43 protein-coding genes and 2 pseudogenes are annotated in these 43270 nt (G+C 70.8%); 29 read left to right on the top strand and 16 right to left on the bottom strand.

What is annotated here, in order from left to right; translation table 11 throughout:
- The 3 genes and pseudogenes from AB0J64_RS45495 to AB0J64_RS45485 all read left to right on the top strand — a co-directional run.
- Nucleotides 1-171, top strand: a pseudogene (locus AB0J64_RS45495) (sulfate adenylyltransferase); the annotation flags it as partial.
- A gap of 1 nt (nt 172) precedes the next feature.
- On the top strand, nt 173-682 hold the full coding sequence (locus AB0J64_RS45490) for a helix-turn-helix domain-containing protein (protein WP_364042113.1): 510 nt from the start codon (nt 173-175) through the stop codon (nt 680-682).
- A 74-nt stretch (nt 683-756) separates the two neighbouring features.
- On the top strand, nt 757-1344 hold the full coding sequence (locus AB0J64_RS45485; protein WP_364042111.1) for an HD domain-containing protein: 588 nt from the start codon (nt 757-759) through the stop codon (nt 1342-1344).
- Here AB0J64_RS45485 and AB0J64_RS45480 read toward each other — a convergent pair whose 3' ends face one another.
- Nucleotides 1345-2052: an FCD domain-containing protein gene (locus AB0J64_RS45480; protein ID WP_364042109.1), complete on the bottom strand. Its 708-nt coding sequence runs from the start codon at nt 2050-2052 to the stop codon at nt 1345-1347.
- 132 nt (nt 2053-2184) lie between these two features.
- Between AB0J64_RS45480 and AB0J64_RS45475 the strand changes: the two genes are divergently transcribed.
- Genes AB0J64_RS45475 through AB0J64_RS45455 form a run of 5 tightly spaced genes read left to right on the top strand, consistent with a single transcriptional unit; the run spans nt 2185 to nt 8581 of the window.
- The gene (locus AB0J64_RS45475; RefSeq protein ID WP_364042107.1) at nt 2185-3789 is read left to right on the top strand and encodes an ABC transporter substrate-binding protein; all 1605 of its coding nucleotides are present in this window, start codon (nt 2185-2187) and stop codon (nt 3787-3789) included.
- Nucleotides 3786-4745, top strand: a complete 960-nt coding sequence (locus tag AB0J64_RS45470; RefSeq protein ID WP_364042105.1) for an ABC transporter permease — start codon at nt 3786-3788, stop codon at nt 4743-4745. Before AB0J64_RS45475 ends, AB0J64_RS45470 begins: the two co-directional genes overlap by 4 nt.
- Nucleotides 4742-6697: a dipeptide/oligopeptide/nickel ABC transporter permease/ATP-binding protein gene (locus tag AB0J64_RS45465; protein WP_364042103.1), complete on the top strand. Its 1956-nt coding sequence runs from the start codon at nt 4742-4744 to the stop codon at nt 6695-6697. Before AB0J64_RS45470 ends, AB0J64_RS45465 begins: the two co-directional genes overlap by 4 nt.
- A complete protein-coding gene (locus AB0J64_RS45460; protein WP_364042101.1) occupies nt 6690-7679 on the top strand; it encodes an ABC transporter ATP-binding protein in 990 nt (329 codons plus the stop codon). Before AB0J64_RS45465 ends, AB0J64_RS45460 begins: the two co-directional genes overlap by 8 nt.
- A complete protein-coding gene (locus AB0J64_RS45455) occupies nt 7676-8581 on the top strand; it encodes a dihydrodipicolinate synthase family protein (RefSeq protein WP_364042099.1) in 906 nt (301 codons plus the stop codon). The genes AB0J64_RS45460 and AB0J64_RS45455 overlap by 4 nt, the downstream gene beginning before the upstream one ends.
- Nucleotide 8582: 1 nt before the next feature.
- Here the strand turns inward: AB0J64_RS45455 and AB0J64_RS45450 are convergent, their stop codons facing one another.
- A complete protein-coding gene (locus AB0J64_RS45450; RefSeq protein ID WP_357602975.1) occupies nt 8583-8840 on the bottom strand; it encodes a DUF1876 domain-containing protein in 258 nt (85 codons plus the stop codon).
- A 128-nt stretch (nt 8841-8968) separates the two neighbouring features.
- Here AB0J64_RS45450 and AB0J64_RS45445 point away from each other — a divergent pair, with 128 nt between their 5' ends.
- From AB0J64_RS45445 to AB0J64_RS45420, 6 genes are all read left to right on the top strand, one after another.
- Nucleotides 8969-9841: a DUF4429 domain-containing protein gene (locus AB0J64_RS45445; protein ID WP_364042096.1), complete on the top strand. Its 873-nt coding sequence runs from the start codon at nt 8969-8971 to the stop codon at nt 9839-9841.
- Nucleotides 9842-9962: 121 nt separating this feature from the next.
- Complete coding sequence (locus tag AB0J64_RS45440) at nt 9963-10391, top strand: nucleoside deaminase (RefSeq protein WP_364042094.1); 429 nt, start codon at nt 9963-9965, stop codon at nt 10389-10391.
- A 58-nt stretch (nt 10392-10449) separates the two neighbouring features.
- Nucleotides 10450-11166: an ABC transporter ATP-binding protein gene (locus AB0J64_RS45435; protein ID WP_364042092.1), complete on the top strand. Its 717-nt coding sequence runs from the start codon at nt 10450-10452 to the stop codon at nt 11164-11166.
- Nucleotides 11163-11885: an ABC transporter permease gene (locus tag AB0J64_RS45430; RefSeq protein WP_364042090.1), complete on the top strand. Its 723-nt coding sequence runs from the start codon at nt 11163-11165 to the stop codon at nt 11883-11885. The genes AB0J64_RS45435 and AB0J64_RS45430 overlap by 4 nt, the downstream gene beginning before the upstream one ends.
- Nucleotides 11882-13072 carry a sensor histidine kinase gene (locus AB0J64_RS45425; protein ID WP_364042088.1) on the top strand — a complete coding sequence of 397 codons (1191 nt, stop codon included), beginning with the start codon at nt 11882-11884 and terminating at the stop codon, nt 13070-13072. Before AB0J64_RS45430 ends, AB0J64_RS45425 begins: the two co-directional genes overlap by 4 nt.
- A gap of 3 nt (nt 13073-13075) precedes the next feature.
- Entirely contained in the window at nt 13076-13705 is a 630-nt protein-coding gene (locus AB0J64_RS45420; RefSeq protein ID WP_364042086.1) for a response regulator transcription factor, read from the top strand.
- Nucleotides 13706-13757: 52 nt separating this feature from the next.
- Here the strand turns inward: AB0J64_RS45420 and AB0J64_RS45415 are convergent, their stop codons facing one another.
- From AB0J64_RS45415 to AB0J64_RS45400, 4 genes are all read right to left on the bottom strand, one after another.
- Nucleotides 13758-14702, bottom strand: coding sequence for a sugar kinase (locus AB0J64_RS45415; RefSeq protein WP_364042084.1), 945 nt, complete (start codon nt 14700-14702; stop codon nt 13758-13760).
- A 15-nt stretch (nt 14703-14717) separates the two neighbouring features.
- Nucleotides 14718-15818: a winged helix DNA-binding domain-containing protein gene (locus tag AB0J64_RS45410; RefSeq protein WP_364042082.1), complete on the bottom strand. Its 1101-nt coding sequence runs from the start codon at nt 15816-15818 to the stop codon at nt 14718-14720.
- Nucleotides 15819-15923: 105 nt separating this feature from the next.
- On the bottom strand, nt 15924-16583 hold the full coding sequence (locus AB0J64_RS45405; protein WP_364042080.1) for a response regulator transcription factor: 660 nt from the start codon (nt 16581-16583) through the stop codon (nt 15924-15926).
- Entirely contained in the window at nt 16580-17638 is a 1059-nt protein-coding gene (locus AB0J64_RS45400) for a histidine kinase (RefSeq protein ID WP_364042078.1), read from the bottom strand. Before AB0J64_RS45400 ends, AB0J64_RS45405 begins: the two co-directional genes overlap by 4 nt.
- 113 nt (nt 17639-17751) lie before the next feature.
- Between AB0J64_RS45400 and AB0J64_RS45395 the strand changes: the two genes are divergently transcribed.
- The 6 genes from AB0J64_RS45395 (at nt 17752) to AB0J64_RS45370 (ending at nt 26029) form a co-directional block, all read left to right on the top strand.
- A complete protein-coding gene (locus AB0J64_RS45395) occupies nt 17752-19113 on the top strand; it encodes an alpha/beta hydrolase (protein WP_364042076.1) in 1362 nt (453 codons plus the stop codon).
- A complete protein-coding gene (locus AB0J64_RS45390) occupies nt 19104-19817 on the top strand; it encodes a DUF4179 domain-containing protein (protein ID WP_364042074.1) in 714 nt (237 codons plus the stop codon). Before AB0J64_RS45395 ends, AB0J64_RS45390 begins: the two co-directional genes overlap by 10 nt.
- A gap of 198 nt (nt 19818-20015) precedes the next feature.
- Nucleotides 20016-21506 (top strand): M20/M25/M40 family metallo-hydrolase, encoded by a 1491-nt coding sequence (locus AB0J64_RS45385; RefSeq protein ID WP_364042072.1) that lies wholly within the window; start codon nt 20016-20018, stop codon nt 21504-21506.
- Between the two features lie 177 nt (nt 21507-21683).
- Nucleotides 21684-22724: a substrate-binding domain-containing protein gene (locus AB0J64_RS45380; RefSeq protein WP_364042070.1), complete on the top strand. Its 1041-nt coding sequence runs from the start codon at nt 21684-21686 to the stop codon at nt 22722-22724.
- 195 nt (nt 22725-22919) lie between these two features.
- Nucleotides 22920-23921, top strand: a complete 1002-nt coding sequence (locus AB0J64_RS45375) for a hydroxyacid dehydrogenase (protein WP_364042068.1) — start codon at nt 22920-22922, stop codon at nt 23919-23921.
- Nucleotides 23922-24109: 188 nt separating this feature from the next.
- Entirely contained in the window at nt 24110-26029 is a 1920-nt protein-coding gene (locus AB0J64_RS45370) for a protein kinase (protein WP_364042066.1), read from the top strand.
- Here AB0J64_RS45370 and AB0J64_RS45365 read toward each other — a convergent pair.
- On the bottom strand, nt 26026-26433 hold the full coding sequence (locus AB0J64_RS45365; protein ID WP_364042064.1) for a DUF6326 family protein: 408 nt from the start codon (nt 26431-26433) through the stop codon (nt 26026-26028). The genes AB0J64_RS45370 and AB0J64_RS45365 overlap by 4 nt on opposite strands.
- Before the next feature lie 209 nt (nt 26434-26642).
- Here AB0J64_RS45365 and AB0J64_RS45360 point away from each other — a divergent pair, with 209 nt between their 5' ends.
- Both AB0J64_RS45360 and AB0J64_RS45355 read left to right on the top strand, forming a co-directional pair.
- Nucleotides 26643-28001, top strand: coding sequence for a histidine kinase (locus tag AB0J64_RS45360; protein ID WP_364042062.1), 1359 nt, complete (start codon nt 26643-26645; stop codon nt 27999-28001).
- A complete protein-coding gene (locus tag AB0J64_RS45355) occupies nt 27998-28639 on the top strand; it encodes a response regulator transcription factor (protein WP_364042060.1) in 642 nt (213 codons plus the stop codon). The genes AB0J64_RS45360 and AB0J64_RS45355 overlap by 4 nt, the downstream gene beginning before the upstream one ends.
- Nucleotides 28640-28684: 45 nt before the next feature.
- Here the strand turns inward: AB0J64_RS45355 and AB0J64_RS45350 are convergent, their stop codons facing one another.
- The gene (locus tag AB0J64_RS45350; protein WP_364042115.1) at nt 28685-32200 is read right to left on the bottom strand and encodes a serine/threonine-protein kinase; all 3516 of its coding nucleotides are present in this window, start codon (nt 32198-32200) and stop codon (nt 28685-28687) included.
- Nucleotides 32201-32324: 124 nt separating this feature from the next.
- On the bottom strand, nt 32325-32834 hold the full coding sequence (locus AB0J64_RS45345) for a shikimate kinase (protein ID WP_364042058.1): 510 nt from the start codon (nt 32832-32834) through the stop codon (nt 32325-32327).
- Nucleotides 32835-32872: 38 nt separating this feature from the next.
- Between AB0J64_RS45345 and AB0J64_RS45340 the strand changes: the two genes are divergently transcribed.
- Both AB0J64_RS45340 and AB0J64_RS45335 read left to right on the top strand, forming a co-directional pair.
- Complete coding sequence (locus AB0J64_RS45340) at nt 32873-33154, top strand: hypothetical protein (RefSeq protein WP_344991180.1); 282 nt, start codon at nt 32873-32875, stop codon at nt 33152-33154.
- A 13-nt stretch (nt 33155-33167) separates the two neighbouring features.
- Nucleotides 33168-33551: a ChaB family protein gene (locus tag AB0J64_RS45335; RefSeq protein ID WP_364042056.1), complete on the top strand. Its 384-nt coding sequence runs from the start codon at nt 33168-33170 to the stop codon at nt 33549-33551.
- A 69-nt stretch (nt 33552-33620) separates the two neighbouring features.
- Here the strand turns inward: AB0J64_RS45335 and AB0J64_RS45330 are convergent, their stop codons facing one another.
- The 3 genes from AB0J64_RS45330 to AB0J64_RS45320 form a co-directional block, all read right to left on the bottom strand.
- On the bottom strand, nt 33621-35450 hold the full coding sequence (locus AB0J64_RS45330) for a transketolase (protein ID WP_364042054.1): 1830 nt from the start codon (nt 35448-35450) through the stop codon (nt 33621-33623).
- 129 nt (nt 35451-35579) lie between these two features.
- Complete coding sequence (locus AB0J64_RS45325; protein ID WP_364042052.1) at nt 35580-36587, bottom strand: SDR family oxidoreductase; 1008 nt, start codon at nt 36585-36587, stop codon at nt 35580-35582.
- A 7-nt stretch (nt 36588-36594) separates the two neighbouring features.
- On the bottom strand, nt 36595-36861 hold the full coding sequence (locus AB0J64_RS45320) for a hypothetical protein (RefSeq protein WP_364042050.1): 267 nt from the start codon (nt 36859-36861) through the stop codon (nt 36595-36597).
- 96 nt (nt 36862-36957) lie between these two features.
- Here AB0J64_RS45320 and AB0J64_RS45315 point away from each other — a divergent pair, with 96 nt between their 5' ends.
- From AB0J64_RS45315 to AB0J64_RS45305, 3 genes are read left to right on the top strand one after another with little or no spacing between them, the layout of a single operon-like run.
- The gene (locus tag AB0J64_RS45315) at nt 36958-37908 is read left to right on the top strand and encodes a DNA topoisomerase IB (protein WP_364042048.1); all 951 of its coding nucleotides are present in this window, start codon (nt 36958-36960) and stop codon (nt 37906-37908) included.
- Nucleotides 37909-37953: 45 nt separating this feature from the next.
- Entirely contained in the window at nt 37954-38202 is a 249-nt protein-coding gene (locus AB0J64_RS45310; protein WP_364042046.1) for a BON domain-containing protein, read from the top strand.
- Nucleotides 38186-38926: a metallophosphoesterase gene (locus AB0J64_RS45305; RefSeq protein WP_364042044.1), complete on the top strand. Its 741-nt coding sequence runs from the start codon at nt 38186-38188 to the stop codon at nt 38924-38926. The genes AB0J64_RS45310 and AB0J64_RS45305 overlap by 17 nt, the downstream gene beginning before the upstream one ends.
- Here the strand turns inward: AB0J64_RS45305 and AB0J64_RS45300 are convergent.
- Nucleotides 38923-40704: a SpoIIE family protein phosphatase gene (locus tag AB0J64_RS45300; RefSeq protein WP_364042042.1), complete on the bottom strand. Its 1782-nt coding sequence runs from the start codon at nt 40702-40704 to the stop codon at nt 38923-38925. The two genes, AB0J64_RS45305 and AB0J64_RS45300, sit on opposite strands and share 4 nt — an antisense overlap.
- 30 nt (nt 40705-40734) lie before the next feature.
- The gene (locus AB0J64_RS45295) at nt 40735-40884 is read right to left on the bottom strand and encodes a GPGG-motif small membrane protein (RefSeq protein ID WP_165959640.1); all 150 of its coding nucleotides are present in this window, start codon (nt 40882-40884) and stop codon (nt 40735-40737) included.
- Nucleotides 40885-40954: 70 nt separating this feature from the next.
- Between AB0J64_RS45295 and AB0J64_RS45290 the strand changes: the two genes are divergently transcribed.
- Nucleotides 40955-41908: a TIGR03557 family F420-dependent LLM class oxidoreductase gene (locus tag AB0J64_RS45290; RefSeq protein WP_364042040.1), complete on the top strand. Its 954-nt coding sequence runs from the start codon at nt 40955-40957 to the stop codon at nt 41906-41908.
- 61 nt (nt 41909-41969) lie between these two features.
- Here the strand turns inward: AB0J64_RS45290 and AB0J64_RS45285 are convergent, their stop codons facing one another.
- Nucleotides 41970-42455, bottom strand: a complete 486-nt coding sequence (locus AB0J64_RS45285; protein WP_364042038.1) for a DUF1360 domain-containing protein — start codon at nt 42453-42455, stop codon at nt 41970-41972.
- A 70-nt stretch (nt 42456-42525) separates the two neighbouring features.
- Here AB0J64_RS45285 and AB0J64_RS45280 point away from each other — a divergent pair, with 70 nt between their 5' ends.
- Nucleotides 42526-43122 carry a nucleotidyltransferase gene (locus AB0J64_RS45280; RefSeq protein ID WP_344991146.1) on the top strand — a complete coding sequence of 199 codons (597 nt, stop codon included), beginning with the start codon at nt 42526-42528 and terminating at the stop codon, nt 43120-43122.
- 56 nt (nt 43123-43178) lie between these two features.
- On the opposite strand, the pseudogene AB0J64_RS45275 reads toward AB0J64_RS45280, so the two are convergent.
- A pseudogene (locus AB0J64_RS45275) lies at nt 43179-43270 on the bottom strand (ATP-binding cassette domain-containing protein); the annotation flags it as partial.

Here is a 43270-nt window from a genome sequence, read left to right as displayed (position 1 = left end):
GAGACGGCGACGGCGCTGGGTCTCAACGAGATCGGGCGGGTGTCGTTGCGGGTCACGCAGCCGCTGTTCGTGGACGATTACGGGCGTAACAGGCTTACCGGCGGTTTCATTCTCGTGGATGAGGCCACGAACGGCACCGTCGGCGCCGGCATGATCGTCGGGCAGCAGTGACGTGGGCGGCCGGCCACGCGACCCGGCGATCGACAAGGCAGTGATCGCCGCGGTCGTCGAGATGCTCACTCACGACGGCGTCGTGTCCGTCCCCATCGAGGCCGTGGCCGAACGGGCCGGCGTGGCCAAGACCGCCATCTATCGCCGCTGGAGGACGGGGGACGCGCTGCTCGCGGACGCCGTCGCCACCTTCGGCCCCCGGCCCACGTCGCCCGGCGGTTCGCTCCGCCAGGAGCTACTGGATCTGCTCACGTCGCTGCGGCTCCTGGGGAGGTTGCTGCCCGTGCTCTCGCTGCTGGAGCGGTCTGGTCCAGCCACGGCCGCGCGGGTCGCGGCGCTCGTCGAGGACGCGCGTGGCATGCTGCGCGAAACGCTGTCGCGGGCGCTCGCGCGAGGGGAACTGCACCGTTACCCATGCGAGGAGACGCTGCTGCGGCTGGTGCTGGCCGGTGTCGGCGAGCCAGAGGCGGCGCTCGATCTCCTCGTGGACGGCCTGTGCGGCCGGCCGTGAACGTCCGAGTACCCTCTGCCGCGGCCGTTCCGGTCTTATCCTCGCCCTAGGACGTGGCGGCCAAGAGGAGCGGGATGAAGATCTTCACGAACTGGACGTCGTGGAGCCAGGCGGCGGGGCCACTGGGCGAGGCGCTGCCGCCGGAGACCGTGCAGGCCCTGCGCGCGGCGGTCACGTTCGCCCAGGAGCAGCACGGCGTGCAGCAGCGGCCCACCGGGCGCCCGTACGTCGAGCATCTGCTGGAGGCGCTGGAGGTGGCCGTGGCCGGCGCCGGGGTGAGCGACAGGGACGTGCTGGTGGCGATCGTGCTGCACGACGTGCTGGAGGACACGCCGTGCACCGAGGCGGAGATCGCACGGCGGTTCGGCCCGCGCGTGGCGGAGCTCGTGAGGTGGGTGACCAGGCCCCGGGGCGTCGCGAAGGCCGACTACCTGAGCTCCCTCGTCAAGGCGCCGTCCCAGGCCGTGCTCGTGAAGCTGGCCGACCGGGTGAGCAACGTGCAGGAGCTGCAGCGGATGCCGTGGCGGTTCCAGCGGCGTTACTACCTGGAGACCGTGGCGTACATCATGCCGCTGGCCGGCGTCCACCCCTGGTTCGCCACCTGGTACGGGGAGTGGCGCCGGCGCTGGCATCGCCGCGTGGAGCGCCTGGCCGCGTACTGATCAGCCGATCCGCGCCACGCGGTTGCGTACGCCCTCGAAATGGGTGTGCACGGCGGCCACGGCGGCGGCCCGGTCGCCGCCCAGGACGGCCGTGTAGATGTCGCGATGGCGCCTGACCACGTCGCCCGGCGGCTCGTCCGGCGCGCCCAGCTCGTCGCGGAGCTGGTAGTACACGTCCCAGAACGCGCCCAGCAGCTGACTCACCAGGGGGTTGCCGAGCGGCCGGTAGAGAAGGTCGTGGAAGAGGCGGTCGGTCTCGGGGGAGACGGGCCCGGCCTGCGCCTCGGACTCCATCCTGGCGATGACGTCGGCGACCGGCGTCAGGTCGGCCTCCGGCCCCAGCTCGATGAGGCGCTCCACGAGGCCGGACTCCAGGATCTCGCGGATCTCGACGAGGTGCGCCAGGTGGTTCTTGCCGTTCTGCAGCGTGATGCGGCTGTGGAAGGCCAGCTCGTCCACCAGCCCCGCCAGCGACATCCGGCCCACGAACATGCCGAACCCGTGGCGGATCTCCACGATGCCGACCGCCTGCAGGGCCTTGAGCGCCTCCCTGATCGAGTTGCGGCTGACCCGCAGCTCCTCCATGAGCTCCGACTCGGTCGGCAGCGGATCGCCGGCCACCAGCCCGCGCTGGACGATCAGGTCCTTGACGCCCTCCTGGGCCTCGACGGCACGACTCTGCCGCGCCGGACGCGGGACCGTGGCCATGAAAGATCCTTTCGTCGCAGGTAACAATCCCGAAATCTTCTGTTGACCTCAAGCGGTGGCTACGTTTAGCGTCCACCTTACGCAAAAGATAGGACATGGGACGTCCTATGTTCTAGGTTCCAGGAGGATTCCGTGAGCTCTGAGTTCAGCCGCCGCGACTTCCTGCGTTACAGCGGAGCGACAGGTGCGGCGGCGTTCATCGCGGCCACCCTCTCCGCCTGTTCCGGAGGCCCGGCCTCGACCGGCTCGGTCGGCGCCGGATCCAACAAGGACCTGATCACCGCCGTCATCGGGTACGGCAACGACCAGAGCTGGGATCCGACGCAGACCGCGTCGGCGTTCGCGATGGCCGGGATCAACCACATCTACGAGGGGCTCCTCGACACCGACCCGATCACGCGCGAGCCGTACCCGGCGCTCGCGACCGCCGTGCCCACCGACCTGAACGCGACCTCATGGAAGTTCACGCTCAGGGACGGCGCCAAGTGGCACGACGGCCAGCCCGTCACCGCCGACGACGTGGTCTTCACCTTCGAGCGGATCCTGGGCTCCGAGAACGTCCTGACCGGCAACTTCTTCAAGTCCTGGCTCCAGGAGGTGAAGAAGGTCGATGACCGGAACGTCGAGCTGGTCTTCAAGTTCCCGTTCCCCGACGCCGCGCCCAGGCTGACCATCGCGAAGATCATGCCGAAGCACGTCTTCAGCCAGCCGGGGGCCTGGGACAAGGCCAAGAGCGGCATGACGATGGGCTCGGGGCCGTACAAGCAGACGGCGCACAACCCCAAGTCCAACACCTCCTTCGAGGCGTTCGACGGCTACAACGGCCCGCGCCCGGCCACGGTCAAGAAGATGAACTGGCTGACGATCGTGGACGCCGCCGCCCGCGTGGCCAAGATCTCCGGCGGCTCGGCCGAGGCGCAGATCGCCGACAACATCCCGTACGCCAACGTCGACCAGCTCAAGCAGCAGGGTCTGACGGTCGAGGGCGGCAAGGGCATGAACCACATGTTCCTGATGTTCAACACGGGCGCCAAGCCCTTCGACGACGTACGCGTCCGCCGGGCGCTGCACTACGCGATCGACAAGCAGAAGATGATCGACGTGGCGCTCAAGGGCCACGGCACGGCCTCCAGCTCGTTCCTCAACGAGGGCCATCCCGACCACAAGCGGGCCTCGTGGGTGTACGACTACGACCCGGAGAAGGCCAAGGCGCTGCTGGCCGAGGCCGGCGTGAAGGACCTCACGATCAACCTCATGGCCGTGAACGTGAGCTGGATCGCGGACTGCCTGCCGACCATCGCCTCCTCCTGGGAGGCCATCGGGGTCAAGACCACGCTGGAGCCGCAGGACACGGCCGCGCTGTTCGCCAAGATGGACCAGTTTCAGGACTATCAGGTGGTCGCCGCCGCCTCGAACCCCAACCAGTTCGGCATGGACGCCGACCTCATCCTGCACTACAACTACGTGCCCGGCGGCCTGTGGATGAAGTACAGCCACTGGGACGGCAGCGCGGACGCCAAGAAGCTGTTCGCGATGATGGACGAGGCCAGCAAGGAAGCCGACAAGGCCAAGCGGGCCGACCTTATCCACAAATATCTGGACTTTGTGGCTGAGCAGGCGATCCTCTACCCCGTCGTCCACAACGAGCTGATGACCGCCTGGGACCCGAAGAAGCTGTCCGGCATCCGCGCCCAGCCGTACCCCGGCATCAACCTGCTGCAGGCCAAGAGGACATGACGCTCGTCGCCAGGATGCTGCTGCGGCGGCTCCTCATACTGATCCCGCTGCTGCTCGGCGTGGTCGCGTTCGTCTTCATCGTGATGCGCTTCTCCAACAGCAAGCCGGAGTACGCGTACTTCCAGGGCGCGAACCCGACCCCCGAGCAGATCCACCAGTTCCAGGTCGAGAACGGCCTGCTGGACCCGCTGCCGCTGCGTTACGTCCGTTTCGTGGTGGACCTGGCCCAGGGCGACATGGGCACCAGCGTGCTCACCAAGAAGCCGGTGCTGGAGTCGATCACGACCGCGCTGCCGCTGACGCTGCAGCTCACGTTCCTGGGCCTGGCCGTCGCCGTGGTGCTGTCGCTGGTGTTCGGCGTCACCGCGGCGCTGTACCGCGACCGCTGGCCGGACCAGGTGATCCGCGTGGTGTCGCTGATCGGGGTGGCCGCGCCGTCGTTCTGGCTGGCGCTGCTGATGATCCAGTACCTCGCCGTCGGCGAGGGCCTCTTCCCGACCGGCGGCTACATCAACCCGGCCGACTCCACGGCCGGCTGGCTGCAGTCGATGACGCTGCCCGCCCTGTCGCTGTCGCTGCCGATCGCCGCCCAGCTCACCCGCATCATCCGCACGTCGATGGTGGAGGAGCTGGACCGCGACTACGTACGCACCGCGATCGGCAGCGGCCTGCCGCCCATCGTGGTCGTCGGCAGGAACGTGCTGCGCAACGCCCTGATCACCCCGCTCACCGTGCTCGGCCTGCGCGTCGGCTACCTGATCGGCGGCACCGTGGTCATCGAGACCATCTACGGCCTGCCCGGCATGGGCCAGCTCATGATCAACGCCGTGCGCGACGGCGACCCCGCCGTCGTCCAGGGCGTGGTGCTGACCATCGCGGTCGGGTTCATGGTCGTCAACCTGGTCGTGGACATCCTCTACCTGCTGGTCAACCCCCGCCTCAGGAGCGCCGCATGAGACGTGGACTGACGGAACGGCTCTCCCACCCGGGCGTGGCTCTCCGCCGGCTGAAGCCCCTGTCGTGGGTCGCGGTCGGCATCGTCGCCGTGGTCGTGCTGGCCGCGCTGCTGGCGCCGTGGATCGCTCCGCACTCGCCGTACTTCCAGGAGGCGACATCCACTGTCGCCGAGTCCGCGACGAGGGGCGGCCCGTCGGCCGCCCACTGGATGGGACTCGACAGCGCCAACCGCGACATCCTGTCCAGGCTCCTGTACGGGGCCCGCTGGTCGCTGATCATCGGCCTGGGCGCGACCGGGCTCGCCCTGGTGGCCGGGGCGGTCGTCGGCGCGGTCGCGGCCACCTCGCGCCGGGCCGTGGACGAGACCATCATGCGGCTGCTCGACGTCGTCATGGCCTTCCCCGGCATCGCGCTGGCGGCCGTGCTGGTGGCGGTGTTCGGCGGCAGCATCCCGGTGCTGGTCATGGCCATGGCCTTCCTCTACATGCCGTCCGTGGCCCGGGTCGTGCGGGCCAACGTGATCGCCCAGTACGGCGAGGACTACGTGGCGGCCGAGCGGATCATCGGGGCGCGCACGCCGTACATCGTCGTCAGGCACGTCGCGATCAACTGCGCGGCGCCGGTGCTGGTGTTCTGCACGGTGATGGTGGCCGACGCGATCGTGTTCGAGGCGTCGCTGTCGTTCATCGGCGCCGGCGTACGCCCGCCGAACCCCTCCTGGGGCAGCGTCATCGCCGACGGCAAGAACCTGGTGCTGCTCGGCGGCTGGTGGGCCACGGTCTTCCCGGGCCTGCTGATCCTGCTCACCGTGCTCGCTCTCAACATCCTCTCCGAGGGCATCTCCGACGCCTGGGCCGCGCCCGCCGCCCGCAAGGCCGTCACCAAGAAGGACGACGCCTTCGAACAGGCCAGCCCCGGATCCGGCGAGATCGTCGAGCTGCCGGGACTGGCCGAGGCCGCCCGCAGGCTGGCCGAGCGGGCCCGCCCGCTCCCTCAGGGGCCGCCGATCCTCTCGGTGGAGCGGCTGCGGATCGGGTTCGCGGACGGCGTCGACATCGTGGACGGCATCGGCTTCGAGGTGCGTCCGGGCGAGGTGCTCGGCCTGGTGGGCGAGTCCGGCTGCGGCAAGTCGCTGACGGCGCTGACCATCATGGGCCTGCAGCCCCGCGAGGCCCGCGTCAGCGGCCACGTCCGCTTCGACCAGCGGGAGCTGCTCTCGGAGTCGCGCCGCGCCCGCCGCCGCCTGCTCGGCCACGAGATGGCGATGATCTACCAGGACGCGCTCTCCTCCCTGAACCCGGCCATGACCATCAAGGCCCAGCTCAAGCAGCTCACCCGCCGCGGCGGCCGGCGCACCCCCGCCGAGCTGCTCGAACTCGTCGGCCTCGACGCCCGCCGCACGCTGTCCTCCTATCCGCACGAGCTGTCCGGCGGGCAGCGGCAACGGGTGCTGATCGCGATGGCGCTGTCACGCGACCCGAAGCTGATCGTCGCCGACGAGCCCACCACCGCGCTCGACGTGACCGTCCAGGCACAGGTCATCGAGCTGCTGCTGAAGCTCCGCGACGAGCTCGGGTTCGCCCTGATCCTCGTCTCGCACGACCTCGCGCTGGTCGCCGACGTCACCGACCGCGTGGTCGTCATGTACGGCGGCCAGATCGTCGAGACCGGCGCCACGGCGGCCCTCGTCGGGGCGCCGGCCCACCACTACGCCCGCGGCCTGCTGGGCTCGGTGCTGTCGCTGGAGTCGGGCGCCGAGCGGCTCACCCAGATCCGCGGCGTGGTCCCCGCCCCGGCGGACTTCCCGCCCGGCTGCCGCTTCGCCGACCGGTGCCCGATGGCCACGGACGTGTGCCGTACCGAGACCCCGGTGCTGGAGGGCAGCGCGACACACGCGGCGGCCTGCCACCATCCCGCGGTGTCCCTCGTGAGGAGTGAGCAGCGTGCTTGAGCTCAAGGACGTGCACGTCGTGCACAAGGCCCGCTCCGGCGGGCTGCTCTCCCGCGACCGCGTGTACGCGCTGACCGGGGCGGACCTCACGGTGAGCCCCGGCGAGACGGTGGGCGTGGTCGGCGAGTCGGGGTGCGGCAAGTCCACGCTGGCCAAGGTGCTGGTCGGCCTGCAGCGGCCGACCCAGGGCACGGTGACCTTCCGCGGCAAGGACCTGTGGTCGCTGAAGGAGCCCGAACGGCGCGCCCTGATCGGGTCCAGCATCGGAATGATCTTCCAGGACCCGTCCACGGCGCTCAACCGCCGCCTGCCCGTCAGGCAGATCCTGCGCGACCCGCTCAACGTCCACCGCCGCGGCACCCCGGCCGAGCGCGACGCCCGCGTACGCGAGCTGATCGACCTGGTGGGCCTGCCCTCGAGCGTCGCCGACGCGCTGCCGAGCCAGCTGTCCGGCGGGCAGCGCCAGCGCGTGGCCGTGGCCAGGGCGCTCGCGCTCGAACCCGAGCTGGTCGTGGCCGACGAGCCCACCAGCGCGCTGGACGTGTCGGTCCGCGCCCAGATCCTCAACCTGCTGCTCGACCTCAAGGAACGGCTCGGGCTCGCGCTGGTGTTCGTCTCGCACGACATCCAGACCGTACGCAGGATGAGCGACCGCGTGATCACCATGTACCTCGGCAGGATCGTCGAGCAGGCGCCCGCGCAGGTCATGCCGCTGGGCGCCCGCCACCCGTACACGCGGGCGCTGTTCTCCGCGACGCCGGGGCTCATCTCGCCGATCAACCCGATCCCGCTCGTGGGCGTCGTGCCCTCGGCCACCAGGCCACCGAGCGGGTGCCCGTTCCGGACCCGGTGCTGGCGGGCAGACGACCAGTGTGCGGCCGAGTGGCCCGCGGCACAGGCCGAAGACGACCACCTCTTCCACTGCCACCACCCGGTGGCGGCGGGAGCGACCGATGTAGAGCTGATCCAGGAGCGCGCATGAGCCTGACGGGCGTCATCCCCCCCGTTTGCACCCCCATGACCCCCGACTACGAGGTGGACGCCGCCTCGCTCGTCCGGCTGGTCGACCACCTGCTGGACGGCGGTGTCGACGGGCTGTTCGTGCTGGGCTCGTCGTCGGAGGTGGCGTACCTGACGGACGCGCAGCGGCGGGTGGTGCTGGACACCGTGGTCGGCCACGTGGGCGGGCAGGTGCCGGTGCTGGCCGGGGTGATCGACATGACGACGCCGCGCGTGCTGGAGCACGTGCGGGTCGCGGTCGAGGCCGGGGCGTCGGGAGTGGTGGCGACCGCGCCGTTCTACACGCGTACGCATCCGGACGAGATCCGCACCCATTTCCGCACCGTCGCCGCGCGCGGCGGGCTGCCGGTCTACGCCTATGACCTGCCGGTCTCCGTGCACACCAAGCTGAGCGCGGACCTGCTGCTCGAGCTGGCGGCCGAGGGGGCGCTGGCCGGGCTGAAGGACTCCAGCGGCGACGACGGCGGGTTGCGCGAGGTCATCATGGGCCGCGAGGCGCCGTTCAGCGTGCTCACCGGGTCAGAGGTGACCGTGGACTCGGCCCTGTGGATGGGCGCCGACGGCGTGGTGCCCGGGCTGGGCAACGTGGACCCGCAGGGGTACGTGGAGCTGTACCGCTGCGCCGTCCGCGGCGACTGGGAGGCCGCCAGGGTGCAGCAGGAGCGCCTGATCAGGCTGTTCGAGATAGTCCGCGTCGGTGGCTCGCGCATGGGCGGCAGCTCTTCCGGCCTCGGCGCTTTCAAGGCCGCACTCCACCTACGCGGCGTCATCGACTGCCCGATCACCGCGCTCCCGCAGATTCCGTTGAACGACGACGAGGTCGGCCGGATCGGCAAGCTCCTGGCTGCCGCGGGGCTGCTCTGAGCTATGCCGTGCCGGCCAGCTGGGCCACGTCCTCGGCACCGTCCTCGATCAACTTCGAGGCCAGGTTGGACAGCGCCCGCCCGGCGGCCAGTTCGTCCCCGATGCCGGGGACCGGCCGGTCGCTGGGATTGCGCCGGGCGTGGGCCACGCTCTCGTGCCGTTTGCCGTCAGCCGTGAACAGCACCGCCGTGGCCGTGGTCACCGCGTCGTTGTCGTCTTCACTGATCCAGATCTGTACATTCCACTGCTTGTAATCCATGGAGGACCACCTCCCTACCTTCGAGGATCTCTCGTACGAGCCCAAAGGTAAAGGTCAGAGGCCTGGAGCGGTCCTTCTGAGCAGGATCTGCGGCGCGTGACCCGGGGCCGATCGGAGAGACTGGGACCATGACCGAGATCACCGTCGCCGACGGCTCCTGGACGTTCAACGGGGAGTTACTGCGCATCGTCCCGGGCAGCGACAAGGACGTGCACGAGCTGCGCAGGACGCTGGGCGAGGTGGTGATCCCGCTCGAGGCGATCGCGAGCGTGGCTTTCGAGCCGGCGCGCAAGGGCGGCCACCTGCGACTGCGGCTGCGCAAGGGGGCCGACCCGCTGTCGGACGCGGTGGCGGGGCTGCTCGGGCCGCCGGCCGACCCGTACCGGCTGGCCGTCCCGAAGGGCCGGGCGGGCGCGGCCGAATACTTCGCCGACGAGGTCCGCGACACCCTGCTCATCCACCAGGCCCCCACCTCCGCCTGCGCGGACCACCTCCTGCCCGGACCCGCCGTGCCCATCTCGGCCACCGCCGGAGACGGCACGGCGCTCTTCGACGGGGAACGGGTCCGCCTGGAGTGGACCGGGTTCGCGAGCTCGGAGAAGGAGAAGGCGGGGCCGCAGGAGTTCCCGCTCTCGGACGTGGCCGGGGTGGAGTGGACGCCGCAGTCGGGCATGGGATACGGCACGCTCCGCTTCCGGCTCAAAGGCGGCGGGCCGGCGCTTCCGCCGCAGAAGGACGTCCACTGCGTGTCGTGGGGCATCCAGCGGTACGGCGGCGCCACCGCCCTGGTCGCCGCGGCGGTGCTGGCCCGCCTGTCCCGGGCGTCCGAGCTGCCGCCTTCCCCGCCGCCGCCCGTCCCCGACAACGCGCACGACGACGTGCACGACGCGGTGCTGCGCCGCCTGGCGGAGCTCGGGGAGCTGCACCGGTCGGGTGTGCTGACCGACGAGGAGTTCGCGGCGGCCAAGCAGGCCGTGATCCGCCGACTCCAGGAGTCGTGACCGCCCGCGAGCCGGTGCAGGCCATGATCCGCCGCCTCCAGAAGTTCTGACCGCCCGCGAGCCGGCGACGTCACCCGCCGGTGGAGAATGGGCGCGAAGGCCCATGACCTGAGGAGCGAGTGTGACCCGCGACGAAGAGAAACTCCTGCGCCGCGCCATCGAGCTGGCCGCGGAGGCCCGCGCCGGCGGCAACCCGCCGTTCGGCTCCCTGCTGGCGACCTCGGACGGCACCGTCCTGGCTGAGGAGCGCAACACCTCGCTCACCGACCGGGACATCACCGCCCACCCGGAGCTGAAGCTGGCCCGCTGGGCCGCCCGCGAGCTCGATCCGGCAGCGGCGGCCACCACCACGATGTACACGAGCTGCCAGCCGTGCGGCATGTGCGCGGGGGCGATCGCCCGCTCCGGCCTGGGGCGCGTCGTCTACGCGCTGTCCGGCGAACAGCTCGACGGTCTCAAGCCGCCGGGCAGCGCCTTCGTGGACCCGCCCGCCGAGGGCCCGGCCCTGTACGAGGTGGCCCGCGTGCCGGTGGAGGGCTACTACGGTTGATCCCCCATCAACCGTTCGGAGGATGTTGAAAGCCTCGGCCGCGAACGACTCTCGATACATGACAGTCATCGAGATCGACGGCATGACCAAGAGCTACCGAGGCGACAAGGTCCTGGACGGCGTATCGCTCACGGTGGAGCGGGGCGAGATCTTCGGCATCGCCGGCCCCAACGGCGCCGGCAAGACCACCACCGTGGAGTGCGCGTCGGGCCTGCGTGACCGCGACGGCGGCGTCCTGCGCGTGCTGGGCCTGGACCCGCGGACCGACCGGCGCCGGCTGCTGCCGCGCGTCGGCGTCCAGCTGCAGGAAGCGGCGCTGCCGGACGCGATCAAGGTCGGCGAGGCGCTGAAGCTGTACGCCTCCTTCTACGACAGGCCCGCCGACTGGCGGGCGCTCATGGAGGAGTGGGGGCTGGCGGACCGGCGGCGCTCCAGCTTCTCGAGCCTGTCGGGCGGCTGGAAGCAGCGCCTGTTCATCGCGCTGGCCCTGGTCGGCGACCCCGAGGTCGTCTTCCTCGACGAGCTCACCACCGGCCTCGACCCCTCCGCCCGCCGCACCACGTGGTCCCTGATCCGTGACATCCGCGACCGCGGGGTGACCGTCGTGCTGGTCACCCACTTCATGGACGAGGCCCGGACGCTGTGCGATCGTATGGCGATCATCGATCAAGGCCGAGTCATCACCCAGGGCACCCCGGACGAGCTGATCGCTCAGGGTCGCACCGATTCGCTGGAGGACGCGTACTTCGCACTCACGGGAGGGCAGGCGGCATGAGAGGCATCACTCAGGTCATCGGGGTCGAGCTCAAGCTCATCATGCGGGATCCGATGTCGGCGTTCTTCGCGCTGGCCTTCCCGGCGATCATGCTCTGGGTCAAGTTACGCGGCGGCAAGCCCCTGCCCGGCGGGCTGCCGGCGGTGGACGCCACCGTCCCGATGCTGAGCGTCTTCGTCATCGGCCTGGCCGCGCTGGTCGTCCTGCCGGCCACCCTGGCGCAGTACCGCGAGCGGCGGGTGCTCAAGCGGATGCGCGCCACTCCCGCCTCGCCCGGCATGCTGTTCGGCGCCCAATGGGTCGCTCACATGCTGCTGGCCGTGCTCGGCACGGCGCTGCTGGTCGTGATCGGCCTCGTGGCCTACGACCTGTCGGCTCCCGCGAACGTGGGCGCGGTGGTCGTGGCCTGGGTCCTGGCCGCGCTCAGCCTCAGCGGCATCGGCCTGCTGCTCGGGGCCGTCGTCCCCTCCGGCCGTACGGCGACCGTGATCGGGCTGAGCCTGTTCTTCCCGATGGTCTTCATCTCCGGCGCCGTGATCCCCCGCGAGACCATGGGCGGCGCGATGCGGGCCATCGGCGACCTGACTCCCATGGCCCCCGCTGTCCAGGCGATCCGCGACGGCTGGGAAGGCCACCCGGTCTCGCCCATGTCGCTGATCATCATGATCGCGATCTGCCTCGTCGCCGGCGGCGTCGCCGTGAAGGCGTTCCGTTGGTGAGCAGCGGACCCGGTCCCAGTCGCTGGGACCGGGTCTGGCCCGTTCTCCCGTACCTGTTCATCCTGCTCCCTGCCGGCGCCTCGCTGCTCCAGCACTGGCGGCTCGACACGCTCGCTCTGACCCTGTTCGCCGTGGGCTGGCACGCGCTCATGGTCACCACGGGGTGGGTCAGGAGGCCGGCGGTGGCGATCGTCTACTTCGGCGTCCTGCTCGCCGCCATCGGGGCGCTGGTCAGCATCGACTCGCTGTTCACGGTGGCCGGGCCGGCGGCGTTCATCCAGTCCTTCGCCGTCCTGCCCCGGTGGTGGGCCTACGCGGGGGTGATGGCGACCGCGGGCGTGCTGGTCTCCATGCGGGCCGAGCCCGGGCGCTCTCCTGGCCAGCAGCTCTACTCGTTCCTGGTGGCCGCGCTGGTCGCCTCCGCGATCGGCTTCGTCGTACAGACCATCTCCGACCAGAACGAGAGCCGCAAAGTGATGATCGCGCAGCTCCAGGAGACCAGCGCCAAGCTGGCCGCGCTCGCGGAGGAGAACGCGGACCTGCAGGCCCAGCTGCTGACCCGGGCCCGCGAGGCGGGGGTGCTGGATGAGCGGCAGCGCATGGCCAGGGAGATCCACGACACGATCGCGCAGGGGCTGACCGCCATCGTCACCCAGATCGAGGCCGCGGAAGAGGAGCTCGACGACGTGGCCGCCGCCCGGGCCCGCCTCGACACGGTACGCACCCTGGCCAGGGAGAACCTGAAGGAGGCCCGTCGTTCGGTGCGGGCCCTGCGCCCGGCGCCGCTGGCCGGGTCGCAGCTCCCCGCCGCCGTCCAGGACGTCGCCGACACATGGACGCGGGCCGGCGGCGTACCGGCCTCGGTGTCGGTCACCGGCGACGCCCGCCCGCTGCACCCGGAGGTGGAGGCCACCCTGCTGCGGGTGGCGCAGGAGGCGCTGGCCAACGTCGCCAAGCACGCCTCGGCCGGACGGGTTGCCCTCACCCTGTCGTACATGGAAGATGTCGTGGTGCTGGACGTACGTGACGACGGGGCCGGTTTCACCCCGTCCGGGAAGGCAAGCGGCTTCGGCCTCATCTCGATGCGCCAGCGCGTGACCAGGCTGGCCGGCGACTTCCAGATCGAGTCGGCCCCCGGCGAGGGCACTGGCCTCTCCGCCACCGTCCCCGCCATCCCGGCTGAGTGACCCATGCCGATTCGCCTGATCATCGTTGACGATCATCCAGTCGTACGCGACGGCCTGCGCGGGATCTTCACCGACGACGCGTTCGAGGTGGTCGGCGAGGCCGGCGACGGCCTCGAGGCACTCGCCGTGGTCGGCCGCACCAACCCGGACGTCGTGCTCACCGACCTGCGCATGCCCAGGATGGGCGGCGCCGAGCTCATCCGCCGTCTCCAGGAGGAAGCCCCTGGCGTCCGCGTGCTCGTCCTGACCACGTACGACAACGACGCCGACGTGCTCCCCGCCATCGAGGAGGGCGCGACCGGCTACCTGCTCAAGGACACCCCACGCGCTGAGCTCCGCCGCGCCGTCCAGGCCGCGGCCCGCGGCGAGACCGTGCTGTCCCCCTCCGTGGCGGGCGTGCTGACCCAGAGGATCCGCGCGCCGCAGCAGCAGGCGCTCAGCCCTCGCGAGCTCGAGGTCCTCTCGCTCGTCTCGCGGGGCGCCACGAACCGCGAGGTCGCCAGGAAGCTGTTCATCACGGAGGCCACCGTGAAGACGCACCTGCTGCACATCTTCGGCAAGCTCGAGGTCAACGACCGTGCCGCCGCGGTCGCCGCCGCCTACGAGACCGGCCTGCTGCGGCCTGGCACCTGACGGCCGGCGAGAGTGGCGGCACGGTTGCCGCTGGCGGCCCCGAGCCCTTTGATCACCTGCTCACACCGTCGGCGGGCCGCCGCAGCAGGCCCAGATCGGCCCGCCGCGGCAGGCTCTCCCAGTCGCCCTGGGAGGTCACTGCGAACGCCCCCGCCGCGCACGCCGTGCTGAGCCGCTCCGCGGGCTCCGCCCCGGCCAGCCAGTCGGCCAGCCAGCCGGCCGCGAACGCGTCCCCAGCTCCCACGGAGTCGACCTCGGTCACCCGGTACGGCTCCGCCCGGCGCACGACGCCGTCGGACAGCTCCATCGCGCCCTCCGCGCCGAACTTGACCAGCACGTGCCGCGGGCCCAGCGCCGCCAGCGCCTTGGCCAGCTCGGTCGGATGGTCCGCGTCGACGATCAGCCGGCCCTCGGCCTCGGTGGCGAACAGCACGTCCACGTTCCCGATCGTCTCCCGCAGCCACGCCCCCGCCTCCTCAGGGGACCAGAGCGCCCTGCGGTAGTTGACGTCCAGCGAGACCAGCACGCCGGCGGCCCGGGCCTCGGCGACGGCGTGCCGTACGGCGTCGCGTGCCGACTCCGAGAGCGCGGGCGTGATCGCGGAGACGTGCAGCACCCTGGCGGACCTGATGAGCTCGGGGTCGAGGTCGGCGGCGCACAGGCGCGAGCCCGCGCTGTCCTTGCGGTAGTAGCGCACGTCGATGAGGTCCGCCGTGCGCCTGCCCTTGATCATGAGCCCGGTCGGCGCCGCGGGATCGGCGATGGCCCGCGCGTCCACGCCCTCGCCCGCCAGCGTGGCGCGGATGAGGTCGCCGAACTCGTCGGCCCCCACCCTGCCGACCCACACCGCACGGTGGCCGAGCCTGGCCACGCCGATCGCGACGTTCGACTCGGCGCCGCCCAGGCCCAGGTCGAAGTCGCGGGCGAAGCGCAGCGGCCCGGTACGGCGCGCGGCGAACAGCGCCATGGTTTCGCCGAAAGTCACCAGTTCGTGCATGGTTGAAGACTAGTGTCACGGCCTTGAGGGGCGATCGGAGATCGAGATCTCGTGCTTGTCGCCCGGCGCCAGGAACTCCAGCAGCCGCAGCCCCTCCTTCTCGGCCTCCTCCAGGACGGGGATGGGGACCCACTGGTGGACGGTGAGCGTGGAGGTGCCCTTGGCGCGGGTGACCGTCCAGTCCCCGGCGGTGAAGCCGTCCACCAGGATGACGCGGGGCTGCACGTTCGTGCCCATGAAGCCGCGGACAGCGGCCAGGCCCGCGTCGGTGATGACCCTGGAGCGGTCGGCGTGCGACAGGAAGAGGTTGTCGAAGTCGTACATCAGCCGCACCGGCGCCGGGGTGTCCTCGTCGGGGCGTACGGCGTCGGGCAGGTCGTACAGGGTCCGTCCCGACTCGTCCCTGAACCGGACGAGGTCCAGCGACTCCACCACCTCGCCCAGCCGCGTCAGCCCCGACCACGTCTGCACGTCCATCACCGACGCAGGCCCGAACGCCGCGAGATAGCGCAGCACCAGCTCGGCAGGCGTCATCGGCGGCGCCTCGAAGCCCAGCCACGACTCGGCGCTCGTGTGCGCGACGGGCCCGCTCCTGCCCCACAGCCCGCGGGGCGGCACCTGCACCAGCGGGACCAGCCACCGCACCGCCTGGCTGAGCGCGTGGCGGTCGTACGACGGCCACCGCTCGGCGAGACCGCGCTCGAGTTCGGCGAACGTCATGGGCCGCTCCTCCACCAGCGCCCGGCCGTGCGCCGCCAGCTCGTCGAGGTCCACGCCCTCCAGCTTCTTGCCGTACGTGCCCCGCGTCCCGCGCTCGGTGACGACCTGGAGGAGCGGCCGCATGGCCAGGCAGTCGCGGGCGCTCACGAGGTGGATCGTGGAGCGCTGCAGGGCGATGCGTACGAGCTCGCGCGAGAGCATCAGGTCGGCGGCGTCGGCGGGCTTGAAGCCCTCGATGCGGTTCCACAGGCCGGTGTACCAGGTGTGCGGGGTCTGCGCCTGGAGTCCGCCGAGGTCCTCCACGACCTCGATCACGGTTCTGCCGGTGCGGCGGAGCAGGTGCTGCCGGTCGAGCGTGGCCCGGTTGAGCGCCCTGCGGCTGATGAGGGGGTCCATGGTCCCAAAGGTAGGGGCTATTGCGGCCGGTCCCGGGCCGCAATAGCCCCAGCGACACCGGCGGGTGGCCGGCTCGTGGCTTCCTTGCGCCCGATGGTACGCGCGCTAGCGCCCTTCTGGACGCGCATCAGATGGGAATGGCGCATCACGCAGCAGCAGGGCCGCTTGCACCCGGTTGGTGCAGTTCAGTTTGGCGAGGATGCGGCTGACGTAGGTCTTGACGCTGGCCTCGGTCATGTGGACGCGGCGAGCCACCTGCGCGTTGGACAGGCCCTGCGCCACCAGGGCGAGGATGTCGCCTTCGCGTGCGGTGAGGGTGGCCAGCCGGCCGGCGGCGTCGCGTCCGCGCTCGTCGTCGCCCGGCATCGCCATGTCGAGCACCTGGCGGGTCACCGCAGGCGACAGGTACGCCTGCCCGGCGTGAGCGGCGCGGACCGCGCGGATCAGTTCGTCGGGAGTGCACGTCTTCAGGACGAACCCGGACACGCCTTGCCGCACCGCCCGCCGTACGTTGTCCTCATCGCCGAAAGCGGTGAGCAGCACCACGCGCGTCCCGGTCAGTTCCGCGGCGGCGGCCAGGCCGTCCATCACCGGCATCGCGATGTCCAGGAGCGCGACGTCGACCTGGTGCCGGCGGGCGGCCCGCACCGCCTCGCGCCCGTCGCACGCGGTGGCCACCACCTCGATGTCCCCGGCTGACTCCAGGACGGTGCGGATGCCCGTGGTGATGAGGGGCTCGTCATCGGCGATCAACGTCTTGATCACGAGCTGGCCCCCTCGAGGACCGGCACCAGAGGGAGCATCGCGACCAGCCGGAATACGCGCGGTCCCGGATGGACGCGCAGCAGCCCGCCTGCCGCGGCGACGCGCTCGGTCAGCCCGTGCAGGCCGCTGCCGCCGCCGACGGAGGAGACAGGACGGCGGGGCATGGGGTTGGCCACCGAGATCAGCAGGGCGTCGGGTTGCCAGTCGAGCGACACGGTGATCGACGCGCCGGACGCGTGCTTGACGGCATTGGTCAGCCCTTCCTGGACGACCCGGTAGGCGGCGTGGGACGCCCGTGGGTCGGTGAGCGGGACGGCTTCGCCGGATGTCCCGATCGTCACCGAGGCGCCCGCCGCCCGGGAGCGGGCGACGAGGTCGTCGATCTCCTCCAGGCCGGGGGCGTCATGGCCGCGCAGCGCGTTGACCACCTCGTGCAGCTCGGCCGCGGCGGCGCGGGCGGTGCCCGCCAGGCTGCCCACCGCGCGCTGCTGGCCGGGAGGCAACGGGCCCACCTCCAGCGCGGCGGCCTGCACGGACACCAGGCTGAGCAGGTGACCGAGGGAGTCGTGCATGTCGTGCGCGATGCGCAGCCGCTCGCGCAGCCGTTCCTGTTCGGCGATGAGAGCCTTCTCCCGGCGCAGGTGCTCGCGCTGCTGGGCCACGTACCGGCCGGCGAGCAGCGGCAGCGCGGTCAGCACGACGACGCGGGCCAGGCTGATCCACGGCTCCTCGGCGCCGGGGGATCGCTGCACGGCAAGCAGGAGGACGCACACATATGCGCTGAGTGCGCCTGCCGTCAGCACCACATCTCTACGTGCGGAGATGCGGTGCCCGGCCTGGAAGCCGGTGCAGGCCAGCAGGGCCAGCGACCCGCCGGTGAGCACGGCCAGCGCCAGCGCCGCGAGGAAGGCCGCGAACGGCAGGCGGTTCATCGCCGCCATGGCGAGCGCCACCGCCGCGGCGTAGGCGGTGAGCGTCCATCCCCGCGTCCCGTCCAGCCACAGCAGCGCCGTGTCCGCGACCACGACCGCGGCGATGAGCGCATACCTGGACATACGCCTCACCTTACTCATCGCGCCTGGTGAACCTCATAGTCAACTTTGGTCAACAGTCATCGACGACTTTCGCGGGCAGACCCCGGCTGTGCACGGCTCCTAGCGTTCTGCGCATGCTCAAGACATTCCTGGCGCTGGCCGTCCTCACGGCACCGGTCCAGGCGCCGCAGCCGTCCCTCCAGTGGAGCGCGTGCCCCGTCGCGAACGCGCCCGAGCTCCAGTGCGCGGACCTGGCCGTCACCCTGTCGCCCAAGAGCGAGCGGAAGATCACCCTGAAGGTCGCCCGGCTGCCGGCCACCGGTGCCAAGAAGGGATCCGTGCTGGTCAACTTCGGTGGTCCACAGGGGTACCAGATCGCGTCGCTGGGCTCACGTACCCAGATCTTCAACAAGATCCGTACGTCGATGGACGTCGTGACCTGGGACCCGCGCGGCTATCCCGGGCTCAGCGGTGCGGTGCTGCAGTGCGACTGGGGCTTCCTGCGCACCCCGGCGTTCCCCGCCGACCAGGCCGAGTTCGACCGGCTCGCCGCGGCGAACAAGGCCAGGGGCGACAAGTGCCGCGACACCGATCCGGAGCTCTTCGACCACATGGACGCGGCCTCCGACGCCCGCGACGCCGACGCCATCCGCAAGGTGCTCGGCGAGGACAAGATGAACTTCCTCGGCCTTTCGTACGGCGGCGCCATCGCGCAGTCCTACGCCCGGCTCTTCCCGCAGCGCGTGCGTACGATGTACATCGACGGCACCGCAAGCCACAGCGGGCGCGACTGGGACCGGGAGCTCGACACCATGGCCCGTGACAACGAGCGCTTCATGGACCGGTTCTTCGCCTGGGCACCCGCAGGGACGGAGAAGCGCTGGCGCGCGCTGATCGCCAAGGCGAATCGCGAGCCGATCCCCGCCGCAGGCGTGGCGGCCCGCTTCGACGGCACCCAGTTGCAGTCACTCGCGTTCATGAAGCTGCGGCCCGGCCCCGCACGATGGGCCGACGTCATGGCGGCCATCACGGCGGCCGAGGCCGGGGACGCTTCGAGCTTCGCGCTGTCGAGCCGCCAGCCGTACCCGGGACTGCCCGGCGGCGGGGTCAAGGAGTGCCTGGACTTCCCGCGCCCGGCGAACCAGCGGGAGGTGGCGCGCACGGTCAAGCGGCTGCGCGCGATCGCCCCCGACACCGGCGCCGCTTTCCCCCTCGCCTGGCACCTGCCGCTCACCTGCGCCGGCTGGCCGACCCAGGTGACCAACCCGCCCACGCCGATGCCCCGTACGCTGCCGCCGCTCCTGGGCGCGGGCACCTGGCAGGACTACGAGTCCACCCGCCGGGTGGTCGAGCAGATCCCCGGCAGCCGCACGATCGAACACGACGGCCCCGGCCACAACCTCTTCGGCGCGATGGCCAACCCCTGCGTCATCGACCACGTCAGCACGTACGTCACCGAACTCCGACTGCCGCCCCGGGGGACGACGTGCCCGTGATCCGGCGCAAGCGCTGGTGGATCGCGGGCGCCGTCATCGCGGTCCTCCTCATCACCGCAGCGACAGTGACAGTGATCGCCTTCCCGTCCGTCGCGGCCGTCACCTGCCCGCGCTGTTACGGCCTGGAGCGGCTCCAGCCCGGCGTGTACGCCGAACCCGGCCTGTCGCAAGCCTGGCGTCGGCAGGTGAGCGAGGTCGCCGAGCAGGCGAACAAGCGGGTGCGTGACTTCTTCGGCGGTCGGACAACCTCTCCGGACGTTCTCGTGTGCCTGTCCGACGACTGCTACCGCAGGATCGGCGGCGGCCGCGAACGCGGCATCGCGGTGCTCAACCGGTCGGTGATGCTGTCCCCGCGCGGCGTCGACCCTGTGATCGCCTCGCACGAGCTGACCCACGTGGAACTGCACGCCCGTCTCGACGGCGCCGACGTTCCGCAGTGGTTCGACGAGGGCCTCGCCGTCCTGGTCAGCGACGACCCCCGATACCTCGCCCCGACCGGCGACCGTTGCCTGCTCGACTCCCGCCGGCCCCTGCCGGTCACGCTCGACGACTGGCTGCGCGCGGCATCGGCGGATCCCCGGTTGTACGCCGAAGCCGCCTGCCAGGTGAGTCGTTGGGTGGAGAAGAACGGCGGGACCGAGGCCGTACGAGCCCTCGTCGAACGGCTGTCAGCAGGACAGGCCTTCCCGGACATTCAGCGCTAGCGGGGAGGGCTAGCGCACTCCGCGGCTCTGAATGGCCGCGTTGGGCAGAGCGGAACATCTCCCGCATGCCTGACCGTACGGAAGAGGCGCGGAAGAGAAACGAAAGACTGGTCTCCTAGCGTCCATGGTTGTGATCTTGGATCTGCGCGGATCTCGACTCGGATTCGCGTGCTCAGCCATGCATTCAGGAGACTATAAGTGCGCAAAATCGCCATCGGCACCTTGGTCGGCTTGGTAGCAACCCTCGGCGCGGCACCGTCCGCCGGCGCCAGTATTCCGAGCCTGGCCGACCTGGTCCAGCTCAAGGACATCCGGGAACACCAGCTGGCATTCCAGATGATCGCCAACAGCAATGGCGGAAACCGGGCTTCGGGCGAGCCCGGTTTTGAGAAGTCAGCGAATTACGTTGTGGCCAAGCTCACGCTGGCCGGGTACAAACCCATGATTCAGCGCTTCACTTTCCCCTACTACAAAGAGGTCACGCCATCGGTCTTCGCCCAGATCGCTCCGTCACCCACCTCGTACACCCATGGCAGCGACTATCGCACCCTCGACTACTCGGGCGCCGGCGACGTCACGGCAGCCGCGGTGGCCGTGGATCCCGACGCGGCCGGGCTGGGCAGCGGCTGTGAGGCCGATGACTTCGCCGGTTTCACCGCCGGCAGTATCGCGCTGATCCGCCGGGGCGGCTGCAGCTTCGAGGTCAAGGCGGACAACGCCCAGAAGGCCGGCGCGAGTGCGGTCGCCTTCTATCAGCGTCCTGACGTCCCCGATACTCCGGTGGAGGGTACGGCGCTTCGCCCATTCACCATCCCGCTGCTCGGCTTCACCAACAAGCTGGGCGTCGAACTGGTTCAGGCGGCGAAGGCAGGTGACCTGAAACTCCGCGTCAAGACCGACACCATCAGCGAGCAGCGCACGACATCCAACATCGTGGCCGAGACCCCGTATGGCAACCCGGACCGCGTGGTTGCCGTTGGCGGCCACCTCGACAGTGTGGCTGAGGGCCCCGGCATCAACGACAACGGCAGCGGGGCGGGGACGGTCCTCGCCATCGCTCAGAAGATCGGCCAGATTCGCGACCGTGTCAACAACCGGGTCCGTTTCACCTTCTGGGGCGCCGAAGAGGGAGGTGATTTTGGCTCCAAGTACTACGTGGCGAGCCTCAGCGCCGAAGAGAAGGCCAAGATCGCGCTCTACCTGAACTTCGACATGGTCGGCTCTCCGAACGGGGTCCGCGGCGTCCTGGACGGTGATGGCTCACTCGGCCAGGGCACCAAGCCGCCCGCAGGCTCGGACGCCATCGAGAAGGTCTTCACCGACTACTATGCGGGGCGCCGGCTCGCGCTCAAGCAGGATGCGTTCACCGGCTCCTCCGACTACCAGCCGTTCATGGACGCGGGCATCCCGGCGGGCGGGGTACGCTCCGGCACCGACACCGTCAAGACGGCCGAGGAGGCCGCCGTCTTCGGCGGCACGGCCGGAGTGCCCTATGACCCCTGCTACCACAAGGCCTGCGACACCTACGACAACGTCAATGCGACCCTCCTTGACCAGCTCGCGGACGGCGCCGCCTATGCGACCGAGACGTTCGCCAAGAGCGCGCCGACCATCAAGACCGGCAACGTGAGAACACCTGCCACCGAGAAGAGCACCAGGACCGGCGAGGGCCACACCCCCGCCGGCTGAGGCCAAGGCAGGTCGCCGGCCGCAAACGCGGCATCGTCACCCGACACTCTCGGCCTGCTCCTTGCCGTCGTGGTCGCCCCACCACGCCACCCGGAAATCGGCACGAGCGATCGTATGAAACTGAAACGCTCATAACGAAAGACATAGGATCGACTCACCATCCGTGAAGGAGTCTCCGTGTCCATCGAGCAGCGCCACAGGCTCATACTCCGTCAGGTGCGCGACCGCGGCTCGGCGCGCGTGGCCGACCTGGCCGAGGCGCTGGGCGTCTCCGCCGTGACCCTGCGCAGGGACGTCGAGCACCTCGCCGCCCAGGGCCTGCTCACCAGGGTGCACGGTGGCGTCACGCTGCCGCGCGACACCGCCGCGCCCGTCCCGCCGGCCACGAAGCTGACCATCGGCATGCTGGTCCCCACCGCCCGCTACTACTACCCGGCGATGATCAAGGGTGCCCAGGAGCAGGCCGCCAGGGCGGGGGCGCGGCTCGTGCTGGGCATCTCCCGCTACGACGACGCCGAGGACCGGGCCCAGGTCCGCCGGCTCGTCGAGGGCGGCATGGACGGCCTGCTGCTCACGCCGAGCAGGCAGCCCGACGAGTCCCATGTGGAGTGGCTGGACGGGCTGCGCGTCCCGGTGGTGCTGGTGGAGCGCAGGGCCGAGCTCGCGGGCCCGGCGTCCACGCTCGACGCGGTCGCCTCCGACCACGCCCACGGCGCCTACCTCGCCGTACGCCACCTGGCCGAGCTGGGCCACCGCAGGCTCGCGCTCGTCGCCTACCCCAGCCCGACCGTGCCGCGGGTCAGGGTGGGGCTGTCGGCGGCCGCCTCGGCACTGGGCGTGACCGTCGCCCCGGAGATCGTCATCGATCGCGAACGCATGGACGAGCTGGTCGCCGGCGTGGTGCGGCTGGTGCGCGACCAGGGCGTGACGGGCCTGATCGTGCACAACGACGAGGACGCACTCTCGCTGGTCATGCACCTGGGCGCGGCGGGCGTCGACATTCCCGGCGAGGTGTCGCTGGTCGCCTATGACGACGAGGTGGCCGCGTTCTGCTCGCCCTCGCTGACCGCCGTGGCACCACCCAAGGAGGAGGTCGGCCGCTGCGCGGTGGACCTGCTGATCACCCGCCTCACCCATGGTCCCGCCGCACCCGGCCGTCACCTGGCGCTGCTGCCCGAGCTGTGGGTACGCGAATCATCCGCGCCCCCTTCACCGTGATCGGCTGCGCTCGGCCCTCGGCTGGGTGGTGTCCGGGTGCCGGAGCCGGACCATGTGTGCTCCGGCGCGGCCGGCATGCCGCTTGGCGCTCATGGGTGGCGGCACGTGCGTCACACGGCCTCTTAGGGTGCCAAGGACCAAGCGCAGCGCCTTCGTTATGATCGCTTCGATCGGATTGATTGCGGGGGAGAGCGAATGATCGAATCACGGCCGAAGACCTTGATCGCCATGGGGCGGCCGGTGGCGGGGCGGCTCGTCACGGGGGAGGTACGCGACCGCCTGCTCGGCATCGCCGACGTGGACCCCGATCTGGTGGCCGAGGATTTCGCCGACCCGGTCGTGGCCGAGGCGCTGGCCCAGACGGAAGTGCTCTACACGAGCTGGTGGTGCCCGCCCATCACCCAGGAGGTGCTGGACAGGGCGCCCAAATTGCGCGCGGTCGTGCACGCGGCCGGTTCTGTGAAGCATCACGTCACCGAGGCGTGCTGGCAGCGCGGCATCCTCGTCTCGTCCGCCGCGGCGGCCAACGCCGAGCCGGTCGCCGAGTACACGCTGGCCTCCATTCTCTTCGCCAACAAGCGGGTGCTCGACATCTCCCGGCTCTACCGCGAGCACCGGGCGCGGCTCGACCTGGAGCGTCGCTTCCCCGGGTTCGGCAACTACCGGCGTACGGTCGGCATCGTCGGCGCCTCCAGGATCGGCCGCCGGGTGATCGAACTGCTGCGGCCGTTCGAGCTGGACGTGCTCGTCGCCGACCCGTACCTGACCGAGGACCTTGGCGTGCCGCAGGTCGAGCTCGACGAGCTGTTCGAGCGGTGCGACGTGATCAGCCTGCACGCGCCCTCGCTCCCGGAGACCAGGCACCTCATCGACGCCGGGCGCCTCGCGCGCATGCGCGACGGCGCGACGCTGATCAACACGGCCCGCGGCGCGCTCGTCGATCAGGACGCGCTCATCGCCGAGCTGGCCGGCGGGCGGCTGTACGCGGTGATCGACGTGACCGAGCCCGACCTGCTGCCCGCCGATTCGCCCCTCTACGACCTCCCGAACGTGCTGCTCACCCCGCACATCGCCGGATCACTCGGCGGTGAGTTGCCCCGCCTCGCCCACCTGGCCCTCGACGAGCTCGCCAGGTACGCCCAGGGACTGCCGTTCCTGCACGGTGTCGAAGCGGAGGAGCTGATCAGAAGCGCCTGACACCGAGGCCGGCATCACCACCCTCATCGTGACCACCGCCGACGTGGCCGATGGGGTGGCGTCGGCTGGGGGGTGGTCGCCCTTGGGTGACCCCGCCGGGGGCGGCTCACGTCGGGAGTGCGGTGGAGGCCGGGGCGGGCCTCGGAGCGTGATGGCGCGGGGGGACTGGGCGGCCCTACGCTGCTCGCATGGACAGACGGGTGATCGACGGCCGCTTCGAGTTGATGGAGCGGCTCGGCGGTGGGGGCATGGGCCTGGTGTGGCGGGCCTGGGACGTGGCCCTGCACCGCGAGGTCGCGCTCAAGGAGGTACGCCCTCCGGACCCGTCCATGGACGAGCAGGACCCGGCCCGTGCTCGCGAGCTCCGCGCCAGGGTGCTGCGGGAGGCCAGGGCTCTGGCCCGGCTGAACCATCCGCACGTCGCCACCATCCACCACATCGTCGACCCGGGCGAACACGGCTATCCGTGGATCGTCATGGAGCTGGTCTCGGGTGGCTCGCTCCAGGACCGCATCCAACGCGGTCCCATGCCGCAGCACGAGGTGGCGCGCCTCGGCCGCGAGGTCCTGTCCGCGCTGCGGGCCGCGCACGCCGTCGGCATCCAGCACCGTGACGTCAAACCCGCCAACGTCTTGTTACACGAGGACGGCCGGTCGGTGCTCACCGACTTCGGCATCGCGGCCGTGCGGGAGTCCACGAGCCTGACGGCCACCGGTGCGTTCATCGGCTCGCCCGAGTACATGGCGCCCGAGCGCATCAACGGCATCGAGGGCGACCCGGCCTCCGACTTCTGGTCGCTCGGCATGATGCTGTACGTGGCGGTGGAGGGTCGGCACCCGCTGCGCAGGAGCACCACGCTGGCCACGCTCGCCGCCGTGCTCAACCAGGACGTGCCGCCGCCGGAGCGCGCCGGCTCGCTCGCCCCTGTGCTGATCGCCCTGCTCAGACGCGACCCGGCGGCCCGCCCCGACGTCGAGACCCTCGATCGCATGCTGGCCTCGGCCGCCGACCCAGGCTCGGCCCCCTCCTCGTATTCGGCTGCCGACCCGGGCTCGGATCCTTCCCCGGTCTGGGGCCCGTCGTCGGGCTCGGGTCCTTCTCCGGTCTGGGCTCCGTCGTCGGGCTCGGCCCCGTTCCCGGCCGGGGCCGCATCGCCGATCTCAGGGTCGCCCTCCGTCTCGGGGTCGCCCTCCATCCCAGGGTCGCCTTCGATTCCCGCCGCGATGAGACCCGCGCCGCTGGGCGCGCCGCCTGTGGCCGGGCACGCGCAGCCGCCCATGGGCAGGCACGCGGAGCCGCCCATGGGCAGCTATGCGGAGCCGTCCATGGGCAGGCATGCGGGGCCGCACGTCGCCGGGAACACGGTGCCGCCGGTGTCCGGGCCCACCGTGCCGCCCGGGTACCGGCGCGCGGCCCCGCAGCCATCCCCCTGGAACGCGGCCCCGATCAAGGGACCGCGCCCCGGGCAGCCGCGCCGCGCACCCGTGGCCCGTACCGCGGCGATCGTGGCGTCGGCGGCGGTGGCCGTCACGGTGACCGGCGTGCTGGTGTGGCAGCTGCTCCCCACCCAGTCCAGGGAAGTGGCCGAGGACCTCCCGTCGGCGGGGAACACCCCGGCCATGACCACGGACCGCGAGTCGCCGAAGGCCACCACGCGCGCCACGCCGGGCAACCTGCACACCCCGGCGGGAATGCGCGCCATGATCGCCAAGATCAAGCCCACCATCGGCGGCACCAAGGTCGTCAAACTGACGGTGTACCCGACCTACGCCTCCATCGAGGCGCCGCTCAAGCGGGACAAGGCGATCTACGACAGGTACGACTACCGCGACGGCCAGGTCGTCCGCTCCGGCATCGGCGGCAAGGTGGACACCCCGGTGGTGGACCTGGACCAGTACAACTGGGACGCCCTCCCCGCCCTGCTCAGGAAGGCCGACAAGGACCTCGGCGTCCCCAAGCCGACCCTGCGGTACGTGATCGCGGACCCCGACTACGCGTTCGCCAGCCCGCACCAGGTGCTGCTCGTCTACGTGTCAGACGGCTACCGCACGGGCTATCTGGTCGCCGACCTCAAGGGCAAGGTCGTCAGGACGTATCCGAGCGACTAGCGCGCCCCCGATGGGGCGGCCTGCGCTTCGGCGACGCGCCATTTCCATGCGCACCAGGTGATGTACGACGTGCAGGCGATCTCGATCACGCTGAAGAACGCGTAGTACATCGTCGGGGTTCCCACGACGAGGGTCGCCGACTGGACGACGGTCATGAGCGTTCCGGCGGCCAGGTTGAGCAGCCGGCCGGTGCGCTGCCTGGCCAGCCTGGACACGACGATCATGGCGATGGGGATCTCCATGAGGACGGCCGAGCCCAGCAGGAATCCCGAACTGACGTCCAGTCCCCCGACGTGTCCGGTCAGGTACTGCTTCAGCAATCCGGAGTCCATCAACCCCACGATGTCGCAGTACAGATAGTTGAAGAGCGCGAAAACCCATAACGTCGAGAGCCTTGCCCCCATGGTTCCTCCTGTGATCGTCGGCTCACTCGACGGTAGGCGTGGATGTGGGGGAAGGGCACCCGCCGTGGAGCGAATCAGGCTTCGCGGGCGAGCGATTCGCCCGTCGCTCCCCCGGGGGAGCGGCAGTGGCCTGATCCCTCGTCGGAGGGATCGCCGATCGGGCGGCCGGACGATGACGCCGTCGTCGCCGCCGGGAGACAATGCGAGGCGTGGCTCTCCTCCAGGATTCGACCTCCCGTCGCGCCCTCCCGCGGCAGGCGTTCCCGGCCACCTACCTCCTGCTCGGGTCCGTTTTCGGTGCCCTGTGGTTCACGGTCATCGGCGGGATGTACGTGGCCGGGCTGGCCGGGCAGATGGTGCTGATCAGCGTTCCCAACGTGTTGTGGGCTCAGCTCCTGCTGCGGCCGATCGGGCGCTGGGAGCGGTTCCTGCTGGCCTCGCTCCTGGGCCAGGAGGTGACGGCGCCGGAGCCGGTCCGGTACAAGCGCTCGGCGGCATCCCGGTGGTCGGGCATGGTCAACGCGGTACGCCGCGGCTTCGCGGTCTTCCAAGACGGACACAGCTGGCGGGTGCTGGCCTGGATCCTGGTCCGTTCGGTCACCGGGCCGCTCGGTCTCCTTCTCGTGGCGCTTCCCGTTCTGCTCCTGCTGGCGCCGTTGGCCGTGATGGTCGACGGGGTGCCGATCGACTTCGTCGGCGAGCAGTGGCTGCTGCTGTGCCCGGCCGGTCTCGTCCTGCTCCCCGCCCTCCGCAGGGCGACCTGGGCCCTGGCCGCCTGGCACGGGAGGCTCGCGGTGTGGGCGCTCGGCCCCGGCCGCGACGAGATCATGGCGGCGGCGCTCGCCCGTGCCGCCCAGGCGGAAGAGCAGGTTCGCATCGATCAGGAGCTGCATGACAGCATCGGCCACATGTTGTCCATGATCGTCGTGCAGGCGGGCGCCGGCACGCACGTGTTCGACAAGGACCCCGACTTCGCCCGCCGCGCGCTCGGCATCATTGAGCAGCGCGGACGCGCCGCCCTCGGCGAACTCGACCGCATCATCACCGATCTGCGAGGCGACCATGCGATCGACAGGGTCGGCGCGCGGGGATACGCGCCACCGCCCGACGGCGAGAGCGTGCTGACCCTCATCGCCGACGCCCGGGAAGCGGGCATGGAGATCGAGGTGCGGATCGCGACCGGCGAGCTGCCCGCCGCACTCGGCCGGGGCGTCTACCGCATCGTTCAGGAGTCGCTGACGAACGCCGCCAAGCACGCCCCGGGATGTGCCGTCAACGTTGACATCGCCGCGGAGGACGGGGTCGTGACCGTATCCGTCACGAACGCGTCACCCCGTACCGGGCCGGCACCGGGCAGGGGCGCCGGCCGCGGGCTGGCATCCATCAAGGACCGGGCGACCCTCCTGGGCGGTGAGGCCACCGTGGGCATCACGGAAGAGGACGAATTCGCGGTGCGCGCCGTGCTCCCCCTGGCCAGCCGGCTTCCCGAGGGCACGACCACCCGGTGTGCCCTGAGCCGGGGGTGCGCGTGCCTGGGATGCACGATCCGTCGCGGGGCGTTCGGATGAGGATCGCCATCGTCGACGATGACCCCCTCGTCCGGGTGGGGCTGCGGGCGATCCTCTCCTCGGAGAACGACTGGGAGGTCGTCGCCGAGGCCGACGACGGCCACGCTGCGGTGGGACTGGCACGCGGATCGGACCCGCCGGACCTGATCCTGATGGACATCCGGATGCCGGGCATGGACGGCCTGGAGGCGACCCGGCGCATCACGGCCCGCGACGGCGCCCCCCGAGTGCTGGTGCTCACCACTTTCGAGGTGGACGAATACGTCTTCGAGGCCATGCGCGCCGGCGCCGGCGGGTTCGTGCTCAAGCGGATCCCGCCCAAGGAGCTCATCGAGGCCGTGCGCGTCGTGGCGTCCGGTGAGTCGCTGCTCTTCCCCGCCTCCACGCGCAGGCTGATCGAACGATTCGCCGCACGGTCCAGCCGGCCGCTCCCCGAGCTCTCCCAGCGCGAGCAGGACGTTCTTCGCCTTCTCGCGCGCGGCATGTCCAACTCCGAGATCGCCGGTGAGCTCTCCGTGACCATCGAGACCGTCAAATCCCACGTGGCCGCCGTCCTCATGAAGCTCGGCGTCCGCGACCGCACCCAGGCCGTGATCGCCGCCTACGAGACAGGATTCGTCGTCCCCGGCTCACCCTGACCGGTCAGGAAGGGCACTGCCTGTCCAGAACGGTGAAGCCGGCCGTCAGCAGCTGTCCTGGTAGCCGCTCTCAGGGATCAGCCGGGTCCATTCCGCCCGGCTCAGCGCCCCGCCCGCCTTGGCGCACACCTCTACCGCCGCCAGCGCGGGATCGACCGGGCTCTCGCGTACGGTGCCGTCGAGCGCCACGCCGCGCAGCCGCTTGCCGTCCTGGGTGAAGGCCGGGATCGCGGCCCACGAGCCCGCCTGGCCGACCTCGCGCATCGTGCTCGTGTCCCAGAGCGAGGTACGGGCGGCGTCGACGGCCAGCAGGTCGCCGTCAGGGGAGAAGCGGAGCTCGTCCACCGGCGCCGTGCCTGTCTCGATCGTGCCCCGCGTCTCCTGTTCGCGTACGTCCCAGAGCAGCACCCGGCCGCCCTCCAGCCCGAACGCCAGCGTGCGCCCGTCAGGGGAGAAGGCGAGCGCGGTCGGGGCGGCCGGGGCGTCGTCGGCGTCGAGAGCCTGGACGGCCTCGCGGGACCGGGTGAGGTCGAGCGGGGTGACCTCGCCGGTCCGCAGGTCGAGGAGCTTGGCCCCGGCGGCCAGCGTCGAGCCGTCGGGACTGAAGGCCAGCGCCAGGTCGCCCGCGCCCTCGTACGCCTTGATGCGCCGTCCCGCGCGCACGTCCCACGTCTCCAGCGTCTTGCCGCGCGCGGTGGCCAGCGTGTCGCCGGCAGGGGAGAGCGCGACGGCGGTCACGTCGCCGCCCACGTCGATGGCGGCCACCTGCCTGTTGCCGGTCACCTCCCACACGGTCACGGGGTCGCCCGCGACGGCGAGCAGTCGGCCGTCCGCGTCGAAGGACAGGTCGCCGGCGGCGGCGATGCGGCCGAGCGTCCTGCGTTCGACGGCGTCGGTGAGCTCTATGGCGTCGCCGACCTCCTTGGCGGCGACCCGCCCGTTGCCGGAGAAGGCGGCGGTGCGGCCGTCCTCCGAGGGGATCGGCAGCCCCGAGACGTCGAGGGAGACGACGGATCCGGTGTCGCTCAGGTAGCGCAGCGAGCGTCCGTCTCCGGAGAAGGCCAGGCCGCGTTCGGGGTTCCGGAGCGGGTAGACGCCCGCGAGACGGCGCTCGGCCACGTTCCAGACCCGTACCTCTCCTTCGCCTGGCAGGGCCAGCAGGCGGCCGTCGGGGCTGAAGGCGGGCGGGTCGGCGGAGGTGCGGCCCAGGTCGTCGTCGCCGACCACCTCCACGCCGGGCAGGACACGGGCCTTCGTGCTGTCGTGGCCCGCGTAACCGGCGTCCTGCCTGTCCGAGCTGAGCACCTGGGGGCGGCCGGTGGGTGACGGCGTGACGGCAGGCTCACGTCCGCCGGAGGCCGATGGACTCGGTGACGACGACGGGTTCGGTGACGACGACGGGTTCGGTGACGACGACGGGTTCGGTGACGCGGCGCCCGTCGGCACGCGTCCGGGCGGCGCCGTGTTCGCCGGTCCGGGACGGTCGGTGGCGAGCGTCTCCCCGCGGGCGGTCCCGCTCTGCCGCGCCGCCACGAGCGTGACCCCGTCACGCCCGGCCACCGCGAGCGTGGTGCCGTCCGGGCTGAACGTCAGGGCGGGCGCCGCCGCGTCCGCGCCGGTGAGCGGCTGGACCTCGACCGCGCCCGTCCGGGTCCGCCCGCCGAGCGCCCACAGCTCGACCCGCCCTGTCAGGGTGGAGAAGGCCGCCGCGCTCCCGTCCGGGGAGAGCGCCACCTGGCGGTCGGTGACGTCGAACAGCAGCCGCCCGCCCCGGTAGACCCTGGTCCTGTTGCCCTGGGTGATCGCATAGGCGGTCGTCGCGGTGGGCGGCCGCCCGGTGGCCACCTCGAACGGCCTGCCGTCGGTCCCGACCGCGTACTTCCCGTCGTCGCTCAGCATGCTGCCCGCGGGCAGCGGGTACGACGCGAGCCGCCGCCCGCCGGTCACGTCCCAGACGGTGACCTCTCCCGTGCCCCACTTGACCAGCTCGTCCCCGCGCAGCAGGTAACGCGCCCGCACATCGGCGGTCGGGTCGGTGAACGTCCCCAGCTCCGGCTGCACGAGAGAGGCCTGCAGCGCGACCCGCGCCTCGAACACCGGCGACAGCTTCCAGGCGGCCACACTCAGCCGCATCGCCGTGCGCGGGTCGGACGACCGCAGCGCCTCAGCCCTGGCGGCCACGGCCCGCGCGTTGGCCTCGATGAGCTGTCCGCGCAGCTGGTTCTGCCCGTGTACGGACACCACCGCCAGCGTCACCGCGACGGCGAGCACCGCACCGAGCGTCGCCAGCGCGGGCGCGAGCAGCTTCCTGCGCTGCTTGGACAGGGCCACGCTGTCGTTGACGAAGTCGCGTTCGAGCTGGTTGAGGCGGAGATGGCGGCGTTTGGTCGCGGCCCAGGCGAGCGCGGTGTCGAGTGACTCGCCGCGGAGCAGGCGGCTCCTGCCGCGCCGGTGCTCGGACCAGTCTCTGGCGGCCTCGCGGATCAGCCGGTGGGCCTGCAGGCTCTCGCGCTCGTCCGCGACCCAGTCGCGCAGCCGGGGCCAGGCCCGGTAGAGCGCGGCGCTGGCGGGGGCCACCCGGCTGTCGCTGACGGCCACGAGCTTGCCCACGGAGGTCTCGGTCGGCGGCACGCGTACGCTGCGGCGTACCAGGAGGCCCGCCTCCATGAGCGGGCCGAGCACGTCGCCCTCGTCGTGCGGGGTGTCGCCGTCGAACAGGCGCAGCAGCAGCCCCGGCACCTCCGCCTGCTGCCGCGGCGTGAGCGCCTGGTACGCCTCCTCGGCCACCTCACCCAGCGAGCGCGGCCCCGTGTGCCCCTCCGGCGGCCGCACCTCCGCCGCACCCCCGACACGCAGCTCCCGCGCCGCCGGCCGGTCGGCGGGATCCTTGGCCAGGGCCCGCCCGACCGGCTCGCGCAGCGGTTCGGGCAGCACGTCCAGGTCCGGATCGGCGGTCAGCAGCCGGTGCATGACCCCGCCCAGGCTCTCCCCGCTGAACGGGTCGCGCCCGGTGGCCGCGAAGACCACCACCGCGCCCCACGCGAACACGTCGGCCGCCGCCCCGGCCTCCTCACCGGTCAGAACCTCGGGCGCGGTGTACGTGTACGTCCCGCCGGCGGGCACGCCCAGCTCGATCACCTTGGGGCCGCCGGCGGCGAGCAGCACGCTCTCCGGATTGAGCCCCCGATGCGTCAGCCCCGCCTCGTGCAGCGCCTCCAGCGCGGACGCCAGTGCCCCGGCCAGCGCGAGCAGCTCGTCGCCTGCGTAGGGCCCGTGCAGCTCCACCGCCCGCCGCAGGTCGGGCCCGTCCACGTATTCGCTCACCACGTACGGCACGCCCTCGTCGGCCCCGACGGCGACCACCTCGGCCAGATGGGGGCAGCTGATCCGCTCGAACCGGCGCCCTGCCTGGTCTTCCCGCGACCCCCGCGGCACCGTGACCGCGAAGCGCCGCCCCTCGTCGTCGTACGCGTCGTAGACCACGCCGCGACCGCCCGCGCCGAGCCGGGCCGCCAGCCAGAAGCCGCCGAGCCTCTCGGGGTCACCGGGCACCAAGCGCATCGTCACTGATGCTTAGATGCACGACGCCGCATTTTGGTTGTCCCCGAAACATCGCAGTTCACTGGACGCCACAGGTCCCCCGCGCGCCTCGGGGGACCCATGCGTCATGATCATTATGCCAAACTCAGCGGGAGCCGGGGACCGGCAGACCCATGGCCCGCAGTGCGGCGTCCCTGGTCTCCTCGGGGCGCATGCCGCCGACGTCGCATCTCAGGTCCGCCACCTCGCGGAAGTACGGCTCCCGGCGGGCCCGCATGGCGGCGGGGCCGAAGGCGGGGCGGTGGTCGCTCGACTTCATCCGCTGGGCCAGCACCTCGTCGTCGGCGTCCACCCAGAGCACGAAAGCCTCCTTCATCGCCTCGCGCACCCGCGGGTCCTCGACCGTGCTGGCGGCCGCCGCGATGACCTCGGGCTCCCCGGCCAGTTCGTGCAGCACGTGGTCGGCCTCGTACCGGTGCAGCGTCTCCGCGCCGTCGCGGGCGGCGATCTGCGCGGCGGTGCCGCCGTACCGCGCCTTGAGGAACGGATCGCTGTCACTGAACGGCAGGCCCAGGACCTCCGCGATCAAGCGGCCGACCGTCGACTTGCCCGAGCCCATGAGCCCGACCACTACGACTGGTTTGTTTTTCGACATGTGGATAGAGGTTCCTTCGTGTCAAGGAGGTAAATCTGATGACCATCGCCGGAAGCATCATCCTCATCATGCTCGGCGCGATCCTCACCTGGGCCGTCGAGTTCGACCTCGCCGGTCTCGACATCAACGTCGTGGGGGTCATCCTCATGCTCGGCGGTCTCGCGGGACTCCTGTTCGGCATTTACAGGATCAGCGTGACCCGTAGGGCGGTCGGGGCGATCGACGAGCCCGTTCACCGCCACGACGTGTACGAGGAGCCTGAGGCCCGCAGGACCACCGTGTACGAGGAACGCCGCCACTACGACGAACCGCCGCTGTAGGAGGTGAATCGACATGCCAGCCGTCGAAGAGCTGCCGTCGACCATCAAACGTTCGCCGAAGAAGGCCCAGAACACGTGGATCAAGGCGCACGACAACGCCGTGAAGGAGTACGGCGAGGGTCGTCGCGCCCACATGACCGCGTTCGCCGCGCTGAAGCACTCGTTCGAGAAGGTCGGCGACCACTGGGAGCCGAAGGAGAAGAAGGGCCCCTCCGACAAGGGCGCGACCGACCGGTCGGGCCGGACGGCCGAGGGCGTCAACGCCAACGCCAGCAAGGAGCACCTGCAGAAGGTGGCTGCCCAGCTCGATGTACCCGGCCGGTCGAAGATGACCAAGCAGGAGCTGGTGAACGCCATCAAGAAGGCCAACAGGAAGGCCACGGCGAAGGCCCGCTGACCGGGGGCCTTCCACACTCCGAGGGCCGATGGCGGACACGCCGTCGGCCCTCTTCCATGTCCCCAGCCCTCACAGCAGCCGCTTGACGGCCTCGGCGATCGCGTGGCGGTCGATGCGCGCGAGGGCGAGCTGCTCCTCGGGCGTCGCGGACCCGGGCAGGCCCGTCACGGCCAGCTTCACCACCCGCGGCCCCAGCTCGCTGACCGCGTCCATCACCGCGTCGGCGAGGCCGCCCTCCAGCCGGTGATCCTCCACCGTGATCAGGTTGCCCGTGGTGGTGGCCGCCTCGACCACCGCCGACGTGTCGACGGGCTTGACCGAGTACAGGTCGATCACCCCCACGGGGATCCCGGCGTCGCGCAGCTCGTCGGCCGCCGCCAGCGCCTCGTGCACGGTCACGCCCGCGGCCAGGATCGTGGCCCGGTCGTTGTGCGAGTGGCGCAGGACCCGTGAACCGCCCACGGGGAACCGCTCGCCCGGCTGGTAGATCACCGGCGTGTTCCCGCGCGTCGTGCGCAGGTAGGACACGCCTTCGATGTCGGCCATCTCGACGGTCAGCGCCGCCGCCTGGTTGGCGTCGCACGGATAGAGCACGGTGCTGCCGTAGACGGCCCGCATCATCGCCATGTCCTCGAGGCCCATCTGAGAGGGGCCGTCCTCGCCGATCGACACCCCCGCGTGCGAGCCGACCAGCCGGATCGAGGCCCTGCTCACGCCGGCCATCCTGATGAAGTCGTACGCCCTGGTCAGGAACGCCGCGAACGTGGCCGCGTACGGCCGCCACCCGCGCACCTGCAGGCCCACGGCGGCGGCCACGAGCTGCTGCTCGGCGATGTACATCTCGAAGAACCGCTCGGGGAACTCCTTGGCGAACGCCTCCGCCTTGGTCGAGTCCGCCACCTCGCCGTCCAGCACGACGACGTCCTCCCGCGCCGCGCCGAGGGCCGCGAGCGCGTCCCCGAACGCCGTCCGCGTGGCGACCTTGTCGCCCACCTCGTACGTGGGCAGGCTCATCGGCCTGGTCTCGAACCGGTACGGCGCCGGGGCGTCGTCGGGCTTGTGCACCTCCACCCGCACGTCCCTGGGGCCGCCCAGCTCCTCGAGGGCCTTGTCCGGATCCTTGAGCGGCTTGCCGTGGGCCCCTTCGCGGTTCTCGACCTCCAGGACCCCTTCGCCCTTGCGCGTCTTGGCCAGGATCACGGTCGGGCGCCTGCGCGTGTTGCAGGCGTCGCTCAGGGCGAAGTCGATCTGCCCGGGATCGTGCCCGTCGATCTCGATCGTGTGCCAGCCGAACGCCCCGAACCTGCGCGCGTACGCCCCGGTGTCCCACCCGTGCCGGGTGGGACCTCGCTGCCCGAGCCGGTTCACGTCCACGATCACGGTCAGGTTGGCCAGCCCCTCGCAGCCCGCGTGCTCGGCCGCCTCCCAGATCGACCCCTCGGCCAGCTCGCTGTCACCGCAGAGCACCCACACCCGGTACGGCAACCGTTCCAGCCGCCCGGCCATGGCCACCCCGACACCCACCGCCAGGCCCTGCCCCAGCGACCCTGTCGCGACGTCCACCCAGGGCAGCCGGGGCGTGGGATGGCCTTCCAACCGGCTGGAGCGCTTCCTGAACGTCACCAGCTCCTGATCGTCGATGGCGCCGGCCGCCTTGTAGAGCGAATAGAGAAGGGGCGACGCGTGCCCCTTCGAGAAGATCAAGTGATCGTTGGCCGGGTTGTCAGGGTGATCGAAGTCGTAGCGTAGGTGGCAGGCGAACAGCACGGCCATCAGATCGGCCGCCGACATGGACGAGGTCGGATGGCCGGATCCGGCCTCGGCGGCCGCGCGTACGGAGTCGACGCGGAGTTGCGCGGCCAACTCGGACAGATACTGAAGATCGCGCTCGGGCATCATGGCCTCCTCGGAACCGGTTTCCCGCCGCCTACCCCGCCAAGCCCCCTTAACCCCGCCCCAGGCGTGATCGATTGCCCCCTTCGCCGGCGACCGGAAGCGCCCGGTGCCGGCGGATCGGGACCGCCGGGGTCATGGGCTACGGCGGCGGAGGGCGGCGAGAGTGACGGCGGCGCCTCCGGCCAGGGCGAGGAGGACCGGGCCACGGTGTTGTGACAGCCAGAGCTGGGGGCTGCGGGCATGGGAGCGCTTGTCGAACGAGCCGTGGGCGCCGTAGTCCTCGGTGTCGTCCGCAGGCTCCCACAGGTTGGACACGCCGCTCGGCGGCTTCTCGTCCGTCTGCTGGGAGCGCGCGCCGGTCCTGGCCACGTAGCGGTCCACCAGCGCCGGGGCGACGCGCTGGGCCAGGAGGGTGGCGGCCGTGCTGGCGCCCACCCAGTACTCCTTGCGCTCCGGGTGCTCGGCCGCGTACACGATGGCCCTGGCCGCCACTTCCGGCTGGTAGATCGGGGGCACCGGTTGCGGGTGGCGGCGGAGCTTGGACAGCACCCAGTCGAACTGCGGGGTGTTGACCGCGGGCAGCTGCACCAGGCTGACGTGGATGTCGCTGCCGTCGGACAGCAGCTCGGTGCGGAGTGACTCCGTGAACCCCTTGATGGCGTGTTTCGCGCCGCAGTACGCCGACTGCAGCGGGATGCCGCGATAGGAAAGCGCGGAGCCGGTCTGGATGATCGCGCCCGTGCCGCGCGGGCGCATGAGGTCCAGGGCCACCTTCGTGCCCCAGACGTAGCCCAGGTACGTCACCGCGGTGGTGCGGGCGTACTCGTCGGGGGTGATGTCACTGAATTTGGCGAAGACGGAGGAGAAGGCGGTGTTGATCCAGACGGAGATGGGTCCCATCTCGGCCTCGATGCGCTCCCCGGCCAGCCTCACCTGGTCGTAGTCCGCCATGTCGGCCTCGTATACCTGCCCTGTCCCTCCTTCCGCGCCCACGTCCACGGCGGCGGCGCCCAGCCCGGTCGTGCCCCGGGCGATGAGCGCCACCTTGGCCCCGCGCTGTCCCAGCAGGCGGACGACCGCTCGTCCGACCCCGCCGCTCGCGCCCGTCACCACTACGACTCGCCCTTGAAGTGGTGCCATGTGCAGATCAGCCCGCCTCTCCGTTTTGTCGCAGTTTCTGGCGCCGTACGGCCAGGACGATGTCGACCACCGTGGCGATGCCCAGCACGATCGCGATCCCGGTCATGACCGGGGCGCGGGCGATGATCCCGAGCACCGCGAACGCGAAAAGGAACACCAGCATGAACGACCCGACCCTGATGTGCACCACGTCACGTGGTGTGGCCGGCACCATGGGATGGCCCTTCGCGTCCCCTTCCTCGTGCCACTTTCCGTTATCAGGCAAGTCAGACATGCGGCTCACCTGCCCGTCCTGTTTGCCGCCTAACGTCGGGGGTAGCGGCCATCCGTGCCCGACCTGCATCCCAGTGACCAGAGTGAGCCGGGGTTCATGCGCAGGCGCCGCGGGCGCGGCTTCAGCTATCTGGGTCCTGACGGGCGTCCGGTGCGCGACCGCGCCACGCTGGACCGGATCAAGGCGCTCGCCATCCCCCCGGCCTGGACCGACGTGTGGATCTGCAAGTCGCCGCACGGCCATCTGCAGGCCGTGGGCACGGACGCGGCCGGGCGCAGGCAGTACCGCTACCACGATCTCTGGCGCGAGCAGCAGGACCAGGCCAAGTTCGACCGGGTGCTCGAGGTGGCCGAGCGGCTGCCGGCGTTCAGGAAGGCCGTGGATGACCAGCTCGAAGGGCGCGGCCTGACGAGGGAGCGGGTGCTGGCCACCGCCGCCCGCCTGCTCGACATCGGCTTCTTCCGCATCGGCGGCGAGAGTTACGACACCTACGGTCTCGCCACGCTCAGGATGGAGCACGTCACCTGCGCCAACGGCATCATCATGTGCAGATATCCGGCCAAGGGCGACATCCTGCGGGAGGTCGAGGTGGCCGATCCGGGGGCGTGCAAGGTGCTCAGGGCGCTCAAGGCGCTCGGCGCCGACGGTGAGCTGCTGCGTTACCGGCACGCGGGCGGCTGGGCCGACATCAGGAGCGAGGACATCAACGACTACCTGAGAGACACCATCGGGTACGAGGTCACCGCCAAGGACTTCCGCACCTGGCACGCCACCGTTCTGGCCGCCGTGGGCCTGGCGGTGTCCAAGCCGGCCGGCCAGAAGCAGCGGGCCGTCGCCCGGGTCATGCGCGAAGTCTCCGAGTACCTGGGTAACACCCCCACTGTCGCCAGGGCCTCGTACGTGGACCCGCGCGTGGTCGAGGCGTACGACCAGGACAGGACCATCGCGGCCGTGCTGACCGAGCTCGGCGCGGACGCCGACTTCGGGCAGCTGGCCACGGCCGGCACGGTGGAGCGGGCGGTAATCGACCTTATCCGTGCCGTTTGAGCGGTTTATACCCGGGCATGCGGCGACAGAAGAAGGAGGCGAGTGATGGAAGCTCCGCAGTACGTCGCGGCCCGCGTCCAGCAGGCGCTGGCCGAGGACGGACGCACGCACGAGCTCGGAATCCGCGTCGACATACGAGGTGACCAACTGTTCCTGCGCGGCCAGGTGAGCGGCACGGGACAGCGCGAGCGGCTCGCCCAGGTGGCGCACGAAGCCGCACCCGAGCTCCATCTGCACAATGAGATCAGGGTCGTGGAGGCCAGTGAACCGGGGGAGGATGAGCGTCTTGACTGACCTGCGCATAGCAGCCGTCGGAGACATCCACCTGGGGGAGGACGACAGAGGACAGTTCAGGAAGAAGATGGGCGGCATCGAGGAACGCGCGGACGTGTTGATGGTGGCGGGCGACCTGACCAGGCACGGCACGCTCGAGGAGGGGCGCGTCGTCGCCGACGAGCTGCGCGGCCTGCCGATCCCCGTCGTCGCGGTGCTCGGCAACCACGACTACCACTCCGACCTGCAGTACGAGATCGCCGCCGAGCTACGCGACGCCGGCGTCGTGGTGCTGGACGACGACGGCGCCGTCATCCAGTGCGGTGACAGGAAGCTGGGCGTGGTCGGCGGCAAGGGATTCGGTGGCGGGTTCGCGGGCAAGTGCGCCAGCGAGTTCGGCGAGCGCGAGATCAAGAACTTCGTCGCCCACACCCGCTACATCGCCGAGTCGTGGAAGGTCGCGCTGAAGGAGATCGTGGCCGAGAAGCGCGTGGTGCTGTCGCACTACTCCCCGATCAAGGAGACGCTGGAGGGGGAGCCCCCCGAGATCTACCCGTTCCTCGGCAGCTACCTGCTGGCGGAGGCGGTCGACACGGCGGGCGCCGACCTGATCCTGCACGGGCACGCCCACAAGGGCAGTGAGAAGGGCATGACGCCGGGCGGCATCAGGGTGCGTAACGTCGCGCTGCCGGTGCTCGGGCGTGCGTACGCGGTCTACTGCCTCGACTGCGAGAGCGGCTTCTAGAGGACCTTGGCGGCCATCAGGCATATGTCGTCCTCGGCGTTCTCCCCGCCCAGCCGCTTGAGCAGGCATCCGATGATCTCCTCGGGATCCTCCCCGGCGCAGTAGTGAGCGGCCTGGACCAGGGCCGCCAAGCCGGTCTCCAGGTCCTGCTCACGCCGCTCGACGATCCCGTCGGTGTAGAGCAGCAGGACGTCGCCGGGCTCGAGCCTGGTGGTGGTCAGGCCGTACTCGGTCGCGTCGAATGCCCCCAGCATCGTCCCCGAGGCCCCCTGGACCAGCGCGGCGTGGTCCTTCCTGATCAGCACGGGCGGGGGGTGCCCCGCGTTCGTCCAGGCATATGTGCGCGCGTCCGGGTCGAAGTGGCCGATGATCGCGGTGCCGGTCACGGTGATGCCCTCGGTGGAGTGCACGATGAGATCGTTCAGCCAGGTGGTGAGCCGGCCCGCGTCGGCTCCCGTGTAGGCGAGTCCGCCGAGGCCCGAGCGCATCTGGAGCATGATGCTCGCCGCGGTCAGCCCGTGTCCCATCGCGTCGCCGATCGCGAGGATCACCCGGCCGTCGGGCAGCAGGCGGGCCTTGAACCAGTCGCCGCCGAGCCGGGCGAGCTCCTCGCCCGGCAGGTAGCGCACGCCGACGGTCAGCCGGGGCAGCTGGATGAGCCCACGGCGGATCGGCATGATCGTGTTCTGCAGCTGGACGGTGACCCGGTGCTCCTCCTCGGCCCGCTGGCGCTGCCAATGGGCCTGCTCGTGCGCCACCGCCAGGGCCCGTTCCTTGCGGCGGTTCTTGGTCACGTCCTGTGCCAGGCAGCGCACCTTCACCGGCAGGCCGTCGGCGTCGAGTATCGGCTCGCCGTACACGCTGAGATGGCGCACCCCGTGCCGGTGCTGGATCCGGAAGCCGGTCTCGACCGCCTCCCTGAACTCCAGCAGGCAGTGCATCATGTCCTCGATGACCGGCAGGTCCTCGGGCACGACGGCGCCCGGCAGCTGCTCCAGTGACATCGGACCGTCGGCGCGGTCGCGGCCGAACATCTCGTACATCTGGGGCGTCCACAGCGTGCGCTCCGTGGCCAGGTTCCACTCGCCCCAGCCCAGCTCGGCCAGGCGCTGAGCGCGTTCCCAACCGGAGACGAGGAGCTCCTCCTCGTCGAGGGCCCGCCAGCTCACCAGCAGCCCGTCATTCACGCGCGAGGCACGCACGCTCAGCGTGGCCGGCCAGAGCAGGAAGTCCACCACTTCCACGTACTCCAGCGGTTCCCGGAGCACCGATTCGCCGGTCTCGTACACGGCGATGTAGTCGTCGAGCAGCCCGCAGCCGGCCACTCCCGGGGTGGCCGCCATGAGCCGGCGTCCGGCCAGCTCACCGGCGGCACGCCCCGGCACGGTCATGGCGTGGCGGTTGGCCGCCAGGATGCGGAAGTCCACCACGCGGCCCAGAGAGTCTTTGATGGGCGTGAGGTAGAGGGCCGAGGCGTGGACGGCTTCCAGCATCCCGCGTACCGACGCGGGCACGGCGAGCGCGAGTGTCTCCTCCTCTTGGGGGCGCTCGATGCCCTTGGCGACTTCGATGAGGTCGAGCCCGCTGTGCTGCGCCATACGGGCGAGCTGTGCGGCGGCCTCACCGGGTCGGATGTTCAGCTCCGTCGCGAGCCGGGCGGTCGCCTCGTCGAGTATGGCCTCGTTACGCATGCGATGCCGCAGCCGCGCGAGCTGTTCACGTACTCTCGCCGAGGCCGCCCCCGTTTCGAAGCGGCTGAACGGCGGATATTTGCTCACACGCTCCCCATGCCCTGGGGAGCGCGGAGCTTACACATTGAAGATACTCACCCCACCAGGGCCGACGAGGAATCCGAGTACGATGAGCACGATGCCCCACAGGAGGTCGCGCCGGGCCAGGATCACGTAGATCCCGGAGATGACGAGTATTACCGCGATGATCCAGAGCAAAGTAGCCATGTCACTGCTGCTGCCCTCAGGAAGAGTTACATAACATGTTTTTCCCTGACCCAAAGGGCAGGGAATTCGCATGACGACCTTCGGCTATTTCCTGTCCTGCGAAGAGCATGGCCCTAAAGAGCTGGTGAGGCAGGCCAAGGCCGCCGAACGCGCCGGCTTCGAGGCGCTCTGGATATCCGACCACTTCCACCCGTGGCTCGACGAGCAGGGGCAGGCTCCGTTCGTCTGGTCCGTCATCGGCGCGGTGGCCGAGGCCACGTCCCTGCCGATCACCACCGCCGTGACCTGTCCGCTCGTACGCACGCACCCCGCGATCATCGCCCAGGCCACGGCCACCACGGCGGCGCTGACCGGCGGTCGTTTCCGGCTCGGCGTGGGCACCGGCGAGGCACTCAACGAGCACATCCTGGACTCGCGCTGGCCCCCGGCGAGCGAGCGGCTGGAGATGCTGGAGGAGGCGGTCGGGCTGATCCGCGAGCTGTTCACCGGCAAGCTGGTCACCCACAGGGGCCGCCACTACAGCGTCGACAACGCCCGGCTCTACACGCTGCCCGACGAGCCCGCGCCCATCTACATGTCGGCGTTCGGGCAGAAGTCCATTCAGGTCGCCGGGCGCCTCGCCGACGGGTACATCTCGATCGCGCCGGACGCCGAATCCGTGCAGGCGTTCCGTACGGCGGGTGGGGAGGGCAAGCCGTCGCTCGGCGGGCTCAAGGTCTGCTACGCCACCGACGAGTCGGCCGCCCGCAAGACCGTGCACCGCCTGTGGCCCACGCAGGGGATCAAGGGCGAGGCCTCGCAGCTGCTGCCGCTGCCGCGGCACTTCGAGCAGCTCGCGCAGATGGTGACCGAGGAGGAGGCCGTGAACGGCAGCCCGGTCGGCCCCGACCCCGACGTCCACGCGCAGGCCATCAGGCAGTACGTGGACGCGGGCTTCGACGAGGTCTACGTCAACCAGATCGGGTACGAGCAGGACGCGTTCTTCGACTTCTACGAGCGCGAGGTCCTGCCGCGGGTCCGTTGACGGCGCCGTTGACGGGGCCCGTTGACGGGGCCCGTTGATGGGGCCCGTTGATGGAGGTCCGTCACTCCGCGGACTTCATGAGCTTGGCGTAGGCGAGCTGCAGCCAGTCCGAGATCGCCACCGCGGTCATCGTCGCGCCCACCAGCCTGGTCACCCTGGGAGACAGCACGAGGCCGGCGGCGTACGCGGTGGCCACCCACTGGGCCAGGCAGAACGGGCAGGCCAGCAGCTCGCCCAGCGCGCCGCGCGGCGCCTCCTTCACCTCGGCGGGGCCGCCCTGCCCTTCGTACCGGGTGAACGGAGCGCGGAGGGGGCTGGTGACGGGGTCCTTGGACAGCCGCCGCGACACCTTGTGCGTGCACGCCGCCATGAGCAGCAGGTCCATCACGCCGACGTGATCGGGCACCCGCCGCCCGGCCAGCATCGTCGCGGCCGCGGCGACCGCCACCGTGCCGCCGTACGCCCCGAGGATGCCGGCGTAGCCGCGGAGCGGGCGATCGTGCTCGCCCTCATAGTCCTGTTCGGTCTTCTCGAGGATTTCGGTCATAGCACCTGGCGCTACCCTCACAGACCCACGTCCAACGTCTAGTTGACGATCGTTTGGGTAGCCCGAAAACATGACTAGCCACGGCCACGCGGTTACCGATGCCATTCTCGACACGCTCAAGCGTGCCAGTTCCGGCCTCAAGGATGCCGGAGTGAAGTTCGCGCTGGCCGGTGGGTGCGCCGCGTACGCGAGGGGCGCCGCGCCGTCGCTGCACGACGTGGACTTCGTGCTCACGGAGCATGACGTGCCGGCCGCGCTTGAAGCGCTGCGCGAGCTGGGCTTCCAGACGGCCAAGCCGCCGGAGGACTGGCTCGTCAAGGCGTACGACGAGGGGCGCCTGGTGGACCTGATCTTCCGGGTGTCCGACCTGTCGATCACCGACGAGCTGCTCGACCGCGCCGAGCCGCTCAAGGCCTCCGCGGTGATCGTGCCCGTACTGGAGGCCACCGATCTGGTCATCACCTGGCTGCTGCCGCTGTCGGAGCACGCCTGCGACTACGGGGCGCTGCTGGCCCAGGTACGCGCCCTGCGCGAGCAGGTCGACTGGCCGCGGGTGGCGGCCGTGCTCCAGGACTCGCCGTACGCGATGACGTTCCTCACGCTCCTGGAACGGCTGGACGTGCTGGAGGGCCCGATCGAGCCGGTGGGCGACCCCAAGTGGCCGTGAGACATCGGGCGGCCGCCCCGCCCGTGAGACACGGCGAAGGGCCGCGCCCCTGGTGGGGGCTTCATGAACCCGGCCAGGCAGTGCAGCAGGGTCGACTTGCCGGAACCGCTCGGCCCCATGATCGCCACGGCTTCGCCGGTCCGTACGG

Source organism: Nonomuraea sp. NPDC049695 (assembly GCF_040674955.1).
GTDB classification, from domain to species: domain Bacteria; phylum Actinomycetota; class Actinomycetes; order Streptosporangiales; family Streptosporangiaceae; genus Nonomuraea; species Nonomuraea helvata.
The sequence above is the reverse complement of the archived record's forward strand: the minus strand, read 5'-3'. Positions and strand labels throughout refer to the sequence as shown.

What these genes read in the sequence shown, in the direction of transcription:
- AB0J64_RS45485 (WP_364042111.1), top strand. Translation starts at nt 757, where the DNA reads ATGAAGATCTTCACGAACTGGACGTCGTGGAGCCAGGCGGCGGGGCCA.
- AB0J64_RS45480 (WP_364042109.1), bottom strand. Translation starts at nt 2,052, where the DNA reads ATGGCCACGGTCCCGCGTCCGGCGCGGCAGAGTCGTGCCGTCGAGGCC.
- AB0J64_RS45470 (WP_364042105.1), top strand. Translation starts at nt 3,786, where the DNA reads ATGACGCTCGTCGCCAGGATGCTGCTGCGGCGGCTCCTCATACTGATC.
- AB0J64_RS45465 (WP_364042103.1), top strand. Translation starts at nt 4,742, where the DNA reads ATGAGACGTGGACTGACGGAACGGCTCTCCCACCCGGGCGTGGCTCTC.
- AB0J64_RS45455 (WP_364042099.1), top strand. Translation starts at nt 7,676, where the DNA reads ATGAGCCTGACGGGCGTCATCCCCCCCGTTTGCACCCCCATGACCCCC.
- AB0J64_RS45450 (WP_357602975.1), bottom strand. Translation starts at nt 8,840, where the DNA reads ATGGATTACAAGCAGTGGAATGTACAGATCTGGATCAGTGAAGACGAC.
- AB0J64_RS45445 (WP_364042096.1), top strand. Translation starts at nt 8,969, where the DNA reads ATGACCGAGATCACCGTCGCCGACGGCTCCTGGACGTTCAACGGGGAG.
- AB0J64_RS45435 (WP_364042092.1), top strand. Translation starts at nt 10,450, where the DNA reads ATGACAGTCATCGAGATCGACGGCATGACCAAGAGCTACCGAGGCGAC.
- AB0J64_RS45430 (WP_364042090.1), top strand. Translation starts at nt 11,163, where the DNA reads ATGAGAGGCATCACTCAGGTCATCGGGGTCGAGCTCAAGCTCATCATG.
- AB0J64_RS45420 (WP_364042086.1), top strand. Translation starts at nt 13,076, where the DNA reads ATGCCGATTCGCCTGATCATCGTTGACGATCATCCAGTCGTACGCGAC.
- AB0J64_RS45415 (WP_364042084.1), bottom strand. Translation starts at nt 14,702, where the DNA reads ATGCACGAACTGGTGACTTTCGGCGAAACCATGGCGCTGTTCGCCGCG.
- AB0J64_RS45410 (WP_364042082.1), bottom strand. Translation starts at nt 15,818, where the DNA reads ATGGACCCCCTCATCAGCCGCAGGGCGCTCAACCGGGCCACGCTCGAC.
- AB0J64_RS45400 (WP_364042078.1), bottom strand. Translation starts at nt 17,638, where the DNA reads ATGTCCAGGTATGCGCTCATCGCCGCGGTCGTGGTCGCGGACACGGCG.
- AB0J64_RS45395 (WP_364042076.1), top strand. Translation starts at nt 17,752, where the DNA reads ATGCTCAAGACATTCCTGGCGCTGGCCGTCCTCACGGCACCGGTCCAG.
- AB0J64_RS45375 (WP_364042068.1), top strand. Translation starts at nt 22,920, where the DNA reads ATGATCGAATCACGGCCGAAGACCTTGATCGCCATGGGGCGGCCGGTG.
- AB0J64_RS45370 (WP_364042066.1), top strand. Translation starts at nt 24,110, where the DNA reads ATGGACAGACGGGTGATCGACGGCCGCTTCGAGTTGATGGAGCGGCTC.
- AB0J64_RS45365 (WP_364042064.1), bottom strand. Translation starts at nt 26,433, where the DNA reads ATGGGGGCAAGGCTCTCGACGTTATGGGTTTTCGCGCTCTTCAACTAT.
- AB0J64_RS45355 (WP_364042060.1), top strand. Translation starts at nt 27,998, where the DNA reads ATGAGGATCGCCATCGTCGACGATGACCCCCTCGTCCGGGTGGGGCTG.
- AB0J64_RS45350 (WP_364042115.1), bottom strand. Translation starts at nt 32,200, where the DNA reads ATGCGCTTGGTGCCCGGTGACCCCGAGAGGCTCGGCGGCTTCTGGCTG.
- AB0J64_RS45345 (WP_364042058.1), bottom strand. Translation starts at nt 32,834, where the DNA reads ATGTCGAAAAACAAACCAGTCGTAGTGGTCGGGCTCATGGGCTCGGGC.
- AB0J64_RS45340 (WP_344991180.1), top strand. Translation starts at nt 32,873, where the DNA reads ATGACCATCGCCGGAAGCATCATCCTCATCATGCTCGGCGCGATCCTC.
- AB0J64_RS45335 (WP_364042056.1), top strand. Translation starts at nt 33,168, where the DNA reads ATGCCAGCCGTCGAAGAGCTGCCGTCGACCATCAAACGTTCGCCGAAG.
- AB0J64_RS45330 (WP_364042054.1), bottom strand. Translation starts at nt 35,450, where the DNA reads ATGATGCCCGAGCGCGATCTTCAGTATCTGTCCGAGTTGGCCGCGCAA.
- AB0J64_RS45325 (WP_364042052.1), bottom strand. Translation starts at nt 36,587, where the DNA reads ATGGCACCACTTCAAGGGCGAGTCGTAGTGGTGACGGGCGCGAGCGGC.
- AB0J64_RS45320 (WP_364042050.1), bottom strand. Translation starts at nt 36,861, where the DNA reads ATGTCTGACTTGCCTGATAACGGAAAGTGGCACGAGGAAGGGGACGCG.
- AB0J64_RS45315 (WP_364042048.1), top strand. Translation starts at nt 36,958, where the DNA reads ATGCGCAGGCGCCGCGGGCGCGGCTTCAGCTATCTGGGTCCTGACGGG.
- AB0J64_RS45310 (WP_364042046.1), top strand. Translation starts at nt 37,954, where the DNA reads ATGGAAGCTCCGCAGTACGTCGCGGCCCGCGTCCAGCAGGCGCTGGCC.
- AB0J64_RS45305 (WP_364042044.1), top strand. Translation starts at nt 38,186, where the DNA reads ATGAGCGTCTTGACTGACCTGCGCATAGCAGCCGTCGGAGACATCCAC.
- AB0J64_RS45295 (WP_165959640.1), bottom strand. Translation starts at nt 40,884, where the DNA reads ATGGCTACTTTGCTCTGGATCATCGCGGTAATACTCGTCATCTCCGGG.
- AB0J64_RS45290 (WP_364042040.1), top strand. Translation starts at nt 40,955, where the DNA reads ATGACGACCTTCGGCTATTTCCTGTCCTGCGAAGAGCATGGCCCTAAA.
- AB0J64_RS45285 (WP_364042038.1), bottom strand. Translation starts at nt 42,455, where the DNA reads ATGACCGAAATCCTCGAGAAGACCGAACAGGACTATGAGGGCGAGCAC.
- AB0J64_RS45280 (WP_344991146.1), top strand. Translation starts at nt 42,526, where the DNA reads ATGACTAGCCACGGCCACGCGGTTACCGATGCCATTCTCGACACGCTC.